The organism is Xenorhabdus griffiniae (assembly GCF_015163655.1).
Classification (GTDB): Bacteria; Pseudomonadota; Gammaproteobacteria; order Enterobacterales; family Enterobacteriaceae; genus Xenorhabdus; species Xenorhabdus griffiniae.
In genome coordinates this window covers 1-42914 of sequence record NZ_JADEUF010000024.1, presented here as the reverse complement: position 1 = coordinate 42914, position 42914 = coordinate 1, and the positions used below count along the sequence as shown (strand labels likewise).

40 protein-coding genes are annotated in these 42914 nt (G+C 42.4%); 31 read left to right on the top strand and 9 right to left on the bottom strand.

Annotated elements, in window-relative coordinates; genetic code table 11:
- The first annotated feature begins 188 nt into the window (after positions 1–188).
- On the top strand, positions 189–524 hold the full coding sequence (locus tag IQ211_RS06115) for a type 1 fimbrial protein (RefSeq protein WP_223281550.1): 336 nt from the start codon (positions 189–191) through the stop codon (positions 522–524).
- A 282-nt stretch (positions 525–806) separates the two neighbouring features.
- Positions 807–1118 (top strand): type 1 fimbrial protein, encoded by a 312-nt coding sequence (locus IQ211_RS06110; RefSeq protein WP_189758210.1) that lies wholly within the window; start codon positions 807–809, stop codon positions 1116–1118.
- A 77-nt stretch (positions 1119–1195) separates the two neighbouring features.
- Here IQ211_RS06110 and yeiP read toward each other — a convergent pair whose 3' ends face one another.
- From yeiP to IQ211_RS06095, 3 genes are all read right to left on the bottom strand, one after another.
- Positions 1196–1768, bottom strand: coding sequence for an elongation factor P-like protein YeiP (yeiP, locus tag IQ211_RS06105; protein ID WP_187654945.1), 573 nt, complete (start codon positions 1766–1768; stop codon positions 1196–1198).
- Positions 1769–1898: 130 nt separating this feature from the next.
- Positions 1899–3143 (bottom strand): tryptophan permease, encoded by a 1245-nt coding sequence (mtr, locus tag IQ211_RS06100; protein ID WP_189758211.1) that lies wholly within the window; start codon positions 3141–3143, stop codon positions 1899–1901.
- Between the two features lie 166 nt (positions 3144–3309).
- On the bottom strand, positions 3310–3729 hold the full coding sequence (locus IQ211_RS06095; protein ID WP_189758212.1) for a nucleotide triphosphate diphosphatase NUDT15: 420 nt from the start codon (positions 3727–3729) through the stop codon (positions 3310–3312).
- Between the two features lie 322 nt (positions 3730–4051).
- Here IQ211_RS06095 and fruK point away from each other — a divergent pair, with 322 nt between their 5' ends.
- On the top strand, positions 4052–4990 hold the full coding sequence (fruK, locus tag IQ211_RS06090; RefSeq protein ID WP_189758213.1) for a 1-phosphofructokinase: 939 nt from the start codon (positions 4052–4054) through the stop codon (positions 4988–4990).
- On the opposite strand, the gene nfo is transcribed toward fruK, so the two are convergent.
- On the bottom strand, positions 4991–5833 hold the full coding sequence (gene nfo / locus IQ211_RS06085; protein WP_189758214.1) for a deoxyribonuclease IV: 843 nt from the start codon (positions 5831–5833) through the stop codon (positions 4991–4993).
- Between the two features lie 95 nt (positions 5834–5928).
- Entirely contained in the window at positions 5929–7011 is a 1083-nt protein-coding gene (locus tag IQ211_RS06080) for a YeiH family protein (RefSeq protein ID WP_189758215.1), read from the bottom strand.
- A 189-nt stretch (positions 7012–7200) separates the two neighbouring features.
- Between IQ211_RS06080 and yieE the strand changes: the two genes are divergently transcribed.
- From yieE to dld, 8 genes are all read left to right on the top strand, one after another.
- Complete coding sequence (gene yieE, locus IQ211_RS06075) at positions 7201–8064, top strand: DNA-binding transcriptional regulator YeiE (protein ID WP_189758216.1); 864 nt, start codon at positions 7201–7203, stop codon at positions 8062–8064.
- 138 nt (positions 8065–8202) lie between these two features.
- A complete protein-coding gene (locus tag IQ211_RS06070) occupies positions 8203–9690 on the top strand; it encodes an amino acid permease (RefSeq protein ID WP_189758217.1) in 1488 nt (495 codons plus the stop codon).
- 262 nt (positions 9691–9952) lie between these two features.
- Complete coding sequence (locus IQ211_RS06065; RefSeq protein ID WP_276529775.1) at positions 9953–11053, top strand: ABC transporter substrate-binding protein; 1101 nt, start codon at positions 9953–9955, stop codon at positions 11051–11053.
- A gap of 19 nt (positions 11054–11072) precedes the next feature.
- A complete protein-coding gene (locus tag IQ211_RS06060) occupies positions 11073–12158 on the top strand; it encodes a FecCD family ABC transporter permease (protein ID WP_189758219.1) in 1086 nt (361 codons plus the stop codon).
- Positions 12155–12943 (top strand): ABC transporter ATP-binding protein, encoded by a 789-nt coding sequence (locus IQ211_RS06055; RefSeq protein WP_189758220.1) that lies wholly within the window; start codon positions 12155–12157, stop codon positions 12941–12943. Before IQ211_RS06060 ends, IQ211_RS06055 begins: the two co-directional genes overlap by 4 nt.
- Before the next feature lie 259 nt (positions 12944–13202).
- Positions 13203–15161, top strand: coding sequence for a ligand-gated channel protein (locus tag IQ211_RS06050; RefSeq protein WP_189758221.1), 1959 nt, complete (start codon positions 13203–13205; stop codon positions 15159–15161).
- A gap of 662 nt (positions 15162–15823) precedes the next feature.
- Positions 15824–17209 (top strand): APC family permease, encoded by a 1386-nt coding sequence (locus IQ211_RS06045; RefSeq protein ID WP_189758222.1) that lies wholly within the window; start codon positions 15824–15826, stop codon positions 17207–17209.
- Positions 17210–17398: 189 nt separating this feature from the next.
- Positions 17399–19144 carry a D-lactate dehydrogenase gene (gene dld / locus IQ211_RS06040; protein WP_189758223.1) on the top strand — a complete coding sequence of 582 codons (1746 nt, stop codon included), beginning with the start codon at positions 17399–17401 and terminating at the stop codon, positions 19142–19144.
- 146 nt (positions 19145–19290) lie between these two features.
- On the opposite strand, the gene sbcB is transcribed toward dld, so the two are convergent.
- On the bottom strand, positions 19291–20721 hold the full coding sequence (sbcB, locus tag IQ211_RS06035) for an exodeoxyribonuclease I (RefSeq protein ID WP_189758224.1): 1431 nt from the start codon (positions 20719–20721) through the stop codon (positions 19291–19293).
- Positions 20722–21166: 445 nt separating this feature from the next.
- Here sbcB and tmaR point away from each other — a divergent pair, with 445 nt between their 5' ends.
- A complete protein-coding gene (gene tmaR, locus IQ211_RS06030) occupies positions 21167–21487 on the top strand; it encodes a PTS system regulator TmaR (RefSeq protein WP_074018717.1) in 321 nt (106 codons plus the stop codon).
- Positions 21488–21540: 53 nt separating this feature from the next.
- Here tmaR and IQ211_RS06025 read toward each other — a convergent pair whose 3' ends face one another.
- Complete coding sequence (locus IQ211_RS06025) at positions 21541–22173, bottom strand: SDR family oxidoreductase (protein ID WP_189758225.1); 633 nt, start codon at positions 22171–22173, stop codon at positions 21541–21543.
- Positions 22174–22349: 176 nt separating this feature from the next.
- On the bottom strand, positions 22350–25586 hold the full coding sequence (gene rne, locus IQ211_RS06020) for a ribonuclease E (RefSeq protein ID WP_189758226.1): 3237 nt from the start codon (positions 25584–25586) through the stop codon (positions 22350–22352).
- Positions 25587–26141: 555 nt separating this feature from the next.
- Between rne and rluC the strand changes: the two genes are divergently transcribed.
- The gene (gene rluC, locus IQ211_RS06015; RefSeq protein ID WP_189758227.1) at positions 26142–27098 is read left to right on the top strand and encodes a 23S rRNA pseudouridine(955/2504/2580) synthase RluC; all 957 of its coding nucleotides are present in this window, start codon (positions 26142–26144) and stop codon (positions 27096–27098) included.
- Here rluC and IQ211_RS06010 read toward each other — a convergent pair.
- Positions 27095–27685, bottom strand: a complete 591-nt coding sequence (locus IQ211_RS06010) for a Maf family protein (RefSeq protein WP_189758228.1) — start codon at positions 27683–27685, stop codon at positions 27095–27097. The two genes, rluC and IQ211_RS06010, sit on opposite strands and share 4 nt — an antisense overlap.
- Positions 27686–27830: 145 nt before the next feature.
- On the opposite strand from IQ211_RS06010, the gene yceD reads away from it, so the two are divergent.
- The 18 genes from yceD (at position 27831) to IQ211_RS05920 (ending at position 42825) form a co-directional block, all read left to right on the top strand.
- Positions 27831–28355: a 23S rRNA accumulation protein YceD gene (yceD, locus tag IQ211_RS06005; protein ID WP_189758229.1), complete on the top strand. Its 525-nt coding sequence runs from the start codon at positions 27831–27833 to the stop codon at positions 28353–28355.
- Between the two features lie 12 nt (positions 28356–28367).
- Complete coding sequence (gene rpmF, locus IQ211_RS06000; RefSeq protein WP_004253223.1) at positions 28368–28538, top strand: 50S ribosomal protein L32; 171 nt, start codon at positions 28368–28370, stop codon at positions 28536–28538.
- Between the two features lie 29 nt (positions 28539–28567).
- A complete protein-coding gene (plsX, locus tag IQ211_RS05995; RefSeq protein ID WP_189758230.1) occupies positions 28568–29620 on the top strand; it encodes a phosphate acyltransferase PlsX in 1053 nt (350 codons plus the stop codon).
- 6 nt (positions 29621–29626) lie between these two features.
- Complete coding sequence (locus IQ211_RS05990) at positions 29627–30580, top strand: beta-ketoacyl-ACP synthase III (protein ID WP_189758231.1); 954 nt, start codon at positions 29627–29629, stop codon at positions 30578–30580.
- An 18-nt stretch (positions 30581–30598) separates the two neighbouring features.
- A complete protein-coding gene (gene fabD, locus IQ211_RS05985; protein WP_189758232.1) occupies positions 30599–31528 on the top strand; it encodes an ACP S-malonyltransferase in 930 nt (309 codons plus the stop codon).
- 11 nt (positions 31529–31539) lie between these two features.
- Entirely contained in the window at positions 31540–32274 is a 735-nt protein-coding gene (gene fabG / locus IQ211_RS05980; RefSeq protein WP_189758233.1) for a 3-oxoacyl-ACP reductase FabG, read from the top strand.
- Between the two features lie 150 nt (positions 32275–32424).
- Complete coding sequence (acpP, locus tag IQ211_RS05975; RefSeq protein ID WP_012989255.1) at positions 32425–32661, top strand: acyl carrier protein; 237 nt, start codon at positions 32425–32427, stop codon at positions 32659–32661.
- Positions 32662–32735: 74 nt separating this feature from the next.
- Positions 32736–33977 (top strand): beta-ketoacyl-ACP synthase II, encoded by a 1242-nt coding sequence (gene fabF, locus IQ211_RS05970; RefSeq protein ID WP_189758234.1) that lies wholly within the window; start codon positions 32736–32738, stop codon positions 33975–33977.
- A 68-nt stretch (positions 33978–34045) separates the two neighbouring features.
- Positions 34046–34873 (top strand): aminodeoxychorismate lyase, encoded by an 828-nt coding sequence (pabC, locus tag IQ211_RS05965; RefSeq protein WP_189758235.1) that lies wholly within the window; start codon positions 34046–34048, stop codon positions 34871–34873.
- A 39-nt stretch (positions 34874–34912) separates the two neighbouring features.
- A complete protein-coding gene (mltG, locus tag IQ211_RS05960; protein WP_189758236.1) occupies positions 34913–35938 on the top strand; it encodes an endolytic transglycosylase MltG in 1026 nt (341 codons plus the stop codon).
- On the top strand, positions 35935–36567 hold the full coding sequence (gene tmk, locus IQ211_RS05955; RefSeq protein WP_189758237.1) for a dTMP kinase: 633 nt from the start codon (positions 35935–35937) through the stop codon (positions 36565–36567). Before mltG ends, tmk begins: the two co-directional genes overlap by 4 nt.
- Before the next feature lie 19 nt (positions 36568–36586).
- On the top strand, positions 36587–37576 hold the full coding sequence (holB, locus tag IQ211_RS05950; protein WP_189758238.1) for a DNA polymerase III subunit delta': 990 nt from the start codon (positions 36587–36589) through the stop codon (positions 37574–37576).
- Between the two features lie 22 nt (positions 37577–37598).
- Positions 37599–38384, top strand: a complete 786-nt coding sequence (locus IQ211_RS05945; RefSeq protein ID WP_189758239.1) for a metal-dependent hydrolase — start codon at positions 37599–37601, stop codon at positions 38382–38384.
- Positions 38385–38437: 53 nt separating this feature from the next.
- Positions 38438–38788, top strand: a complete 351-nt coding sequence (hinT, locus tag IQ211_RS05940; RefSeq protein ID WP_047767386.1) for a purine nucleoside phosphoramidase — start codon at positions 38438–38440, stop codon at positions 38786–38788.
- A gap of 53 nt (positions 38789–38841) precedes the next feature.
- The gene (lpoB, locus tag IQ211_RS05935) at positions 38842–39411 is read left to right on the top strand and encodes a penicillin-binding protein activator LpoB (protein WP_189758240.1); all 570 of its coding nucleotides are present in this window, start codon (positions 38842–38844) and stop codon (positions 39409–39411) included.
- Positions 39395–40270 (top strand): phosphotransferase, encoded by an 876-nt coding sequence (locus IQ211_RS05930; RefSeq protein WP_282885475.1) that lies wholly within the window; start codon positions 39395–39397, stop codon positions 40268–40270. The genes lpoB and IQ211_RS05930 overlap by 17 nt, the downstream gene beginning before the upstream one ends.
- A 39-nt stretch (positions 40271–40309) precedes the next feature.
- On the top strand, positions 40310–41320 hold the full coding sequence (gene nagZ, locus IQ211_RS05925) for a beta-N-acetylhexosaminidase (protein WP_189758241.1): 1011 nt from the start codon (positions 40310–40312) through the stop codon (positions 41318–41320).
- Between the two features lie 200 nt (positions 41321–41520).
- Complete coding sequence (locus IQ211_RS05920) at positions 41521–42825, top strand: NAD(P)/FAD-dependent oxidoreductase (protein ID WP_189758242.1); 1305 nt, start codon at positions 41521–41523, stop codon at positions 42823–42825.
- Positions 42826–42914 lie beyond the last annotated feature (89 nt).

Below are 42914 nucleotides of genomic sequence, written 5' to 3'. Positions count from 1 at the left end.
TTTTATCATATTCTAACTTATTAGAATATTATATCGAATTGTGGTTAGAATTAATAAAAAGTATAAAGAAAAAGTTTCATTTGACGTTATATCGTTATATAGCAGAGCGTTACGCCATTATCTGGTTTTCAAATTAGCGCGGGGCTAAAGTTGAAAAAAAAGATAATAACACTTGTTGTGGAGGTTGAATGCTTATGTTGCTAATGTTACGAAAAATGACAACTTTTTTGTTCGTGTCTTTATCTTATTATCCTGTAATGGCGAATTCTCCATCATCCTCCAGTTCTGGCACTATTTACTTCCATGGTGTTATCGTTGAGTCCCCGTGCCAACTGAGTTGGGATAAAAAGCATACTGAAATGGTCTGTTGGTATAATGGTAAACAGTTAACTAAAGAAAAAAGATTAGAATATCAAAAGGATAGTAAATCTCCATTATCTATGGAAAAACATATTGGAACAGAAGAAATAAAATGGGTCGGAAAAAATAAGAAATTGGGTATTGTTACTATAACTTATCATTAAATGTTACATAAAAGTATAATAATTATTTATTTTAGCTAAATAATATAATATAAAATCAATAAACTTATCCGTGATTTAGTTCAAATAATGATTATTAATAACAGTTTTGTGAATTAATCAATAATAATAGTGTGCCTATTTTTTAATTAAAAAATGACTTTTGATATTTATCAATAAAAGTTCTTAATGTCGTATTTTTCTTACGTGAAATAGTTATTATGGAGATGAAGGAATAAAAGGTAGCTGAGTTTTAGTTAATGGAAAAACGAAAGTGAGGTAACCATGAAAAATTATCTTAGGCTGTTAATGAGTTGTTTATTGGTTTCATGGCTTTCTTATGGATATGCCGAATCTAACGGAGGAATCATTCGGTTTTCAGGTGCGATTGTTGATCCAGGATGTCAAGTTGTTATATCAAACACTCAAGCCAATATCTCTTGCTATCGATTAGGTAAAAATCTCACTGTTAAACACATCATTTCAACTCACAAAACGAAAGGCGATGTCATGCTTCCTGGTAACATCGGTGTTTCCAGAGTGAAGTGGACTGACAATCAGAAACGTGTGGCAATTGTTAATGTGGATTACTTCTAACTTCAACGACCATGAGTTGCTCTTTTGATGAGAATAACGCTCGATACAAAGAGCAACTCATATTTAAGGATCAAGAATTAGTCACAACGTCCCATATAGCGACGCTCTGCAATATGAATGCGGATTTTTTCACCAGAACTCAAATATTCAGGAACTTGAATAGTCAGCCCTGTACTCATTTTAGCCGGTTTGGTGCGAGCACTCGCTGATGCCCCCTTAATACCTGGTGATGTCTCCTCAATGACCATATCAACTGTTTGAGGCAATTCAAGTGCTAACAATTGCCCGTCCATTGTCAGGACCTGCATTCCTGGCAGACCTTCTTCGGGAATAAATAACAGTTCTTCTTCGATTTGATCTTTTTTGAAGTGATAAGGGGTGAAATCTTCGTCATCCATAAAGATATATTCATCACCATCAATATAAGAAAAACTGACACTACGGCGGGTCAATGTGATGGTTTCAAGAATGTCATCACCTTTGAAACGTTCTTCCACTTTTTGACCAGTACGAATATCAGTAAAACGCATCTTATATAGCGTGCTGGCACCGCGTGCGCTAGGTGATTGAATATCGATGTCTTTAACTAATAATAGCTTTCCATTGTAGCTGATTGCAGCGCCGCGCTTAATTTCATTGGCTTTAGCCATAGATACCTTCCGTAGAAACAAGGAAATAGTGGAATGAATATTTAAGTGGCGACAAAATTACTCGCAGTTGGTCTATTAGGCAAGAGGTGAATGTATACCCCAGTAAAAATACTGGGGTAGAAGAAAAATATTAACGATAAACTGGCAACACATCAAACAAAGAGAGAATGTGTGCTAGCGCATTTATCAAACCGAATAGGATAACAAAAACAATCAAAAAGTTACCGCCTGGTGCCCGATAGCTGGATGTCGGAAAGCGTTGACGGCTTGCTCGGGCCATTAAAGCCGGAACAATCACTGCCCAAATAGTTGCTGCCAGGCCAGCAAAACCGATTGCATATAGGAAACCGTTGGGAAAAATCAGTGACAATGCAGTCGGGGGAACAAATGTAATCAGTGCTGTTTTAAAACGGCCATTGCGATTGTCATCAAATCTAAAGCAGTCTGCCAGATAATCAAACAATCCTAATGATACGCCCAAGAATGAACTCGCCAAAGCCATATATGAGAAGGCATTTAAGAATTGCGTTATTGCCGTATTATCAGAAGCATGATTCATTTGCTGCAATAAGTTACCAATATTACCGCCATCAGCAATGATTTGCTTAAAGGCTTCACGTGGGATATTTCCCTGAATGACGTACTGCCATAAAATGTAAATCGCTAATGTTATTAATGTCCCGTATAGCAAGCTGCGTGTAACGGCCTTACTGTCTTTATGGTAATACTTAACCAGCCCAGGAACGTTACCGTGGTAGCCAAATGAAGCCAGTAAATAAGGTAAGGAGATTAAAGCATAGGGTAAATAGTCTGAATTGGTATTGGCTTGATCAAATAAGATAGCTGGCTTAACTTCAGTAAACATGCCGCCGACGGACATAATAAAGGTAATGACCATGCCGCCTATCAAGATAGTGCTTAAGCGATCTACGGCTTTAGTCGATACCCAAACAATAAAGGCAACGATAAAGGCAAAACATAATCCAGATATTGATTGAGGTAACGGGATAATGCTTTCGATATTGTGAGAAAGAATTGATCCACCTGCTGAAATATAAGCATAAGTTAAGATATACAGAACAAAAGCGATAGATAAGTCATTGAGAGAACTCCAGCCTTTGCCGAGCAAATCCTTGGTAACAGTATGAAAACTGGAACCCGCAGGATAATTCATATTGGCTTCCAGAATCATCAGACCAGAGAAATACATACAGGTACAGGTATACAACAGCAAAATGATTGATCCTGTAAACCAGACACCTGATGTGACAATCGGAATGGAAAACATACCTGCGCCGACAGCAGTACCGGCAATGATCATAGCGCCACCAAATATAGAGGGGCGTTTCAAATTGTGCGTTACCTCAATGGTCATATAGACTCCGTGATGAATGGTGTTACCTTGTACTAGCGCAACGATACATAAATAAATTATATGTGTAAACAAATAATTAAGAAAAATAATTAAATTTATTTTGTTGCATTTTGCATATAAAGGCAGGGCAGGTTATCTAAGAAAACCTGCCGAAGGGAGTTTGGTATTAATTTGCGCAATAGAATTGTGCTTTTTGCCATAATTTTATGGCGTTACGGCTGGCTTCAAAATGAGGTTCGGGAAGATGGTTAGGATCACACCACATTAATTGTTCACACTTTTCAGGTTCCATTAATTGCGGCTCACCTCCGGTATACTGTGCCAGCAAACAGACTGAAACTGTGTGCTTTCCTTCCTCGCGGTAGGTTTCGAGATTATTGCAAATACCATAAACTTTGGGATTTTGGATTGTTAGGTCAATTTCCTCTTCGATTTCACGGATTGCGCACTCTTCAAAGGATTCACCGGGATCAACATGGCCACCGAAAATTGACCAGTATGGCGCATGTTGGCTGGTGCGTTTTCCCAGTAAAATTTCGCCTTTATCATTGATGATGATGACACCCACTCCGACAACGACTGACACTGATATATTCCTCCAGCTAATAACCACTTACTTTGGCTCAGATTGATTTTAGTCATCTAATAAGAAATTATTCCGTTGCATATTCTTACTGTTAGCTTGCATTAACACAATGATCGAACGAATTATAATTTTAACTGAAACGATTCAATTTTGATGTTATAAATAACAGATATACGCATTAAACTTCAAATTGCAATTTACAACACGCTATGAAAACTGATTTCTCCCCGCTTCGCGGGGAGAAATCACATGCATCTTGAAGTTAGATTGGTATAGAACTTAATGTTACTTATGACTGTTTATTCAGGAGATATCGGGCAAGATGAGCCGCCGAGTTGCCACAATTACCTTAAATCCAGCTTATGATTTAGTTGGCTTATGCCCAGATATTGTTAAGGGAAATGTTAACCGTGTACAGACGGCAGGGCTTCACGCTGCTGGTAAAGGAAACAATGTTGCGAAGGTACTGCGTGATTTAGGTATTGATGTTACTGTCAGTGGTTTTCTGGGACGAGAAAATCAGGAAGGGTTTCAGCAGTTTTTTAGCGAAAACAGGATGATAAATCGTTTTCATCTCGTCTCTGGGCGAACGCGTATTAATGTCAAGCTGACGGAAAAACAGGGTGAAGTGACGGATTTCAATTTTTCTGGTTTCCATGTGACAGAAGAAGAATGGAATCGCTTTGCCTGCGATTCTCTGACGTGGCTGGGGCAGTTCGATATGGTTGTCGTCAGCGGTAGTTTGCCCGAAGGGATCAAAGCAGAATCATTTGCGGATTGGATGATACAATTACGACAATCTTGTCCCTGCGTTATTTTCGACAGTAGCCGTGAAGCTCTTGTTGCTGGCCTTAAAGCATTACCTTGGCTGGTAAAACCTAATCGCTATGAATTGGAGATTTGGGCGGGTAAGCCATTGCCGGATTTGGATAGCGTTATTGACGCAGCCCATGAGTTGCGTAATAGAGGGATCGCCCACGTTGTTATTTCACTGGGGGAACAGGGAGCATTATGGGTTAATGCCTCTGGTGCATGGTTGGCAAAGCCACCACATTGTGAAGTAGTCAGCACGGTTGGGGCGGGGGATTCTATGGTTGGTGGATTGGTCTATGGTTTGCTGATGAGGGAATCCAGCGAACACACATTGCGTCTGGCAACCGCAGTTTCTGCGCTTACGGTTAGCCAGCCGAATGTTGGGATTAAAAGCCGCACTGAGCTTGCATCAATGATGGCGAAGATCGAGTTAATTTCAGTCAGGTAATTAGCTTTGCTGGGATTTTAGCCAGGCGATTTCTTCAGCCCAAATATCTGGATTGATCGTTTCAAGCACCAAGGGAATTCCATTGAAACGGTCATCTTGCATGATGTAGCTAAACGGTGTTTTACCGATATTGCCTTCACCAAGGCTGTGATGTCGGTCAACACGGCTGGAAAATTCACTTTTGGCATCATTTAGATGCATGGCCTTAAGATATTTAAATCCAACAATTTCATCGAATGCCTTGAAAGTCGCATCGCAATCTTTTTCGGTACGCAAATCGTAACCAGCCGCAAAAGCGTGGCAGGTGTCTATACAGACGCCAACGCGGGTTTTGTCTTCGACACCGTCGATAATTGCCGCCAGTTGTTCGAATTGAAAACCAAGATTGGTGCCTTGTCCGGCGGTATTTTCGATAACGGCAATGACACCTTGGGTTTTATTCAACGTAATATTAATGGATTCCGCAATACGGGCGAGGCACTTATCAATATCGATTTTGTTGAGATGGCTGCCAGGATGGAAATTCAGCAGGCCAATACCTAATTGTTCACAGCGCTGCATTTCGTCAAGGAATGCTGCACGGGATTTTTCCAGGCCGTCTGTTTCGGGATGGCCAAGGTTAATTAGGTAGCTGTCGTGGGGAAGAATTTGTCGGCTACCATAACCGTAACGTTCACAGTTTGCTTTGAATTGATCAATAACATTTGTCGATAACGGTGGGGCGTGCCATTGGCGCTGGTTTTTCGTGAACAGGGCAAATGCCGTTGCGTTTAATTCATGGGCACGGATCACTGCCTGATCAACACCGCCCGAAGCGCTCACATGGGCTCCAACAAATTTCATCTTATTTTCTCCTGTGTTTTCGTCATTATGGCATTGTTCGTCTGATTGATAAAATGTTGGCCGCAAAAGTCAATTTAATCTTCTTTCGTTCTGCATTAGCGCAATAAATGATGGATGCCTTGATTGACGATTAATCCCCCCACGACTAGCCAGATAAACAAAATAAGTGCCAACAAGAGGGGCTTAACCCCAGCCTGGCGAATAGCACTGATATGGGTGGTTAGCCCTAATGCAACCATAGCCATTGCCAGTATGATGGTATCAATGGCAATAATATGGCCAACAAGGGGTTCAGGTAAGAGATGAAAAGAGTTGAAACCCGCAGTGGCAATAAAAAATACAGCAAACCACGGAATAGTGATTGGGGATTTTTGGGGATGGACATGACAATTTTTAACTTTCACGCGACTGAGGTAGCCGGAAAGCAGCAATAGAAAAGGTGCCAGCAGCATAACGCGGATCATTTTACTGATAACCGCTGCATTTTCGGCATCACTGCCTAACGCATGTCCAATGGCAACGACTTGGGCCACTTCATGAACCGTTGAACCTGAAAAAATACCAAATGTTTCCTGAGTGAAATTAAACCACGAGTAGTGGGTATTGAGTTGATAAATCCATGGATAAATAAAGATTGCCAATGTACCAAAAATAACCACTGTAGAGACGGCGACAGCAACTTTGTTGGCAGGGGCTTTGACAACGGGTTCTGTTGCCATAACCGCAGCAGCGCCACAAATACTGCTTCCTGCACCAATTAAGATCACGGTTTGGCTATCCAGTTGAAAAAAAGTACGCCCAATCCATAGTGCCATAAAAAATGTTGATGAAAGCATGATGATATCGATCAATACTCCTGTTGCGCCAACCTCTGTGATTTGTTGGAAAGTCAGGCGAAATCCATAAAGAATGATGCCTGCTCGCAATAGGTAGTGTTTGGAAAAATGGATACCGCTATTGCAGGTAGATTTTAAGAGAGGATACAACGTATTGCCGATAATGATACCCAATAAGATGGCAAGTGTCAGGACACCCAATCCCATATTTATAAGCCAAGGAATCGTTCCGATATAGATGGCGATTACCGTTAGGACTGCGGCTAATAAAATACCGGGGATTAATTTTAATGCAGTCTTCTGATGAACTTGGGTAAATTCCTCTACTTGATTTTCAGACATAGTGGGGACTCTATTAGATTATGCATTTTAGGAATAAGCATATATAAGATTTGTAAATTAATAAACTTGATAATATGCATATATATAAACACTAAAATAGATTAATTAAGGGTGACTTTTGTTAAGTTGCGTAATACTGTCTAAAATCAAGACTATCTTTCCCTTTTATTTTGCTTCCCGTGAGGCCATATGCGTATCACTCTGAGACAACTGGAGATTTTCGCAGAAGTTCTGAAAAGTGGTTCAACGACACAGGCTTCTCAGCAATTAGCGTTATCACAATCTGCGGTGAGTGCTTCACTGACAGATCTTGAAGGACAGCTGGGAGTACAGCTGTTTGATAGAGTCGGAAAACGTTTGGTCACCAATGAACATGGGCGTTTGCTCTATCCTAAGGCGTTGGCATTACTTGAACAGGCTGGTGAAGTGGAACAGCTTTTCAAACTTGAATTGGGCGCATTGCGATTAGCAGCCAGCAGCACGATTGGCAATTATATGTTGCCTGAAATGCTGGCGAGATACCGTCAGGATTACCCTGAGACACCATTGGAATTGAATATCAGTAATACTGGAGACGTCATCAAGGCCGTTGCTGAGTTTCGTGTTGATTTGGGATTGATTGAAGGATTGTGTCACGATCCTGAGTTGATCACACAACCCTGGATGAAAGATGAGTTGATCGTTTTTTCCTCGCCAAAAAGTCCGCTGTTGCAAGGTGAACTGAACGTGGAGGATTTGATCAAAGCCCCTTGGATATTGAGAGAAAAAGGTTCAGGAACACGAGAAATCTTGGATCATCTTTTGTTCTCACAAATGCCGAGATTCAATATTGCGATGGAATTGGGTAATTCGGAAGCCATTAAACATGCTGTTCAATATGGAATGGGGATCAGTTGTCTTTCACGACGAGTCCTCCAGGAACAATTGAAAAATGGCACATTATCTGAACTGGTTATTCCTGGGCTGAGCCTTAATCGCACCTTGTACCTGATTTACCATCGGCAGAAACATATATCCAATGCGTTACGGAAGTTACTGAGTTATTGCAACTAATATTGAGAAGATAATCGTGTAGCTAATAATTGGCTGTGGATTATGAAGGTATCTTATAACCACGAATCGTTGCTATTCTGGAGACGAGGATTTGTTACAATTCCATGTTAAATTCATTTCAGATGATATAGGAATAGAATGTCTCGAGAAGAAAGCATGCCACGGGATCAGGCTCCAAAAACCCTGCGCCGTGAATTAAAAGCACGACATATGGCAATGATTGCCATCGGCGGATCAATTGGCACGGGATTATTTGTTGCTTCTGGCGCAACAATTTCTCAGGCTGGCCCAGGTGGGGCTTTACTTTCCTATGCATTAATTGGCCTAATGGTCTACTTCTTGATGACCAGCTTGGGTGAGTTGGCCGCGTACATGCCAGTTTCAGGATCGTTTTCGACTTATGGTTCCAAATATGTTGATGAGGGTTTTGGCTTCGCATTGGGATGGAATTATTGGTACAACTGGGCGGTGACAATTGCGGTTGACCTTGTTGCAGCGCAATTGGTGATGGGATATTGGTTTAATGATGTGCCTGGTTGGGTATGGAGTGCGTTGTTTCTTGCCCTGATTTTTCTGTTGAACTTCATTTCCGTCAAAGGATTTGGTGAGGCAGAATATTGGTTCTCCTTGATTAAAGTTTCCACGGTTATTGTGTTCATTGCCGTTGGCATTTTAATGATTGCCGGCATCATGAAAGGCGCTGAAGGTGCAGGTTGGCATAATTGGGCCGTTGATGATGCTCCTTTTGCGGGTGGCTTTGCCGCTATGATCGGGGTGGCAATGATTGTCGGTTTCTCCTTTCAAGGGACAGAGCTGATAGGTATTACCGCAGGAGAATCGAAAGATCCGGCGAAAAATATCCCTCGTGCGGTGCGCAAGGTATTTTGGCGTATTTTATTGTTCTATGTGTTTGCGATTTTAATCATCAGCCTGATCATCCCTTATACTGATCCTAATTTGTTGCGCAATGGCGTGAAAGATATCAGTGTGAGTCCATTTACACTGGTATTTGAAAATGCAGGCTTATTATCAGCGGCTGCAATAATGAATGCGGTGATATTGACGGCTGTTCTGTCAGCGGGAAACTCAGGGATGTATGCTTCTACCCGCATGCTATTCACCCTGGCAAAAGAGGGGAAAGCACCGAAAATTTTTAGTCATCTGTCTAAAGGTGGTGTTCCGCGTAATGCGCTTTATGTCACAACCGTAGTAGCAGGGTTGTGTTTTCTTAGTTCCATGTTTGGTAATCAAACAGTCTATTTGTGGTTATTGAATACCTCAGGTATGACCGGATTTATTGCATGGCTTGGAATTGCAATCAGCCATTACCGTTTTCGCAAAGGTTATGTTGCCCAAGGTTTGGATCTCCATGACCTGCCATATCGTTCAGGTTTCTTCCCGATTGGGCCGATTTTTGCCTTTATCCTATGTTTAGTTATTACATTGGGCCAAAATTATCAGGCATTTTTGCAAGATAAGATTGACTGGTACGGAGTGACTGCAACTTACATTGGCATTCCGTTATTTCTGCTTATTTGGCTGAGTTACAAGCTGAAAAAGAAAACTCGCTTTGTTAAGTACAGTGAGATGGAATTTCCTGCATTCAACTATACCGATAAAGAATGATTTGTTAATCAATTATCAATAATCTGATAATTGTTAATTAAAGTATTATTGATTTTGTTTTACAAAAAACTGCCTGTTCTGTGATGGAATTGGCAGTTTTTATTTTTCAAGGGATTAGGAAAGGAATAACGATGGTAAATTTCGGTTATACCATTCCAATCGCATTGATAAGTATTCTTATTTGCTTTATTGTTAGCAGCACAATTGTTGCATGAAGAGGCTAACTAAAGTGAAGTTTGTATTTCGAACAGTCGTGAAAAATATGAGTATCGGTCTAATGGCAGGCTCTGCCATGATGGCAAGTTTTGCATCTTGGGCTGACACAGTCACTGATATTGCTGGACGTACTGTTGAAGTGCCAGAGAAAGTCAATCGTATCTTGTTGGGTGAAGGTCGTCTGTTCCATTCTGTTGCTATATTGGAAGGAGATAAACCTCTGGCTCGTATCGCTGGCTGGCAAGGTGATTTCCGTAAACTGGACCCACAAACTTACGCTATTTATAAAGCTAAATTTCCTGAAATCGATAATATCCCTCTGATTGGTAACACCAGCGCGGACAGTGTCAGCTCTGAAAAAGTGCTAACACTCAATCCTGACGTTGCCATTTTTGGTCTGTCTGGGCATGGTCCAGGCAAAAACAGTGAGTTGGTGAAACAGTTGGAAAAAGCAGGTGTACCTGTTGTTTTTGTCGATTTCCGCAATGATCCCCTGAAAAATACATTACCTAGCATCCGTATGCTGGGCAAAATCTTGCATCGTGAAGATCAGGCTAATGCTTATGCTAATTTTTATGAAAAAAATCTTAAATTAGTGACTGATATTACGGATCGCATACCAGAGGCTGAGAAGCCTTCTGTATTTATTGAGCTTCTAGCAGGTTTTAGTGAAGATTGCTGTGGTACAGCAGGTAACGGCAATATGGGGAACTTCATTGATTTGGCGGGTGGCAAAAACATCGCTAAAGAAGTGCTGGTTTCTCCATTGGGCACCATGAATTTGGAAAAAGTTATTGCTGAAGATCCTTATATTTACATCGCAAGCGGTGCACAAGATCCAGGTGATAAAGGTAACGGGATCAAAATGGGAGCCCAAACTTCCGCCGATACAGCCCGTGCTGGCTTAAAAGAAATTACAGAACGTAAAGGTATCAATAACTTAACCGCCGTGAAGGAAGGACGTAGCTATGCTATTTGGCATCACTACTATAACTCTCCTTATAATGTTGTTGTTACTCAAGTTTTTGCTAAATGGTTCTATCCTGAAAAATTCGCTGATTTAGATCCGCAACAAACATTGAAAGAACTTCACAATAAATTCTTGGCTATTGAACCGGTAGGTACATATTGGGTCAGCGAAAAATAAGCAGTAACAGGTAATAAGAATGAGCGTCACTACCGAGCCTATGCCAATGGTAAAAAAACAATTGAGTGAGTGCGATATAAAAGCACATTATCGTCATATCCTGTACCGACGTATTGCATGGATATTATTCATCGTCCTGGCAATTGGCATTTCTGTTGTACTGGATTTTACCTTGGGGCCATCAGGGTTATCGTTGCAAACCCTCTGGCAAACCCTGTTTTCACCAGAGAGTGTTAACGCAGCAACACGGGTGATTGTTTGGGATATTCGATTGCCCTATGCTCTGATGGCGGTAGTGATCGGCTTATCACTGGGACTGGCCGGTGCTGAAATGCAGACGATTTTAAATAACCCACTAGCCAGCCCATTCACGTTGGGGGTTTCCCATGCGGCTTCTTTTGGCGCGGCATTAGCCATTGTGCTTGGCATTGGTATTCCGGGAATACCGGATCAGTGGTTTATTTCTGCAAACGCTTTTCTCTTTGCATTGTTGGCTGCTTTAATGCTTGATGGCATTACTCGCTGGACGAGAGTTGCAACCTCAGGTGTTGTGTTGTTTGGGATTGCAATGGTATTTACCTTCGATGCGTTAGTTGCAATGATGCAATTTATCGCTACGGAAGATACCTTACAGGGATTGGTTTTCTGGACAATGGGTAGTCTTGCCAGGGCGACATGGGAAAAATTGGGTATTATGGTGTTAGTTTTCTCTGTCATTATGCCTCTCTCATTGAGCAATTCCTGGAAATTGACTGCATTGCGTCTGGGAGAAGATCGGGCTATCAGTTTTGGAATCAATATTAGTCGCCTTCGTTTAGGAACATTGTTGCGTATCAGTATCCTGACCGCATCGGCAGTTGCATTTGTTGGTCCCATTGCTTTTATTGGATTGGTGGCTCCTCATATCGCCAGAATAACGTTTGGTGAAGATCACCGTTTCTTCTTGCCGGCAAGTGCGCTGATTGGTGCATTAGTTTTGTCCATGGCTTCCATTGCTTCTAAGAATCTGATACCGGGTATTATTATCCCAGTTGGGATAGTGACCTCATTGGTTGGTGTGCCTTTCTTCCTGAGTATCGTTTTACGCCATAGGGGGAATGTATGAGTCAGGGATTAAAAATCAATCGCCTGACGGCGGGGTATCCAAAGCACTCTGTGATTGAAAAGCTGGATATCGGTGCATTGCCACGTGGTCAAATTACTGTATTGTTGGGACCGAATGGTTGTGGTAAATCCACGCTCCTGCGTTCGCTGGCGGGATTGAATAAAGCCAGAGGTGAACTGCTGTTGGATGGGCAGGATCTGATGAAGATGAATTTTGCCCAACGTGCCCAAAATGTCGTTTATTTGCCTCAATCATTACCAGCTGGTGTGCATCTTCATGTATTGGAATCGGTGATTGTTGCTCAACGAGCATCAAGTGGTGTGAGTAATAGCCAATGTGAACAGGAAGTCATGGAGCTATTACGCCAGCTTGGTATTGAACATTTGGCGTTTAGCTATTTGGATCAACTATCTGGCGGTCAAAAGCAGTTAGTTGGATTAGCTCAATCATTAATCCGTCGTCCGACATTATTATTATTAGATGAACCATTAAGTGCACTGGATTTAAATTACCAATACCATGTAATGGATTTAGTTGCACGTGAAACGCGCCGCCGTAATATTATTACGATTGTTGTTGTTCACGATATTAATATTGCATTGCGTCATGGTGACCATGTGTTAATGCTAAAAAAAGGTAAATTAATTTCTGAAGGTAAACCTGAGCAGGTTATTACCCCAAGTAGTTTGGCGGAAGTTTATGGCATTAAGGGCAGAATTGAACGCTGTTCTCAGGGAATACCGCAAGTATTAATTGATGGTTTAGTGACAGAATTAGTCAGTTAGAATAATAAAAACCATATACCAATCTAACTTCAAGATGCGTGTGATTTCTCCCCGCTAAGCGGGGGGAGAAACCACGTTTCATAGAGTGTTGTAAATTGCAACTTGAAGTTTAATGCGTATAAGGCACATTAATATATTAGAAGTGTGATTTAATAAATATAACACTAACAGGAATAAATTAATTATTCCTGTATTGCGGGCATGTGTCGTTATCTATATCGATTTAAATAATTCTATTCTACCTTTTGGAGAATTGGGAATGACTGTCTTTGCAAAGAAAAAAATTGTATTAGGTATTATTGCTGCTATTTCATCCAGTGCTGTTTTTGCTGCTAATAATAGCGAAGATAAAATTGTCGTAACTACTGCGGCAGGTTTTCAGCAAAAGATCGAAGATGCACCTGCCTCTATTTCAGTTGTTAGTCGTGAACAATTGGAAACAAAAGCCTACCGTGATGTGACAGATGCATTGAAAGATGTGCCGGGAGTGGTTGTTACTGGCGGTGGTAGTAGCAGTGATATCAGTATTCGTGGTATGGCTTCTAAATATACCATGATCTTAATTGATGGCAGACGTGTTGATACACGTAGCACCCGTCCAAATAGTGATGGTTCGGGAATTGAACAAGGATGGTTACCACCATTAGCTGCTATTGAGCGTATTGAAGTGGTGCGGGGACCAATGTCTTCTCTATATGGTTCTGATGCTATGGGGGGAGTGATCAATGTTATTACTCGTAAGGCTCAGAAAGAATGGCATTTAACTCTGAAAGCAGATTCTACTCTGACTGAGAATAAAAATTCTGGTAACAGCTATCAGAGCAGTATTTATGCTGCAGGGCCAATAATTGATGGGTTATTGGGATTAAGAGTGAGTGGTTTATATTCTCATCGCAATGAAGATAAATTTTTAGGCGGATTTAGAGAACAGGAAATGCGCAATGGTGCAGTAGCGTTCTCTTTAACTCCAGATGAGAAAAATGCTTTCACTTTTGAGGCTGGCCGCTATGAACAAGATCGCGATTCAACTATTGGTAAGACGCGCGACTGTCAGCCAAGTTCTTGTGAAGATGATATAAGTCGTTATAAGCGTAATAATTATGCTATTACACATCATGGTGTTTATGATTTTGGTACGATGACGTCTTATATTCAAAGAGATGAATCGCGTAATCCTGAACGTAAAATGACAAACAATGATACGGTATTTAATAATCATACGGCATTTGTATTCGACGACCACACAGTAAGTGTTGGTGGACAATACCGTTATGAAGATTTACGAGATAATAGCAATAAGTTACCTTCAGCTAAAGATGTTAATAAGTTAACCCGCTGGAGTTGGGCAGTAGTCTTAGAAGACGAATGGCAAATGGTTAATGATTTTGCTCTTACTAGTGGAGTGCGGTTAGATAAAGATCAAAATTTTGGAACGCATTGGACACCTCGTCTATATGGGGTATGGCACGCTGATGAACAATGGATGATTAAGGGTGGAATTTCTACTGGCTATCGTTCTCCTGATATAAGGCAAGTTGCTCCTAATTGGGGGCAGACAACAGGTGGGCGGTTTAAAAATGGGATGATTTTAGGGAATCCAGATCTCAAGCCAGAGAAAAGTGTCAATGAAGAAATTAGTATTATTTGGAATAATTTAGAGAACTTTAATATTGGTGTAACTGTCTTTAATACTGCTTTTAAAGATAAAATTACTGAAGTTGGGGATTGCGAGAAGGGTTGTAAGCTCGGTGGTGAAGTTTATGATTTTATTAACAAGCGTATAAATGTTGATAAAGCTAATATTCGAGGTATTGAAACCACCATGAATTGGAACATTGTTGAAAGTTTGTCACTGGCAGCAAACTATACTTATACCGATTCTGAGCAAAAAAGTGGTAAATTCAAAGGCCAACCATTAAACAAAATGCCAACACATATGGCAAATGCAACTTTAAATTGGCAACCGTTACCTGAATTGGATACATGGACTCGTATTAATTTCCGTGGTAAAACAAAGAATTATCAGTACCGCTCTAGTATGAAAGATGGAACGCCTTCTTATGCTTTTGTTGATCTAGGGGTGACTTATAATTTAAATAAGAATCTACGCTTATTAGGTGGGGTTTATAATATTCTTGACAAAAGAGTAACTGAACAAACTCATGATGCAGTCCTGGATGGTCGCCGTTACCATATTGGTATTAATTATGATTTTTAATTAAATCTTTCTTTTTTATAAATATTAATCATTATACTTAACATCTGGACATCCTATAGAATCATCCCGTCATTAATTTTGTCATGATGGGATGATTTTTTTACTATCAGAAAAGCATAATTAAATGGCAAATAGTTTTCCTCTGTGCTAAAAACTTATCAAAAGCCAATCAACGGATTTGGTGGTATTAGGTTGCAGCACTAACTCAGTAAGAGCCTACTCCATAAGGCTCTGTAGTGTCGTAAAAAATAATAAATTTTTAGTGTTATCGCGCTTGCTATTTCTGGACTTGAAGTGCAAAATGCGTGCACTAAAAATAACTGGTGCGTAAATATGCACCAGTTATTTTTTTTGCTTTGAATTATTTTTTACAACACCAAGAGGCCGGATTCGTTCCGGATCGATATTGACCACAAGCAACCATAATTGAAATGAGGTTGCTGTACTGAGGAATGCAAATATGGAGCAATTATTCTCTTTTGCACTTGTGCCAATTGGCGCTCGTTGCTGCAACGATGACTATGGGGCACGGCCCTCTGTCAATTCACCGTTCACCAATTCTTCTTTCTTTTCTGTTTATAGACAGAAGCGAAGTCTACCCAGTAACTATCGATTAAGTAGTTGTATCAGTACCCAAATCGAAGTTATGGGAGGTTTCGCTCATGTTGCATAATACCACCACTCCTACTGCACTTGGTATCAACCAAGCCAGTGCTGACAACCGCGTTCAACTAAGAAGAACATTGACTCTGTTTCAAGTCGTCATGATGGGGCTCGCCTATCTGCAGCCAATGACTATTTTTGATACATTTGGCATTGTTTCTGGTTTGACCGGTGGGCATGTCGCGACATCTTATGCTATTGCATTAACTGCAATTTTATTTACAGCGCTAAGTTATGGAAAATTAATAAAGCGTTTTCCATCGGCGGGTTCTGCTTATACTTACGTACAAAAATCAATGAGCCCCCATCTTGGATTTATGGTGGGTTGGTCTTCTTTACTGGATTATATGTTGATGCCGATGATCAATGTATTATTGGCAAAGATTTACCTACAGGCTTTGTTCCCTGGTATTGAACCATGGATCTTTGTAGTCATGTTGACTGCACTTATGACAATCATCAATCTGAGTGGTATCAATGTCGTTGCTAATATCAATAGCATCGTTGTTATTGTCCAGATTGCTGTTATGGTGATACTCGTTGGGTTAATGATCCGTGGTGTTCATAATGGAGAAGGCGCAGGAACGTTACTGAGTATTCAGCCATTTACATCAGAGGAAGCACAATTAATTCCGATGATTACTGGCGCGACAATACTTTGCTTCTCATTTCTTGGGTTTGATGGCATTAGCTCTTTGTCGGAAGAAACACCAAATGCAGGTAAAGTTGTCCCTAAAGCGATTTTCCTGACTGCGTTAATTGGTGGTATCATTTTTATTGCTGTATCTTATTTCTTACAGCTTTATTTTCCGGATATTTCTCGGTTTAAAAATCCTGACGCTTCCCAGCCAGAAATTATTCTTTATGTTGCTGGTGCGTTATTCCAGTATGTGATCCTCATATTTTCCAGTGTCACGGTAATGGCTTCTGGTATGGCTGCACATGCGGGTGTATCTCGTCTGCTCTATGTTATGGGACGCGATGGCGTATTGCCTGAAAAAATATTTGCGTATATTCACCCCAAATGGCGAACTCCGGCTATTAATGTGATATTGGTTGGTATTATCGCCTTATCAGCATGTTGGTTGGATCTGGTGACTGCGACGGCACTGATCAATTTTGGGGCGTTGGTTGCCTTTACGTTCGTTAATTTATCGGTGATTTCTCAATTCTACATCCGTGAACGCCGTAATAATACTTTGAATGACACTCTGAACTTCTTGATCTTGCCACTTCTTGGTGCTGCAGCAGTGGGTGTTTTATGGATGAATTTAGAATCAAATTCAATGGAGTTAGGCTTGATCTGGGGAGGCATTGGGCTTATTTACATGTTTTTCCTGACTCGTAGCTTCCGCCAACCAATGCCACAGTTTACGGAATCATAATCAGAAAGCATTTCAGTATCCTGTTCTAAAAAAACAGCATCGTCAGATGCTGTTTTTTTATCTGGGATAACAAAAGGGAGCATAAATCATACAAATCTTATCAAAAAGCATCATATAATAACAAAAATTTGCCGTGCCTGATTTCACTAAGAGCCTGTCTGTTTGGCTCAAATAAGGTAAGAGACGATTATGAATGATGCCAAAAATCCCCAAAATCAGCGATTAATTGCCACTCTCACGAATATTGTTGGATCTTCTCATATTCTCACTGAATCTCGGAAAACGGAACGTTACCGCAAAGGCTTTCGTTCTGGACAAGGGGATGCCCTTGCCGTTGTATTTCCGGGTTCATTATTAGAGCAGTGGAAAGTATTTAAAACCTGTGTTGAGGCCGACAAAATTATTTTGATGCAGGCAGCCAATACTGGATTAACGGAAGGATCTACACCGAGTGGCAATGATTATGATCGCGATATCATTATTATTAGCACCTTACGAATGGATAAAATTCAGGTTCTTCCATCAACGAACCAAGTTATTGCATTTCCTGGTAGTACATTGTGGCATTTAGAAAAAGTATTAAAGCCATTAGGACGCGAACCACACTCAGTTATCGGTTCGTCCTGTATCGGTGCATCCGTTATTGGGGGGATTTGCAATAACTCAGGGGGATCTTTGGTTCAGCGTGGGCCAGCTTATACTGAAATGGCTCTATATGGCAGGGTTAATGAGCAGGGAGAAGCTGAACTGGTTAACCATTTGGGAATATCGTTGGGTGATCAACCGGAAGATATTTTGACTTGTCTGGAAGAGCAACGTTATCGAACCGAAGATATTCAGCATAGTGACAGAGTTGCTTCTGATCATGAATACTCACAGCGTGTGCGGGATGTCGATGCAGACACGCCATCACGGTTTAATGCTGATGAACGCAGGCTGTTTGAAGCCTCTGGTTGTGCGGGTAAGTTGGTTGTTTTTGCTGTTCGACTTGATACTTTTCCGGCAGAGCCATCTTCACAGGTTTTTTATATCGGCACCAACCAACCCGAGGTGTTGACAGAATTACGGCGTCATATTCTATCAAACTTTCAGTATTTGCCAGTCGCGGGCGAGTATATGCATCGGGATATCTTTGATATCGCAGAAGTATATGGAAAAGACACCTTTATTATGATTGATAAACTAGGCACAGATAAAATGCCAATGTTTTTTGATTTGAAAGGACGAATGGACACTATTTTAGGTAAGGTGCCATTTTTACCCGCACATTTAGCAGATCGTGTCATGCAGGGATTGAGCCGTTTATTACCCTCCCATTTACCGACTCGCCTGAAAGAATACCGAGATCGTTTTGAACATCACTTAATGCTGAAAATGTCAGGTGAAGGTATAAAAGAGGCGAATGAATGGCTGGAAGATTACTTTAAGCAGGCGGATGGAGCGTATTTTGCTTGCACTCCAGAAGAAGGAGCGAAGGCATTCTTACATCGTTTTGCAGCCGCAGGAGCCGCTATTCGTTACCAGGCTGTTCACAGCGATGAAGTGGAAGATATTTTAGCATTGGATATTGCTTTGCGGCGTAATGATCGTGAATGGCTTGAAACTTTGCCAGCCGAAATCAATGAAGCATTAGTCCATCGGCTATATTACGGGCACTTTATGTGCTATGTATTCCACCAGGACTATATTGTTAAAAAGGGGACAGATATCCACGCCTTGAAAACAAAAATGCTGGAAATTTTGCATCAGCGTGGCGCTGAATACCCTGCCGAACATAACGTTGGTCACTTGTATAAAGCTAAACCACAGCTTAAGCATTTCTATCAAGCGATTGATCCAACTAATGCCTTAAATCCGGGAATTGGGAAAACCTCCAAGCTGAAAAATTGGGGCGGAGAGTGTGGTTGTCAGGTTGCCGGGCGTTCACATGATTAGTTTATTTTGATGATGGAGTAAGAGTAGAAAAAGACAACACTTTGGTGTTTGTCTTTTTCTTTATCTATTGGGTAGTTGTATATACGCATGCAACTTCAAGTTGCAATTTACCACACGCATCTTAAAGTTAGATTGGTATAAAGATTTTATCCGGCTATTTGGATTGCATAATCAACCAGTGCTTTTAACTGGCGACATTTTTCTTCATCAGATTGATATTCAATAAAAAGTTCTTCAATGACTGCAAGATATTGGCTGATGTTTTCTTGGGTTAATGTATCCTGCCGATGACGTAACCAACGTTGTTGTTCGTCATAATCCAATGTCGCTGGATAGTTTCTCGCACGATAGCGGAATAACAACGGCGTAATGCGGACATCCTGGAATGTTAAATCCAAAGCAGGCAAGTTCTGGGGAGACGTTTCTCGGATGATTTCCATTGCCGTTTTATCGGCATCGCTGAAAAAGCCGCTATAGAGCTTAGTATCGACATTATCAGATTCTGGAAACGTTTCTGGATGAGAAAACAGTTCAACGACTTTCTCCCTGATTTGCGGATTGTTGCGCAAGATAGCCAGATTTTGCTCACATCGGTTGCGATCTAATCCCACTCGCTCTGCATCTTTTGGCCGCAAGGTATTTTCTGGCGCAATGATTGGGCATTTATTAATGTGTACGAGTTTAATGGGGACTGGGCTTTGATCTGGCTGTAATTCGTCCCGTCGGGTATACAAGCGCTCACGTAATTCATCTGCGCTGAGTTCCAAAAGTGGGGTGATATCACCAGCCAGATCGCACATGATAACCGCATTACGATTACTTGGATGCCACGCCAAAGGAGCGACAAGGCTAACATTGCTGCGCATAACCCCAAACATGCCAGATACATGAACCAGAGGCTTCATTTGAGGGATATCAATTTGATGACTGACTTTCTGTTTATTTCTTAACTGGAAAAAATAATCAAACAATTTAGGTTGAGCTTTTTTCACCAGCTTTGCCATTGCGATAGTGGCATAAACATCGGACATCGCATCATGGGCATGAGTATGCTCAACGCCATTGGCTTTTGTCAGATGCTCTAGTTTGAAACTGGGTAATCCATCTTCATTATCCGGCCAGACAATGCCTTCTGGCCGCAAGGCATAGCAGGCACGTAATACGTCGAGTAAATCCCAGCGAGAGTTGCTTTTTTGCCAGCTATAGGCATAAGGATCGTAAAAGTTACGATAAAAGATATTTCGGCTGACCTCGTCATCAAAACGAATGTTGTTATACCCAAGAATACATGTATTGGGTTTGCTGAATGCTTCATGGATTTGTCGGGCAAATTCGGCCTCATTAACGCCTTTTTTCAATGCCAACTGGGGAGTAATTCCTGTGATCATAACAGCTTCAGGATCGGGAAGATAATCGTCAGCGGGAGCACAATACATCACCAAAGGTTCTTCAATGATATTGAAATCACTGTCAGTGCGAACTCCTGCAAATTGTGCGGGGCGATCTAAGGCCGGATGTTTACCAAAAGTTTCATAATCATGAAAGTAGAAACTTTGGTTTTCTTTACTGGTATTCAAGGTTGTGAATTCTCCGTTATCGCCAATTTAATTACGATTAATCAATAAATTAAGTTTCCATTGGTGTCACATTTATCGCGTTCACACCAAAAACGATTATTCTCGATGACGTTAAATTACGTTGTCATACATGGTAAACCATAACAAGATTTGAGCGAAGTAGTTCATATGGCTATCCAAACTCAAACTTACCGTGGCAGTAGTGGTTATTGTTCGGGAAAAGGAATTTGATTAAGAAATACTTCAAGTTGCAATTTACCACACGATATGAAACCTGATTTCTCCCCGCTTCGCGGGGAGAAATCACACGCATCTTGAAGTTGGATTGGAATGAAAAGGAGTTTGTATCAATAAATTGTCGAAACTGACTTGTCTATGCGCCACTTGAAATTGTATTGTGTAGTTAGCATAAGAAATTATCGGTCTGATTAAAAAGGTGTAAAAAATGGACAACACAAATAAACCAACATTCCAAAATGTACTGGAGTTTGTGCGTATATTTCGGCGTAAAAATAAATTACAGCGCGAAATTGTAGATAACGAGAAAAAGATCCGAGATAACCAAAAACGTGTACTTCTGCTTGATAACCTGAGTGACTACATAAAGCCAGGAATGTCAATTGAAGATATTCAAGGCATTATTGCTCATATGCGCAGTGATTATGAAGAGCGAGTTGATGAATATATCATCAAAAATGCCGAGTTATCTAAAGAACGCCGTGAGTTATCCAAAAAACTTAAGGCAATGGATGGTGGAGTTAAGTAGTTTTAGTTGTTTGAACAAAGTGATAGACCACGCCTTATGGCGTGGTTGTTTTTTTAGTTTGAGTTCCAATGTGGTTTGAGTTCAGGATCAATTAAAGCATAGGTTTGATAGTAAGTTCGTTCATCTTCGGCCATTTGTGCTAATTGTTTTGCTACATCTTCTCGGCTTACCACGCCATGAACTTCCTCTTGATAACGTTTGCAATGTCCAGTGCCAGATTGATCGGTAAGACCACCGGGACGGATAATTGTAAAATTCAGTGTGCTGGTTTGCAGGTAACTTTCAGCCAATGACTTGTGTCTGACAGATTGCCCGAATAATGATTTAGCCCGTGCTGATAATGTCTTCCAACTTTCACCACACCCAATGGATGTCACTAATAACATGCGAGAAATTTGGGCTTGTTCCAATGCATCTATTATTGCCATGTTTCCATGGTGATCAGCATTGCCTCCGCCAATTGTTGAGAAAACAATGGGATTTTCTCCCGCCTGCGCAATCGCCTTTTCTATACCTTCTCTGTCACAAGCGTCGCCGAGTATTACATTAACGCCTGCCGCGCTGAGTTCTGCAGCTTGTTGTGCATTACGAATTAAAGCTGTGACAGGGCGGTTTTGTTTTAGCGCAATAGTGACCAAATGGCGTCCAACACCTTTTCCAGCACCAAAAATCAACCAGGGTTTCATAGACGGGAAGCTCTCCATAAAATTAACCATCTTAAATGATAATAATAACCATCCAAGTTTATTGGAATCGATGATTGAAAGGAATGAGGGTAATTCGTTTTTGTTGTAGGTGTAGGTAAGGTAAAAAAATGGCTCCCAATTCAGGGGAGCCATTTAACTCAAATCACAGTATCCAATTATTCGAATGGCTGTGGCTTAGACATAGCAGAAGTTGCAATACTTGTTGCAGAATGTCCACCCGCACCACCTTTACCTTTGAATGGATAAGCAGGGCGTTGCCATTCAGTGATAATCACAGGTTGGGTCATCATGTCCGGTGCTGGTGCCTTCATCATTGGGGAGTAAGCGTGATGATTTTTTTCCACGATAATCGAAGACTCAACAACTGTTTTCTTTTCCGCTTTAACTTCCTCTGCCTTAAGGCACATTTCCGTTGCGACAGTTGGCTGTTCTTCATGATGTTCCTGTTTAACAATCGACGTCATAATGATGGGTTCTACCGTATGGCGCATTTTTTCAGCATCATGTGAAACTAGGATATGTGGCTCTTCATTCCCTAAAATTTCTGACCACTGTTTTTCACCATGATTGATGACAGCTTCCACGTTTGCTGGTTCCGAAACGTTAGGTCTTTCTAATTCCGGTTCTAGTGGTGTGGCAATGGAAACGCTATCAACAACAAGTTTCACATTGTCATCATGAGTGAGGCTGTCTTGTTGTTCTGCTATTTCGACGTGAGGTACTGTTGTCGTTGGTGCTGATTCTGTGATTGATGGCACCAGAATAACTTTTTCCTGTTGTACAGGGAGTGTTTTTTCTTCAACCGTTTCATTAATCACATCAACAGAAGCAAGGATTTCAGGTTCAGTCATAGTCACAGGTGTAACAGGATAACGAACCCATACTTTTCCTGATGCCAGTTCTGGCGATACGACAGCCATGTTCAATGGTACTGGTGATTGAGACAGATTACGTTCATCACGGTAGCGGCGACGACGCTGACCGCTGACACGCAAGTGGCGTGGGGAGCGGCGGGAACGACGCGGCATTATGTTGTCTTGCTGCTCATTATTTGGTTGTGAAACGGCGGCTTGTGGTGCAGAGTTTTGTGAATCTGCATTTTGCGGCATTTCAGGTTGGTTAGCAGCTTCAACATGGGTATCAATAACAGCCGGTACAGACGCTTTTGTCTCTTTATGAGCGTCTTCTGATACAGATTCAGGCATTACAGCAGGTAAGGCTACAATGTTAGTTTCTGGTTTCAGTTCGTCAGTGATTCGTACTTTTTGCTCAAGCTGGCGGCGCTGACGGCGAGGCATGACTGGCTGACGCTCTTCAACTTCTTCTTCGACAATGTCAGGTCGATTGATGGTCTGCTGAGCTTGTTGCTGCCGTTTTTCTTCCTGACGACGACGTTGACGTTCGGCACGTTGTTCACGGCGTTGCTGCTGCTGTGCTTCACGCGCTTCGTTATCCAGCACAGTGCTATCCTGAACATTGTTTTTCTGCTGGACATTACGGCCCTTACGCTGTTCATCACGTTCACGGTTATTACGTGCTTCACTTTCGCGACGTTGATTCTGACGGCGTGGGTTGCGACGTTCTGATGAGCGACGATTATCATTGCCAGCCGGTTTTTTGCCTTTTTCTTGGGTTTGTTTCTCTTCTTCACCACTGAACATTTTTTTCAGGGCACTGAAGAATCGGCTGAACAAGCCTGGTTTTTCTGTTTGTTGCTGGTTATTAGTGACTACTTTTTTCTCTTTTGTTTTTACTTTTGCTGTTGCCGGTGCAGCGGCTTCTGTTGCTGGCAGATCAAAAGTTGAAATGGCTGGTTGCTCTGGACGTTTGCGTTCATGCTGGGCATCGTCTTGAACATTTGTCATTTCCGCTTCATGCAGCTGTGGCAGCAAATAACTTAAAGTTGAAATTTCTTCGCCTTTACGTACACGTAGGACAGAGAAATGTGGCGTTTGCATTTGATCATTTGGAACAATAACAACACCCACACCACCTTGACGATGCTCAATATCGCTGACTGCCCGCCGTTTTTCATTCAGTAAGTAAGAAGCGATCTGTACAGGGACAATGGCATGAACCTGATGTGTGTTTTCTTTCAGTGCTTCTTCTTCGATTAAACGCAGAATTGACAGGGACAGTGATTCATTATCACGAATAGTTCCGGTGCCGCTACAACGCGGGCAGACATGGTGGCTGGATTCACCCAGAGATGGGCTTAAACGCTGGCGCGACATCTCCAGTAAGCCAAAGCGGGAAATTCGGCCAATTTGAATACGAGCGCGATCTTGTCGCACAGCGTCACGCAGCCGGTTTTCAACTTCACGTTGGTGACGCACTGGTGTCATATCAATGAAATCGATAACAATAAGACCACCGAGGTCACGCAGACGCAATTGGCGTGCAATTTCGTCAGCTGCTTCCAGGTTGGTATTAAATGCCGTTTCTTCAATATCACCACCACGAGTTGAGCGAGATGAGTTGATATCGATAGCCGTTAAAGCTTCCGTCGTATCAATGACCACAGAGCCGCCGGAAGGTAACCGAACTTCACGCTGGAAGGCCGATTCGATTTGCGATTCTATTTGATAATGGCTAAACAGCGGGACTTCACCACTGTACAGTTTGATTTTACTGGCAAAATCAGGGCGTCCCAGTGCAGTGATATGCTGGCGTGCCAAATCAAGGATTTTAGGGTTGTCAATCAAGATTTCCCCAATATCTGGGCGCAGATAATCACGGAATGCGCGCACGATAACATTGCTTTCCTGGTGGATCAGGAAGGGGGCGGGGTGACTGTCGGCGGCTTTTTTGATGGCTTCCCAATGTCTCAGGCGGAAGTTCAAATCACCCTGCAAAGCTTCAGCCGATTTGCCTACACCGGCGGTGCGAACGATAAGCCCCATACCCTCTGGAACTTCAAGAGAAGAAAGCGCTTCTTTTAATTCGATGCGATCATCACCCTCAATGCGGCGAGAAATTCCACCTGCCCTTGGGTTATTCGGCATCAGGACTAAATAGCTGCCAGCCAGACTAATAAAGGTTGTTAAAGCTGCCCCTTTGTTACCTCGTTCTTCTTTATCAACCTGGACGATAACTTCCTGGCCTTCTTTAAGGATATCCTTAATGTTAGGGCGGCCATGGGAGTGATAATTACTTGGGAAATATTCGCGAGCAATTTCTTTTATGGGGAGGAAACCATGACGTTCTGCTCCGTAATCAACAAAAGCAGCTTCCAGGCTAGGTTCAATTCGGGTAATTTTCCCTTTATATATATTTGCCTTTTTCTGCTCGTGTCCAGGGCTTTCAATATCCAAATCATAAAGACGTTGCCCATCAACAAGGGCAACACGCAACTCTTCCTGTTGGGTTGCGTTGATTAACATTCTTTTCATTCTAACTTACTCATTATTTTTTACATGAATATAGAGCTGCGAGTAAAAAAGAGGCGAGCTACTAGTTACCGATGACCTCGTGTCTTTTACAAAACCGCCAGCCTCACGGCTATCGTTTGTATAGAGGCGCCTATTTGTCGGCGAGTCTGAATTTCATTTGAACACAGTACTCTTTATTGGGATGCTGTAATAAATAGGTACAGATTTTGCCCAATCCAGTAAGCTGCCACCCGCAGCCCATAAATTATTTGATCGAACATTACGTCTTATGCCATTGCTGCGTTTTTGCTCGATCAAACAGATAACAAACAATTTCAATCTTGCCATTCATAGTTTAGTAAACTGTGGCCAGAAAGCATTATTCCATTGCTATTGGGGTGATAGCAAGGTGACTTTATCGCTTTACGCTTTTTTTATTAGGAAATAGTGATAAGTTGTTAATATTTAGTCTTTATCCTAAGTCACCTGAAACAATGAAGTAAGAAAAATGACTGTTATTTAGACATAGTTAAAAATGAGTGGCGCTCTGTTGGTTGGATTATTAGAATCTTGACCATGAAAACAGATAATCAAATTGTACAGTTTGTCACAGTTGATGACGAATATGCCGGTCAGCGAATTGATAACTTTTTGCTGGCCCGTTTAAAAGGTGTACCTAAGAGCCTGATCTATCGGATCTTGCGTAAAGGTGAAGTGCGAGTCAACAAAGGAAGAATCAAGCCTGAATATAAATTGACAGCAGGTGATGTCATCAGAATCCCACCGATTAGAGTTGCAGAAAAACAAGAAACGCCTGTATCTGTTAAGTTGGATAAGGTTGCTGCTTTAACGGAATGTATCTTGTATGAAGATGACCATATTTTAGTCATCAACAAACCCTCAGGAACCGCAGTGCATGGGGGCAGTGGTCTGAGTTTTGGTGTGATAGAAGGGTTACGAGCTTTACGTCCTGAAGCCCGTTTTCTTGAACTGGTGCATCGGCTTGACCGCGATACATCCGGTATTTTGTTGATTGCGAAAAAACGTTCTGCATTGCGGGCCTTGCACGAACAATTACGTTTGAAACAGATGCAAAAAGACTACTTGGCACTAGTGCGTGGGCAATGGCAATCCCATTGTAAAGTTGTAGAAGCACCTTTGTTAAAAAACATCCTGCAAAGTGGGGAAAGGGTGGTTAAAGTCAGTAGAGAAGGCAAACCGTCTGAGACACGTTTTAAAGTTGAAGAACGGTATGCGTTTGCGACACTGGTGCGAGCAAGCCCAGTGACAGGGCGGACTCATCAGATCCGAGTGCACACTTTACATGCCGGTCATCCCATTGCGTTTGATGATCGCTATGGTGACAGAACATTTGATGCTCAGCTGGCAGAAACAGGACTTGACCGCTTGTTCTTACATGCCAGCTCATTAAAGTTTACCCATCCATCCACGGGAGAAACGTTGCGTTTCGAAGCCCCAATGGATGATAGATTGCGGAAATGTTTAAGAATATTGCGGCATAATAATCATTAAGGGCATACCGTCAGTGGGTTTATCCCCTGACGGATCAGCATTTCTGTCAACGTGATTAATGGTAAACCGATCAGTGTGTTTGGATCTTTGCCGTCAAGCTTTTCGAATAATGTAATTCCTAAGCCTTCGCTTTTAAAACTACCAGCACAATTGAAGGGTTTTTCTTTGTTTAGATAATAAATAATTTCTGTTTCTGTCAGGTCTCTGAAATAAACATGGAATAACTCATAACGAGTATCAACCACTTCTGTTTTGCTATTGAATAAGGTAATGCCAGTATAAAAAGTGACACATTTTCCACTGGCTTTTTTCAATTGTAAGAAAGCATTCTCAAAATTATGGGGTTTGCCGGTCACTTCGTCATCCAAAACACAAACTTGATCTGACGCTATAATGAGGTGACCAGAATACTCCCGCTGTAAAGTGCGAGCTTTTGCCTGTGACAGCCGCATTACCAATTGTTTTGGACTTTCGTTTTCCAGCGGGCTTTCATCAATATTGGGAGAAGCACAGGTAAAAGGTAATCCCAGCTTTTCTAGCAATAGGCGGCGATATTCGGAAGTTGACGATAAAACAATCGGAAGCATCTTTTTTTCCATAAAATACGTAGAGAAATATTTGCAGGCATTTTAAACTATACGCCGCTTAATAAGCGAATATTTGACGGAAAGGCGCAGATGTGTGGCCTTTTTCTTTGACTATGTCTCATTACAAAGATAATATGCGCGCCTTATGCAAAAGGTAAAATTACCCCTGACCATCGATGCACTTCGAGCAGCTCAGAAAAGATTGGATTACTACGGTAGTTATTCTGCTGGGCAAGTTTCTCGTCTTGCAGAAACTGTGGTCAGTGTGGATGGTGATGTAGATAGCTCATTATCATTTGAAATTGATAAGCAGCGTCTGGCAGTCGTAAAAGGGCATTCCGAAGTGGATGTTACGCTTGCCTGTCAGCGCTGTGGCAGTAATTTCAGTCATCATGTTCACACAACGTATTGTTTTAGCCCGGTCGTCAATGATGAGCAGGCTGAGGCATTACCGGAAGAGTATGAGCCAATAAACGTTAACGAATTTGGCGAAATAGATTTGCTGGCAATGATTGAAGATGAAATAATTCTATCTCTGCCGGTAGTTCCGGTACATGATTCTGAACACTGTGAAGTGTCCGACGCGGACATGGTGTTTGGTACGCTGCCTCCTGAAGCAGAAAAACCAAACCCGTTTGCCGTATTAGCCAGTTTAAAGAAAAGTACTTAAGGAGTAAGGTCAATGGCCGTACAACAGAATAAACCAACTCGTTCTAAGCGTGGTATGCGTCGTTCTCATGACGCACTGACTGCAACACTTGTCTCTGTAGACAAAACTTCTGGTGAAACTCACCTGCGTCATCACGTGACTGCTGATGGCTACTACCGTGGCCGCAAGGTAATCAACAAGTAATTTCAGCTAACCATTAGCAAGTTGATATCTTGGCTAATCTAACCTTAGCGTTAGATGCTATGGGTGGGGACTTTGGTCCTCGCGTTACGGTGCCTGCTGCATTGCAGGCACTGGCATCTAATCCACAACTGAAGCTATTGTTGGTCGGCAATCCCGAAACCATCTTTCCTTTGCTTGCAAATCAAAATGCTGAGCTGCTTAGCCGTTTGCAAATTATTCCTGCGGAACATGTCGTTTCCAGCGATGCAAGGCCGTCTCAAGCCATCCGTTCCAGTCACGGTACTTCCATGCGTATAGCTCTGGACTTAGTTAAGTCGGGCGAAGCACAGGCTTGTGTCAGTGCAGGAAATACAGGGGCTTTGATGGGATTGGCAAAATTGATGCTGAAATCCATTGAAGGAATTGAACGGCCTGCATTGATGACGGTGATACCTAATCTAAAACAGCAGAAGACAGTTGTATTAGATTTAGGCGCTAACATTAATTGTAATAGCAGCATGTTAGTTCAGTTTGCGATTATGGGCGCTGTCATGGCGGAGTATGTTGCTGGTGTGGATAATCCACGTGTTGCGTTACTCAACATCGGGGAAGAGGAATCCAAAGGGCTGGATAATATCCGCGAAGCCGCTATAACCTTGCGTAATATCCCAACGATTAATTATATCGGGTATGTGGAAGGAAATGAGTTACTGACGGGAAAAACGGATGTGCTCGTATGTGACGGCTTCGCAGGTAATGTTACGCTGAAGACGATGGAAGGTGCGATCAGAGTGATCTTATCTCTGGTAAAGTCACCGGATGGTCAGCAAAAAAAATCATCTTGGTTGATGAAACTATTCAAGATGAAGATAGTTAAAAAATGGTTACTAAGACAGGTAACTAAACGGTTCGGCCATCTAAACCCTGACCAGTATAACGGAGCAACGTTATTAGGCTTGCGTGGCATCGTCATAAAAAGTCACGGTGCTGCTAATGAACATGCTTTCAAGGCGGCTATCGATCAAGCAATTCAAGCTACAGAGAAGCAGGTTCCAGACAAAATCGCTGCCCGGCTGGATGCAGTATTACCCAAGAGTGAATAAACATAAATGTATACAAAGATCTTAGGTACGGGCAGTTATTTGCCTGCGCAGGTGCGTACTAACGCAGATTTAGAAAAAATGGTAGAGACGTCTGACGAGTGGATTGTTACTCGGACGGGCATTCGTGAACGCCGTATCGCGGCTGAAGATGAAAATGTTGCCATTTTGGGTTTCAAAGCTGCTGAAAAGGCCATTGAAATGGCGGGCATCGATAAAGCACAGATTGACTTAATCGTTGTTGCCACAACAAGCTCAACGCACGCCTTTCCAAGCGCAGCTTGCCAAATTCAGCAATTGCTGGGCCTTCCTGGTGTTGCGGCTTTTGACGTTGCAGCGGCATGTGCCGGCTTTACTTATGCGTTGAGTGTTGTCGATAAATTTATTAAAACGGGTGCGGCTAAACATGCGCTGGTAATCGGTTCTGATATTATTTCAAGAGTTGTTGATCCTAAAGATCGCAGCACGGTGATTATTTTCGGCGATGCAGCAGGAGCGATGGTCGTCGGGGCTTCAGAGGAACCAGGCATCTTATCTACTCATCTTCATGCTGATGGCCGTTATGGTGATTTACTGTCATTGCCTCATCAAAGCCGAGTAAAATGTGATACGCCAGAATATGTCACTATGGCTGGTAATGAAGTCTTTAAAGTTGCCGTGCGTGAATTAGCTAATATTGTTGATGAAACTTTAGAAGCTAACAATCTGCCTCACTCGCAGCTTGATTGGTTGGTTCCTCATCAAGCGAATTTGCGTATCATTGCGGCAACAGCCAAGAAATTAGATATGACAATGGATAAGGTGGTTGTGACTTTGGATCGTCATGGCAACACCTCGGCTGCATCTATTCCGACTGCATTCGATGAAGCGGTGCGTGATGGAAGGATCCAACGCGGCCAACTTATTTTACTTGAAGCATTTGGCGGTGGCTTTACCTGGGGCTCAGCGCTGGTACGTTTTTAATTTAACAGGAAAATAAACATGTCTGATTTTGCAATGGTGTTTCCCGGTCAAGGTTCTCAATCTCTGAGTATGTTGGCTGATTTAGCCGCAGAATTTCCATTGGTTGAGCAAACGTTCGCAGAGGCTTCTGCGGTTTTGGGATATGATTTATGGGCCTTGGTTCAGCAAGGACCTATAGAAGAACTAAATAAAACCTGGAAAACGCAACCTGCATTGCTGGCAGCTTCAGTAGCGATTTGGCGTGTATGGCAGGAGAAAGGTGGTAAAGTACCTTCCATAATGGCAGGGCATAGCCTTGGCGAATATTCTGCACTGGTTTGTGCTGGCGTGATTGATTTCCAGCAAGCTATTAAACTTGTCGAATTGCGTGGGAAGTTGATGCAAGAAGCCGTACCAGAAGGGCAGGGAGCCATGTATGCCATTATTGGTTTAGATAATGAGTCCATTACAAAGGCATGTGAAGAGTCAGCGCAAGGTCAGATTGTTTCACCGGTTAATTTTAATTCACCTGGGCAAGTGGTTATCGCAGGTGAAAAAGAGGCTGTAGAGCGTGCGGGAGCGGCGTGTAAAGCGGCAGGTGCAAAACGAGCCTTGCCATTATCCGTTAGTGTGCCTTCGCATTGTGCATTGATGAAACCCGCAGCCGAACAACTGGCAGTTGCATTGCAAGATGTTGAATTTAACCAGCCGCAATTCCCTGTCGTGAATAACGTCGATGTAAAAGTAGAAAAATCTGCTGATGCTATTCGGGACGCCTTGGTTCGTCAGTTGTATAATCCTGTACGCTGGACAGAGTCAGTAGAATATATTGCAGAGCTTAGGGTTGAACAATTGCTGGAAATCGGGCCAGGTAAAGTCCTCACTGGGTTAACGAAACGTATTGTTGATACTTTAAGTGCTGTAGCAGTAAATGATGTATCATCACTCACAGTTGCTCTGAACAAATAACTGGGGAAAACATGAGCTTTGATGGAAAAATTGCACTGGTCACTGGCGCGAGCCGTGGTATAGGTCGCGCGATTGCAGAATTATTGGTAGAACGTGGTGCACGTGTTGTTGGCACCGCAACCAGTGAGAAGGGAGCTGAAGCAATCAGTGCCTTCCTGGGTGATAAGGGCAAAGGTTTTGTACTAAATGTCACAGATTCAGAATCCATTGAAAATGCACTATCGAATATTCGTGCTGAATTTGGTGAAATAGACATTTTAGTTAATAATGCAGGCATCACTCGTGATAACTTGTTGATGCGCATGAAAGATGATGAGTGGCAAGATATTATTGACACGAATCTTTCTTCGATTTTTCGTCTGTCAAAAGCAGTAATGCGCTCTATGATGAAAAAACGTTATGGACGTATTATTTCCATTGGCTCTGTTGTTGGAACAATGGGAAATGCGGGGCAGGCGAATTACGCGGCAGCGAAAGCAGGAGTTATTGGTTTTAGTAAATCATTGGCTCGTGAAGTCGCTTCCCGTGGCATCACTGTTAACGTTGTTGCACCTGGTTTTATCGAAACGGATATGACCAGAGCGTTGACAGACGAACAACGTGCAGGCATTGCTGCTGGAATACCTGCTAATCGTCTTGGTGATGCAAAGGAAATTGCCAGTGCTGTAGCGTTTCTTGCTTCTGACGAGGCCGCTTACATCACGGGTGAAACATTGCATGTCAATGGTGGCATGTACATGATCTAAAAATGAGCGAACCTACTGTTTTTGATGTGTTTTTTATACAAAAAAAGCAGATTGTGGTTCGACCAGCCGGGATTTGGTTGCATCTTTTCCTGTATTTTATAAACTACGAAAACCATCGCAAAAGCGAGTTTTGATAGGAAATTTAATAGTATGAGCACTATCGACGAACGCGTTAAGAAAATCATCGTTGAACAACTGGGTGTTAAAGAGGAAGAAGTTGTGAACACAGCTTCATTTGTTGATGACTTGGGCGCTGATTCTCTTGACACAGTTGAACTGGTAATGGCTCTGGAAGAAGAGTTCGATATCGAGATCCCAGACGAAGAAGCTGAAAAAATCACTACAGTTCAAGCTGCTATTGACTACGTTGAAAACGCAGGTAAATAAGCACACATGCCTAGGCGGTCGTTCGACCGCCTATGTTTTTCGTCTCAAATTTTTTCCCTCCCTGGAGGATAACCGTGTCTAAGCGTCGAGTAGTCGTGACCGGACTAGGCATGTTATCTCCTGTCGGCAATACAGTAGCGTCTTCTTGGAATGCTGTTTGTGCCGGACAGAGTGGTATCGGCCTTATCGAACATTTTGATACCTCTAACCATGCAACGAAGTTTGCAGGTTTAGTGAAGAATTTTAATCATGAAGATTTCAATATTTCGCGCAAAGAAGCACGGAAGATGGATCTCTTCATCCAGTATGGTATTGCTGCGGGCAAACAAGCTATTGAAGATGCAGGAATCGAAGTAACAGAAGCCAATGCTAGCCGCTTTGGTGCTGCTATTGGTTCTGGTATTGGTGGATTGGGTCTGATCGAAGAAAATCATAGTACACTGTTATCGGCAGGGCCTCGTAAGGTCAGCCCATTCTTTGTACCTTCGACCATCATCAATATGGTGGCGGGCCATTTGAGCATCCTTTATGGTCTTCGTGGTCCGAGCATTTCTATTGCAACTGCCTGTACATCTGGCGTACATAACATCGGTCATGCAGCTCGCATTATTGCCTATAATGATGCTGACATTATGCTGGCGGGCGGTGCAGAAAAAGCGAGCACTGAGTTTGGGGTTGCTGGGTTCGGTGCTGCACGTGCATTGTCAACGCGTAATGACGATCCTCAAGGTGCAAGTCGCCCTTGGGATAAAGATCGTGATGGCTTTGTTTTGGGCGATGGCGCGGGTATTGTTGTACTTGAAGAGTATGAGCACGCGAAAAAACGCGGCGCGAAAATCTATGCTGAAGTTGTTGGCTTTGGCATGAGCAGCGATGCTTACCACATGACATCACCTCCTGAAGATGGCGCAGGTGCTGCTTTAGCGATGCAAAATGCCCTGAAAGATGCGGGAATTTCACCAGAGCAAGTGGGTTACATCAATGCTCATGGTACTTCAACGCCAGTTGGTGATATTGCAGAAGCACGCGCAGTGGAGTCTGTTTTTGGGGAAGGCACTAAAGTATTGGTGAGTTCAACCAAATCAATGACAGGCCATTTGTTGGGTGCAGCGGGCGCGATTGAATCTATTTTCACTATTCTTTCTCTGCGTGATCAGATTATTCCTCCAACCATTAACTTGGAGAATCAGGATGAGAATTGTCGTCTGGATTTAGTTCCGGGTAAAGCACGCAACGTTGAAGGGATGGAATACGCATTGTGTAACTCTTTTGGTTTCGGTGGCACCAATGGGTCATTGATTTTCCGTAAGATCTAAAATCACCTTGTGTTTATAAAAAGCCCCAACAAATGTTGGGGCTTTTTTATCAAAAATAAGAAGTTAACATGACGTATTGGATTAATGGGAATCAGTGCGATCATATACCTGTTAATGATCGTGCGGTGCAGTTTGGTGACGGCTGTTTTACTACAATAAGGGTTGAGCAAGGGATACCGGCTTTGCTACCTTTGCACATAAAACGGTTGCAGAAAGGTGTTGAAAAACTCTTTATGCCAGCACTGGATTGGTTCCAACTTGAGAACCATATTAAACAGGTAGTGAAAGGGTGTGATTCCGGTGTGTTGAAAATCATTCTTTCCAGAGGAACGGGAGGCCGTGGTTATGGCTTTGATGACACGACTGAACCTACACAGATCTTATCTTTGAATTCATATCCTGAACGATATATTACTCAGCGTCGAAAAGGTGTGTCATTGACTCTTAGCCCCATTTCGATGGGAATTAATCCCTACCTGGCCGGTATTAAGCATTTAAATCGTTTGGAGCAGGTATTGATCAAACGGTTCATTGAACAATCTGGAGCAGACGAAGCGCTGGTACTTGATAGTGATGGTTTATTAGTTGAATGCGGTGCGGCTAATATTTTCTGGCGAAAAGGAAAAAATGTTTATACACCTGATCTCAGCCAGAGTGGAGTGGAAGGGGTCATGCGACGGAAGATCATCGAATTGTTGGCGAAAAGTGATTATAGCTTATCATGTGTTATGCGCTATCCTGAAGCTTTGGCTTATGCAGACGAAGTGATTATCTGTAATTCCTTAATGCCAGTATTGCCAGTAAGTCAAATTCAAGCGCATAAAAATCAACCGGCGTGGAAATATCAATCAAGAGAGTTGCATGAATATTTATTACCTGAATGTTTAAAACCTTAGCAAGTCAGTATTCAGAAGCACAAATAAAGTGATTACCGGATGAAACTAAAAAAGCGCATTTTCATTCTGCCCGGCTTGCTTATTGCAATCGCTGTGATCGTATTTTTTTCTTTTATGAAGAAAATAGAGAACTTTGCTGCTCAAGATATTAATCTTAGCCAGGAGCTTATATTTACTGTACCGGCGGGAACGGGGCGTGCTGGACTGCAAGCCTTATTGACTCAGCATAAATTGATTGAAGATAGTCAATTACTGCCATGGCTATTCCGCTTTAAACCAGAGTTAGCAAAGTTTAAGGCTGGAACTTACCGTTTGCAAAAAGGTATGTCTTTGCAGTCTGTCCTGCAATTGTTTGCCAGTGGCAAAGAAACTCAGTTTGCCATTCGTTTTGTTGAAGGTAGTCGCTTTTCTGATTGGGCAAAAATATTGCAGAATGCGCCATACTTAAAACATGAGATAGAAAATAAGACACCGAAAGAGCTGCTTGCTGCTTTAGGCATGAAAGAAGATGAGTCACTGGAAGGTTGGTTTTATCCTGATACCTATTTGTATACAGCAGGCACGAGTGACCTGGAGCTGCTTAAACGATCCCATAACAAAATGAAAACAATCGTCGGGCAGGAATGGGAAAACAGGGAAAAGAGCCTGCCATATAACAGTGCTTATGAAATGTTGATCATGGCCTCTATCATTGAAAAAGAGACCGCAATTGAATCTGAGCGAACTAAAGTTGCCTCTGTATTCGTGAATCGTCTGCGGTTAAAGATGAAACTGCAAACTGATCCAACCGTCATTTATGGATTGGGAGATAAATATACGGGTACGATTTTTCGCAGCAATCTCAACACATTTACACCATACAATACGTATATGATTGATGGGTTGCCACCCACTCCTATCGCCATGCCAGGTTTGGCTTCAATTAAGGCGGCAGCACATCCTGCCGTCACAGAATATTTGTATTTTGTGGCGAATGGCGATGGAGGGCACACATTCACCACCAATCTGGTAGCACATAATAAGGCAGTAAGCCTTTATCGCCAAAGGTTAAAGCAGGATAAATGAGTAGCAAATTTATTGTAATTGAAGGGCTTGAGGGTGCTGGAAAAACAACAGCAATCCAGACAGTGGTTGAAACCTTGAAGCAGCAGGGTATTTTTGATTTGGTGCTTACCCGTGAACCTGGTGGGACACCGTTAGCAGAAAAACTCCGTGAGCTGATCAAACAAGGGGTTGAAGGAGAATCACTGACAGATAAAGCAGAACTATTAATGTTATATGCTGCCAGGGTTCAATTAGTAGAAAATATTATCAAGCCAGCGTTAGCAAAGGGAACTTGGGTCATTGGTGATCGTCATGATCTCTCTTCCCAGGCTTATCAGGGAGGAGGCCGAGGTATTGATCAGCAGTTGATGGCGTCACTACGCAATGCTGCATTGGGGGATTTTTCGCCAGATTTAACGCTTTACCTTGATGTACCACCGGAAATGGGCTTACAACGTGCTCTTGAACGCGGTGAATTAGATCGGATTGAAAAGGAATCCTTAGATTTCTTCCATCGCACCCGTACAAAATATCTCGAACTTATGGCGAAAGATGACAGTATCAAAAAGATTGATGCCACCCAACCACTGGAAAAAGTGCAGGATGATATTCGCCATACCTTACTTGCCTGGTTAAAGAACATTGACTAAAAGCACAGGAAATTCAGACATGAACTGGTATCCGTGGCTCAATCATGCATACCGTCAGTTAGTTGAACTCCACCAACAGGGGCGTGGTCATCATGCTATTTTGCTTCATGCTCATGCCGGAATGGGAGCTGATGCATTATTGTATGGTTTGAGTCGTTGGTTAATGTGTCAGAATAAACAGGGCATTAAAAGCTGTGGCGAATGCCACGGCTGTCATTTGATGTTAGCGGAAACGCATTCTGACTGGCATGTTCTTGCGCCTGAAAAGGGAAAAAATGTTATTGGGGTAGATGCAGTACGTCGGCTCAGTGAGAAGCTCTATGAATATTCTCAGCAAGGGGGTGCCAAAATTGCCTGGATCACATCCGCAGAATCCCTGACTGATGCAGCTTCTAACGCCTTATTGAAAACGTTGGAAGAGCCACCGCAAAACACCTACTTTTTGTTGCAATGTCAAAACCCTATAAATTTGCTGGCAACACTACGTAGCCGCTGTTTTTACTATTTTATTTCAGTTCCTGAATCTTCGATGGGACTTTATTGGCTCCAAAAACAGCTTCCGGCGATATCCTCTTTAGATGCACAAACAGCATTGAAACTTTCTCAGGGAGCACCATTGGCCGCTGAGCAACTACTCCAGACGGAGAAATGGCAGCAGAGGAATTCACTTTGCCAGGCGATTGAACAGGCGTTGCATAAATGTGATACCCTGACACTTTTACCCTTACTGAATCGTGATGATGTACAGCAATCTTTACATTGGTTGATCAGCTTATTATCCGATGCAGTGAAATGGCGGCAGCAGGCGCAGAATTACTGTATTAACCAGGATCAGCAGGCTCTGATTCATTATCTTGCTGCCAGCCAAAGTGTAGAAACATTATTAAAGACAGTTGATGATTGGGTGCATTGTCGTCATCAATTATTATCTGTGGTGGGAGTCAATCGGGAATTGTTGTTAACGGAACAATTACTCAATTGGGAAAGGCAATTTTGTCCTGCACAATAACTTAGTTAGATATGAGCATATTATGTTTTTAGTTGATTCGCATTGTCATCTCGATTGCCTTGATTATGAAACGCTGCACCAAAGTGTAGATGATGTTGTGGCGAAAGCGGCCGAACGGGATGTGAAATATATGCTGGCGGTGGCAACCACGTTGCCTGGTTTTCAGCAAATGAAGGCACTGATTGGTAAACGGGAAAACGTAGCGTATTCCTGCGGCATCCATCCATTGAATTTGGATGAAGGTTACGATTTCGAAGAACTTGCCCGACTGGCTGCGGATGAAGACGTTGTCGCAATGGGAGAAACTGGCCTGGATTATTATTATCAGCAAGAAAATGCTGAACTCCAGAGAACTTCATTTCGCGAACATATTCGCATTGGCCGTGAATTAAATAAGCCAGTGATTGTGCATACCCGTGACGCAAGAGACGATACATTGATGGTTTTGCGGGAAGAAAAAGTCCAGGATTGTGGGGGAGTATTGCACTGTTTCACGGAAGATAAAGAAACGGCAAAGGCTTTGCTGGATTTGGGTTTTTATATCTCTTTTTCTGGTATTGTCACTTTCCGCAATGCCGAGCAGATCCGTGAAGCGGCAAGATATGTGCCACTCGATCGCATTCTGGTCGAAACCGATTCACCTTATCTGGCACCGGTTCCCCATCGAGGCAAACAGAATCAGCCAGCTTATGTACGTGATGTTGCTGAATATATGGCAGTATTGAAAGGCGTCAATATTGAAGAATTGGCTGCGGTGACGACCAGAAATTTTTGTGAACTGTTTCATATCAATATTAAAGAAAACTAAGTTAGTCGTGTCACACGGTGTTTTTAAGCCTCACAATAAACAGGAGAAGTAAAATGGCAGAAGAAACTATTTTTAGTAAAATCATCCGTCGAGAAATTCCTTCTGATATTATTTATCAGGATGATTTGGTCACTGCATTTCGCGACATTTCCCCGCAGGCACCAACCCACGTTTTGATCGTACCCAATGTATTGATCCCAACCGTTAATGATGTTACCGCTGATCATGAACTTGCTTTGGGACGTCTGTTTACTGTTGCAGCCAAAATAGCAAAAGAGGAAGGCATTGCAGAAGATGGTTATCGCTTGATCATGAACTGTAATCGCCATTCTGGACAGGAAGTTTTCCATATCCACATGCACTTAGTGGGTGGACGTCCATTGGGACCGCTATTAGCAAAATAATAACTTAATTTATGTATATCGGTACAAAGTAGTGATGTAACTGGAGTAGATTAATGAAAAGAATTCTCTTTGTTATATTATCGGCAATGTTGCTGGCGAGTTGTGTTGTTCCAGAAACACAAAAGCCTGCTCCTGTTACACCGGTGGAGCCAGAGAAAAAACCGGAACCGTCGGTAGGACCATCAGAAAAAGTTCCTCAGCCCCCTAAAATTCAATCTATTAATTGGGATAGTATTGTTCAGCCGTTAGTGGATCAGATGGTTAATGCTGATGGTGTGGAAGCGGGAAAATTACTGCTTGTCGATTCTGTCAAGAATAATACGAATGGCTCATTGCGAACCCTGAAAGCTACAGATGCAATTACGAATGTCATCAGCAATAAACACACTTTTCAGGTTGTACCGAAATCCCAAGTCTATTCAGCCAGACAGGCGCTAGGGTTATCATCGGAAGATAGCCTGGGGTTGCGCAGTAAGTCCATTGGATTGGCACGTTATTTAAATGCCGATTATGTTCTCTATTCTGTTGTTTCCAATAATCATGGACAGCGTGATCTGGAGATGCAGTTAATGCTGGTTAAAACTGGCGAAATACTCTGGTCGGGCCGTGGTGACGTTAACTAATGGCGACGCTTTGCTCAGGGTGTTGTGTCAGTTATGGCCTGATATTCCCGCAGGCTCTTGGGAAATTAGGCCATTAACGGGTTTGACACAGGGAAGTTACTCTATTGCTAATACAGTTACAAATGAAGTGTGTCAGATGGTCGGACGCGTACAAACACCGCATAGTGAAATGCTTGGAGTGGATCGTCAACGAGAAAATCGGATTTTGCGGCGGTTATCTTCCATCGGCATTGCGCCTAAAGTCGTGTCTATGCACGGAACCTGGTTATTGCTTGAGTGGCTTACAGGGGCAAAAGTAAAACCCGAGACACTGGGCCAGTCAGCTTTACAGCAGCCATTAGCCCAGCTGCTTGCTCTTCTTCATAACTATTCTCCATTGGGTTACCCCTTTCAATTAAAAAAACAAATTGCATTCCAATGGCAGCAGATTGACAGAAAACGTTTATCTCCTCGTTGGTTACGTCTGCACAAATTTTTTATAACAAGAAGGATGCCTGCCGCACTTAAAATCGCTCCGGCTCATATGGATGTTCACCCTGATAATCTATTAATGACGGAAAAAGGGTTAAAATTGATTGATTGGGAGTACGCTGCGGATGTCGATATTGGTTTTTCTCTGGCTGTACTATTCAAGGGAAATCAATGGGATGAAGTGCAGCAAAAAACTTTTTTAGAGTATTATTGTGCCCAGGCATCAGGATATTCAGATATCCACTTATTGCAACAACAGATTAAGCGATGGGAGCCGTGGGTCAGTTATATGATGTTAATGTGGTATGAAGTGCGCTGGCAACAGACAAGAGAACAACAATTTTTATCGCTGGTACATCCCTTACGCCAGGCTTTTAACCTGGCGTAGTGAATCTAATAACCAATTTAAAGAGAAGTGAGGAAGGCTATGGGGCCAGTAATGTTAGATGTTGTTGGCTATGAATTGGATAATGAAGAGCGTGAAATTTTACAGCATCCATTAGTGGGTGGCTTAATTTTATTTACCCGCAACTTCCACGATACAGCACAATTACGTGAATTGGTGCGCCAAATTCGCGCAGCTTCCCGCCACCGTTTGGTGGTTGCTGTTGATCAGGAAGGCGGACGTGTTCAGCGTTTTCATGAAGGGTTTACGCGTTTACCTGCGGCACAATCTTTTGCTTGTGTACATGACATGCTTATGGGAGCACATCTGGCAAAAGAGTCTGGTTGGTTAATGGCATCAGAAATGATCGCAATGGATATCGATATCAGCTTTGCGCCAGTATTGGACTTAGGGCATAAGTGCATAGCCATTGGTGAACGTTCATTCCATGAAGAACTTGAACCTGCGATGGCAATGGCGGAAAAATTTATTCAAGGAATGCATTCTGCGGGCATGAAATCGACAGGGAAACATTTTCCGGGCCATGGTGCCGTGACAGCTGATTCCCATAAAGAAACGCCACGGGATAATCGTCCTATGGATGCCATTAGTTGTCATGATATGGTGATTTTCCACGATTTTATCCAACGTAATCTGTTGGATGCCATTATGCCTGCTCACGTGATTTATCCGCAGATAGATCACCGTCCTGCAAGTGGTTCACCTTATTGGTTGAAATCCATACTTCGTCAGCAATTAGGATTTGCAGGTGTTATTTTTTCTGATGATTTGTCGATGGAAGGCGCCGCAGTGATGGGCGGTTATGCTGAACGGGCTAAAGCCTCATTAGATGCCGGTTGTGACATGATTTTAGTGTGCAACAATCGAGAAGGGGCAGTCAGTGTGCTGGATAACTTACCGATCATTGAATCACCTAAAGTCAAACAGTTATACCATCAAGGCAAACAATTTAGTTTGGAAGAATTACAGCAATCGGAACGTTGGCAAAAAGCTAATCGGGAGTTACAGGGTTTGTGTGAACAATTTTTGTGATTGATGTCTAATTAATCAAAAGAATTTAGTTGTGATTATTTTTGGTATGACCAACTGACCTGCCATGATATTCTGGAGATATTTTCAATATGAAATTTGTTTAGCTTGAAGTTATTTAAGGACGTTATTCAAGGTTTTTACGTAAAGAAACGAACTTAGCGCCTTACATAACATTATGTTGTATTTTCAGTGGGGTATTCATGACAACGCCAAAGACAAGAATTGTCATCATTGGTGGGGGCGCTGGTGGTTTAGAGCTGGCAACGCGTTTGGGACACAAATTAGGGCGTAAGAAAAAAGCCGAAATTACTTTGGTGGATCGCAATAATAGCCATTTATGGAAACCACTATTGCATGAAGTTGCAACGGGTTCTCTGGATGATGGTGTTGATGCATTGAGTTATTTGGCTCATGCAAGCAACCATTATTTCAATTTCCAGCTCGGCACACTCACGAATATTAATCGTGAAGGAAAGAAAATTACTCTGGCTGGTATCCGTAATGAAGATGGTGATTTGTTAGTACCAGAGCGTGAACTGGCTTACGACATTCTTGTTATGGCATTGGGTAGCCAATCTAACGATTTTGGCACGGCGGGTGTGAAGGAAAATTGTATTTTCCTTGATAACCCGCAACAGGCACATCGTTTCCACAATGAAATGTTGAACCTGTTCCTGAAATATTCTGCAAATCACAGTGCAGAAGAAAAAGTGAATATCGCGATTGTTGGTGGTGGTGCGACGGGCGTAGAGCTTTCCGCGGAACTTTATAATGCGGTTAAGCAACTTAACAGCTATGGCTTTGAAAGCCTGAATTCAGACGCCCTGAACGTGACTTTGGTTGAGGCAGGAGAGCGTATCTTGCCTGCATTGCCGACACGTATTTCCAGCGCAGCCCATCAAGAGTTGACTAAGCTGGGTGTTAAGGTCTTAACCAAGACAATGGTGACCAGTGCGGATGAGCATGGGTTGAATACCAAAGAGGGTGAGCAGATCAAAGCTTCCTTGATGGTTTGGGCTGCGGGAATTAAAGCGCCTGACTTTATGAAAGATATCGGTGGATTGGAAACCAACCGTATCAATCAATTGGTTGTAAAACCCACTTTGCAAACCACACGAGATGATCATATTTTTGCCATTGGGGATTGTGCATCATGCCCGAAAAAAGAAGGGGGTTTTGTTCCTCCTCGTGCGCAGTCTGCTCACCAGATGGCAAGCCGTTGTTATGACAATATCCTGGCATTGTTGAATGAAAAACCATTGAAAGAATATGTTTACAAAGATCATGGTTCATTGGTTTCATTATCCAAGTTCAGTACTGTTGGTAGCCTGATGGGGAACTTGATGCGTGGTTCAATGATGGTTGAAGGCCGTATTGCTCGTATGGTTTATATCTCTTTGTATCGTATGCATCAGGTAGCTTTGCATGGATATATTAAAACAGGTTTGATGATGCTGGTTGGAGGAATTAACCGCGTTATTCGTCCACGCCTGAAGTTGCATTAATTAGCGCCCAAATGGCTCATCTTGAAGTAATTAATTAAGGTGAGTCATTTACCCACTCATTATATTTATTATTATACATATCATAATTA

Coding starts and splice junctions, on each gene's coding strand:
- IQ211_RS05920 (WP_189758242.1), top strand. CDS start 41,521: ATGACAACGCCAAAGACAAGAATTGTCATCATTGGTGGGGGCGCTGGT.
- mtr (WP_189758211.1), bottom strand. CDS start 3,143: ATGACCATTGAGGTAACGCACAATTTGAAACGCCCCTCTATATTTGGT.
- IQ211_RS06025 (WP_189758225.1), bottom strand. CDS start 22,173: ATGAAACCCTGGTTGATTTTTGGTGCTGGAAAAGGTGTTGGACGCCAT.
- IQ211_RS06050 (WP_189758221.1), top strand. CDS start 13,203: ATGACTGTCTTTGCAAAGAAAAAAATTGTATTAGGTATTATTGCTGCT.
- fabD (WP_189758232.1), top strand. CDS start 30,599: ATGTCTGATTTTGCAATGGTGTTTCCCGGTCAAGGTTCTCAATCTCTG.
- rpmF (WP_004253223.1), top strand. CDS start 28,368: ATGGCCGTACAACAGAATAAACCAACTCGTTCTAAGCGTGGTATGCGT.
- IQ211_RS05990 (WP_189758231.1), top strand. CDS start 29,627: ATGTATACAAAGATCTTAGGTACGGGCAGTTATTTGCCTGCGCAGGTG.
- IQ211_RS06055 (WP_189758220.1), top strand. CDS start 12,155: ATGAGTCAGGGATTAAAAATCAATCGCCTGACGGCGGGGTATCCAAAG.
- holB (WP_189758238.1), top strand. CDS start 36,587: ATGAACTGGTATCCGTGGCTCAATCATGCATACCGTCAGTTAGTTGAA.
- tmk (WP_189758237.1), top strand. CDS start 35,935: ATGAGTAGCAAATTTATTGTAATTGAAGGGCTTGAGGGTGCTGGAAAA.
- pabC (WP_189758235.1), top strand. CDS start 34,046: ATGACGTATTGGATTAATGGGAATCAGTGCGATCATATACCTGTTAAT.
- IQ211_RS06070 (WP_189758217.1), top strand. CDS start 8,203: ATGTCTCGAGAAGAAAGCATGCCACGGGATCAGGCTCCAAAAACCCTG.
- IQ211_RS06110 (WP_189758210.1), top strand. CDS start 807: ATGAAAAATTATCTTAGGCTGTTAATGAGTTGTTTATTGGTTTCATGG.
- IQ211_RS06060 (WP_189758219.1), top strand. CDS start 11,073: ATGAGCGTCACTACCGAGCCTATGCCAATGGTAAAAAAACAATTGAGT.
- mltG (WP_189758236.1), top strand. CDS start 34,913: ATGAAACTAAAAAAGCGCATTTTCATTCTGCCCGGCTTGCTTATTGCA.
- dld (WP_189758223.1), top strand. CDS start 17,399: ATGAATGATGCCAAAAATCCCCAAAATCAGCGATTAATTGCCACTCTC.
- yeiP (WP_187654945.1), bottom strand. CDS start 1,768: ATGGCTAAAGCCAATGAAATTAAGCGCGGCGCTGCAATCAGCTACAAT.
- IQ211_RS05945 (WP_189758239.1), top strand. CDS start 37,599: ATGTTTTTAGTTGATTCGCATTGTCATCTCGATTGCCTTGATTATGAA.
- acpP (WP_012989255.1), top strand. CDS start 32,425: ATGAGCACTATCGACGAACGCGTTAAGAAAATCATCGTTGAACAACTG.
- IQ211_RS06065 (WP_276529775.1), top strand. CDS start 9,953: ATGAGTATCGGTCTAATGGCAGGCTCTGCCATGATGGCAAGTTTTGCA.
- yieE (WP_189758216.1), top strand. CDS start 7,201: ATGCGTATCACTCTGAGACAACTGGAGATTTTCGCAGAAGTTCTGAAA.
- rluC (WP_189758227.1), top strand. CDS start 26,142: ATGAAAACAGATAATCAAATTGTACAGTTTGTCACAGTTGATGACGAA.
- IQ211_RS06045 (WP_189758222.1), top strand. CDS start 15,824: ATGTTGCATAATACCACCACTCCTACTGCACTTGGTATCAACCAAGCC.
- fabG (WP_189758233.1), top strand. CDS start 31,540: ATGAGCTTTGATGGAAAAATTGCACTGGTCACTGGCGCGAGCCGTGGT.
- IQ211_RS06010 (WP_189758228.1), bottom strand. CDS start 27,685: ATGCTTCCGATTGTTTTATCGTCAACTTCCGAATATCGCCGCCTATTG.
- IQ211_RS06080 (WP_189758215.1), bottom strand. CDS start 7,011: ATGTCTGAAAATCAAGTAGAGGAATTTACCCAAGTTCATCAGAAGACT.
- tmaR (WP_074018717.1), top strand. CDS start 21,167: ATGGACAACACAAATAAACCAACATTCCAAAATGTACTGGAGTTTGTG.
- fruK (WP_189758213.1), top strand. CDS start 4,052: ATGAGCCGCCGAGTTGCCACAATTACCTTAAATCCAGCTTATGATTTA.
- lpoB (WP_189758240.1), top strand. CDS start 38,842: ATGAAAAGAATTCTCTTTGTTATATTATCGGCAATGTTGCTGGCGAGT.
- hinT (WP_047767386.1), top strand. CDS start 38,438: ATGGCAGAAGAAACTATTTTTAGTAAAATCATCCGTCGAGAAATTCCT.
- yceD (WP_189758229.1), top strand. CDS start 27,831: ATGCAAAAGGTAAAATTACCCCTGACCATCGATGCACTTCGAGCAGCT.
- nagZ (WP_189758241.1), top strand. CDS start 40,310: ATGGGGCCAGTAATGTTAGATGTTGTTGGCTATGAATTGGATAATGAA.
- nfo (WP_189758214.1), bottom strand. CDS start 5,833: ATGAAATTTGTTGGAGCCCATGTGAGCGCTTCGGGCGGTGTTGATCAG.
- IQ211_RS06115 (WP_223281550.1), top strand. CDS start 189: ATGCTTATGTTGCTAATGTTACGAAAAATGACAACTTTTTTGTTCGTG.
- rne (WP_189758226.1), bottom strand. CDS start 25,586: ATGAAAAGAATGTTAATCAACGCAACCCAACAGGAAGAGTTGCGTGTT.